At 58.4% G+C, this 57,671-nt stretch carries 49 protein-coding genes and 1 pseudogene (2 of these 50 only partly in view); 19 read left to right on the forward strand and 31 right to left on the reverse strand.

Annotated features, from left to right (window positions below; translation table 11 throughout):
- Positions 1–116 carry the 3' portion of a DMT family transporter gene (locus ACFQY0_RS17285; RefSeq protein WP_379714971.1) on the forward strand. The gene continues 772 nt to the left of window position 1, outside the view, so the window shows 116 of its 888 coding nt (coding positions 773–888); the start codon falls outside the window, past its left edge; it ends in the stop codon at positions 114–116.
- A gap of 2 nt (positions 117–118) precedes the next feature.
- On the opposite strand, the gene ACFQY0_RS17290 is transcribed toward ACFQY0_RS17285, so the two are convergent.
- Together ACFQY0_RS17290 and ACFQY0_RS17295 are read right to left on the reverse strand one after the other, a co-directional pair.
- Positions 119–1,564, reverse strand: a complete 1,446-nt coding sequence (locus tag ACFQY0_RS17290; RefSeq protein WP_379714973.1) for a GTPase/DUF3482 domain-containing protein — start codon at positions 1,562–1,564, stop codon at positions 119–121.
- Positions 1,561–2,913: a DUF2868 domain-containing protein gene (locus ACFQY0_RS17295; protein ID WP_379714975.1), complete on the reverse strand. Its 1,353-nt coding sequence runs from the start codon at positions 2,911–2,913 to the stop codon at positions 1,561–1,563. The genes ACFQY0_RS17290 and ACFQY0_RS17295 overlap by 4 nt, the downstream gene beginning before the upstream one ends.
- Before the next feature lie 72 nt (positions 2,914–2,985).
- Here ACFQY0_RS17295 and ACFQY0_RS17300 point away from each other — a divergent pair, with 72 nt between their 5' ends.
- Positions 2,986–4,533: a pyridoxal-phosphate dependent enzyme gene (locus tag ACFQY0_RS17300; RefSeq protein ID WP_379714977.1), complete on the forward strand. Its 1,548-nt coding sequence runs from the start codon at positions 2,986–2,988 to the stop codon at positions 4,531–4,533.
- On the opposite strand, the gene ACFQY0_RS17305 is transcribed toward ACFQY0_RS17300, so the two are convergent.
- Positions 4,530–5,498: a YheT family hydrolase gene (locus ACFQY0_RS17305; protein WP_379714979.1), complete on the reverse strand. Its 969-nt coding sequence runs from the start codon at positions 5,496–5,498 to the stop codon at positions 4,530–4,532. The genes ACFQY0_RS17300 and ACFQY0_RS17305 overlap by 4 nt on opposite strands.
- A 136-nt stretch (positions 5,499–5,634) precedes the next feature.
- On the opposite strand from ACFQY0_RS17305, the gene metH reads away from it, so the two are divergent.
- The gene (gene metH / locus ACFQY0_RS17310; protein WP_379714981.1) at positions 5,635–9,480 is read left to right on the forward strand and encodes a methionine synthase; all 3,846 of its coding nucleotides are present in this window, start codon (positions 5,635–5,637) and stop codon (positions 9,478–9,480) included.
- Here the strand turns inward: metH and ACFQY0_RS17315 are convergent.
- The 11 genes from ACFQY0_RS17315 to ACFQY0_RS17365 form a co-directional block, all read right to left on the reverse strand.
- Positions 9,468–10,547, reverse strand: a complete 1,080-nt coding sequence (locus tag ACFQY0_RS17315; RefSeq protein WP_379714983.1) for a response regulator transcription factor — start codon at positions 10,545–10,547, stop codon at positions 9,468–9,470. The genes metH and ACFQY0_RS17315 overlap by 13 nt on opposite strands.
- A 108-nt stretch (positions 10,548–10,655) precedes the next feature.
- A complete protein-coding gene (locus tag ACFQY0_RS17320) occupies positions 10,656–11,732 on the reverse strand; it encodes a response regulator transcription factor (RefSeq protein ID WP_379714985.1) in 1,077 nt (358 codons plus the stop codon).
- Between the two features lie 193 nt (positions 11,733–11,925).
- Entirely contained in the window at positions 11,926–13,605 is a 1,680-nt protein-coding gene (locus ACFQY0_RS17325) for a cell division protein FtsZ (protein ID WP_379714987.1), read from the reverse strand.
- Between the two features lie 12 nt (positions 13,606–13,617).
- Positions 13,618–14,817 (reverse strand): cell division protein FtsA, encoded by a 1,200-nt coding sequence (gene ftsA / locus ACFQY0_RS17330; protein ID WP_379714989.1) that lies wholly within the window; start codon positions 14,815–14,817, stop codon positions 13,618–13,620.
- 32 nt (positions 14,818–14,849) lie between these two features.
- Complete coding sequence (locus ACFQY0_RS17335; protein WP_379714991.1) at positions 14,850–15,863, reverse strand: cell division protein FtsQ/DivIB; 1,014 nt, start codon at positions 15,861–15,863, stop codon at positions 14,850–14,852.
- 267 nt (positions 15,864–16,130) lie between these two features.
- Entirely contained in the window at positions 16,131–17,054 is a 924-nt protein-coding gene (locus ACFQY0_RS17340; protein ID WP_379714993.1) for a D-alanine--D-alanine ligase, read from the reverse strand.
- A gap of 2 nt (positions 17,055–17,056) precedes the next feature.
- Positions 17,057–19,357 carry a UDP-N-acetylmuramate--L-alanine ligase gene (murC, locus tag ACFQY0_RS17345; RefSeq protein WP_379714995.1) on the reverse strand — a complete coding sequence of 767 codons (2,301 nt, stop codon included), beginning with the start codon at positions 19,355–19,357 and terminating at the stop codon, positions 17,057–17,059.
- A gap of 126 nt (positions 19,358–19,483) precedes the next feature.
- Positions 19,484–20,575 carry an undecaprenyldiphospho-muramoylpentapeptide beta-N-acetylglucosaminyltransferase gene (gene murG / locus ACFQY0_RS17350; RefSeq protein WP_379714997.1) on the reverse strand — a complete coding sequence of 364 codons (1,092 nt, stop codon included), beginning with the start codon at positions 20,573–20,575 and terminating at the stop codon, positions 19,484–19,486.
- 141 nt (positions 20,576–20,716) lie between these two features.
- Complete coding sequence (locus ACFQY0_RS17355) at positions 20,717–22,240, reverse strand: YiiX/YebB-like N1pC/P60 family cysteine hydrolase (protein ID WP_379714999.1); 1,524 nt, start codon at positions 22,238–22,240, stop codon at positions 20,717–20,719.
- A gap of 15 nt (positions 22,241–22,255) precedes the next feature.
- Positions 22,256–22,537 (reverse strand): ribonuclease III domain-containing protein, encoded by a 282-nt coding sequence (locus tag ACFQY0_RS17360; protein ID WP_379715001.1) that lies wholly within the window; start codon positions 22,535–22,537, stop codon positions 22,256–22,258.
- An 18-nt stretch (positions 22,538–22,555) separates the two neighbouring features.
- Positions 22,556–23,134 (reverse strand): RbsD/FucU family protein, encoded by a 579-nt coding sequence (locus ACFQY0_RS17365; RefSeq protein ID WP_379715003.1) that lies wholly within the window; start codon positions 23,132–23,134, stop codon positions 22,556–22,558.
- Between the two features lie 228 nt (positions 23,135–23,362).
- On the opposite strand from ACFQY0_RS17365, the gene ACFQY0_RS17370 reads away from it, so the two are divergent.
- The gene (locus ACFQY0_RS17370; protein WP_379715005.1) at positions 23,363–24,256 is read left to right on the forward strand and encodes a DUF6268 family outer membrane beta-barrel protein; all 894 of its coding nucleotides are present in this window, start codon (positions 23,363–23,365) and stop codon (positions 24,254–24,256) included.
- A 69-nt stretch (positions 24,257–24,325) separates the two neighbouring features.
- Here ACFQY0_RS17370 and ACFQY0_RS17375 read toward each other — a convergent pair whose 3' ends face one another.
- On the reverse strand, positions 24,326–24,493 hold the full coding sequence (locus tag ACFQY0_RS17375) for a hypothetical protein (protein ID WP_379715007.1): 168 nt from the start codon (positions 24,491–24,493) through the stop codon (positions 24,326–24,328).
- Between the two features lie 114 nt (positions 24,494–24,607).
- Here ACFQY0_RS17375 and ACFQY0_RS17380 point away from each other — a divergent pair, with 114 nt between their 5' ends.
- Entirely contained in the window at positions 24,608–25,501 is an 894-nt protein-coding gene (locus ACFQY0_RS17380) for an ADP-ribosylglycohydrolase family protein (RefSeq protein ID WP_379715009.1), read from the forward strand.
- Here the strand turns inward: ACFQY0_RS17380 and ACFQY0_RS17385 are convergent.
- Positions 25,490–26,560 (reverse strand): lipid A deacylase LpxR family protein, encoded by a 1,071-nt coding sequence (locus ACFQY0_RS17385; RefSeq protein ID WP_379715011.1) that lies wholly within the window; start codon positions 26,558–26,560, stop codon positions 25,490–25,492. The genes ACFQY0_RS17380 and ACFQY0_RS17385 overlap by 12 nt on opposite strands.
- A 135-nt stretch (positions 26,561–26,695) precedes the next feature.
- On the opposite strand from ACFQY0_RS17385, the gene ACFQY0_RS17390 reads away from it, so the two are divergent.
- Positions 26,696–27,664: a 6-phosphofructokinase gene (locus ACFQY0_RS17390; protein WP_379715013.1), complete on the forward strand. Its 969-nt coding sequence runs from the start codon at positions 26,696–26,698 to the stop codon at positions 27,662–27,664.
- A gap of 4 nt (positions 27,665–27,668) precedes the next feature.
- On the opposite strand, the gene ACFQY0_RS17395 is transcribed toward ACFQY0_RS17390, so the two are convergent.
- The 3 genes from ACFQY0_RS17395 to ACFQY0_RS17405 all read right to left on the reverse strand — a co-directional run bounded on the left by ACFQY0_RS17395 (position 27,669) and on the right by ACFQY0_RS17405 (position 30,377).
- Positions 27,669–28,358 (reverse strand): zf-TFIIB domain-containing protein, encoded by a 690-nt coding sequence (locus ACFQY0_RS17395; protein WP_379715015.1) that lies wholly within the window; start codon positions 28,356–28,358, stop codon positions 27,669–27,671.
- Positions 28,359–28,408: 50 nt separating this feature from the next.
- Positions 28,409–29,290 carry a polyprenyl synthetase family protein gene (locus tag ACFQY0_RS17400; protein WP_379715017.1) on the reverse strand — a complete coding sequence of 294 codons (882 nt, stop codon included), beginning with the start codon at positions 29,288–29,290 and terminating at the stop codon, positions 28,409–28,411.
- A gap of 85 nt (positions 29,291–29,375) precedes the next feature.
- Complete coding sequence (locus tag ACFQY0_RS17405) at positions 29,376–30,377, reverse strand: aspartate-semialdehyde dehydrogenase (protein WP_379715019.1); 1,002 nt, start codon at positions 30,375–30,377, stop codon at positions 29,376–29,378.
- 423 nt (positions 30,378–30,800) lie between these two features.
- On the opposite strand from ACFQY0_RS17405, the gene ACFQY0_RS17410 reads away from it, so the two are divergent.
- The 5 genes from ACFQY0_RS17410 (at position 30,801) to ACFQY0_RS17430 (ending at position 36,720) form a co-directional block, all read left to right on the forward strand.
- A complete protein-coding gene (locus tag ACFQY0_RS17410; RefSeq protein ID WP_379715020.1) occupies positions 30,801–30,956 on the forward strand; it encodes a hypothetical protein in 156 nt (51 codons plus the stop codon).
- Positions 30,957–31,278: 322 nt separating this feature from the next.
- Entirely contained in the window at positions 31,279–32,700 is a 1,422-nt protein-coding gene (leuC, locus tag ACFQY0_RS17415; protein WP_379715099.1) for a 3-isopropylmalate dehydratase large subunit, read from the forward strand.
- 26 nt (positions 32,701–32,726) lie between these two features.
- On the forward strand, positions 32,727–33,659 hold the full coding sequence (locus ACFQY0_RS17420) for a TraB/GumN family protein (protein ID WP_379715021.1): 933 nt from the start codon (positions 32,727–32,729) through the stop codon (positions 33,657–33,659).
- Between the two features lie 84 nt (positions 33,660–33,743).
- Complete coding sequence (gene leuD / locus ACFQY0_RS17425) at positions 33,744–34,346, forward strand: 3-isopropylmalate dehydratase small subunit (protein WP_379715022.1); 603 nt, start codon at positions 33,744–33,746, stop codon at positions 34,344–34,346.
- A 460-nt stretch (positions 34,347–34,806) separates the two neighbouring features.
- Complete coding sequence (locus ACFQY0_RS17430; RefSeq protein ID WP_379715023.1) at positions 34,807–36,720, forward strand: hypothetical protein; 1,914 nt, start codon at positions 34,807–34,809, stop codon at positions 36,718–36,720.
- 119 nt (positions 36,721–36,839) lie between these two features.
- Here the strand turns inward: ACFQY0_RS17430 and ACFQY0_RS17435 are convergent, their stop codons facing one another.
- From ACFQY0_RS17435 to ACFQY0_RS17445, 3 genes are all read right to left on the reverse strand, one after another.
- The gene (locus ACFQY0_RS17435; RefSeq protein ID WP_379715024.1) at positions 36,840–38,222 is read right to left on the reverse strand and encodes a TonB-dependent receptor; all 1,383 of its coding nucleotides are present in this window, start codon (positions 38,220–38,222) and stop codon (positions 36,840–36,842) included.
- On the reverse strand, positions 38,219–39,256 hold the full coding sequence (locus ACFQY0_RS17440; protein WP_379715025.1) for a hypothetical protein: 1,038 nt from the start codon (positions 39,254–39,256) through the stop codon (positions 38,219–38,221). The genes ACFQY0_RS17435 and ACFQY0_RS17440 overlap by 4 nt, the downstream gene beginning before the upstream one ends.
- A gap of 170 nt (positions 39,257–39,426) precedes the next feature.
- A complete protein-coding gene (locus ACFQY0_RS17445; protein ID WP_379715026.1) occupies positions 39,427–41,853 on the reverse strand; it encodes a transglycosylase domain-containing protein in 2,427 nt (808 codons plus the stop codon).
- On the opposite strand from ACFQY0_RS17445, the gene ACFQY0_RS17450 reads away from it, so the two are divergent.
- Entirely contained in the window at positions 41,852–42,988 is a 1,137-nt protein-coding gene (locus tag ACFQY0_RS17450; RefSeq protein ID WP_379715027.1) for a class I SAM-dependent methyltransferase, read from the forward strand. The two genes, ACFQY0_RS17445 and ACFQY0_RS17450, sit on opposite strands and share 2 nt — an antisense overlap.
- A gap of 200 nt (positions 42,989–43,188) precedes the next feature.
- Here the strand turns inward: ACFQY0_RS17450 and yidC are convergent, their stop codons facing one another.
- The 4 genes and pseudogenes from yidC to rpmH all read right to left on the reverse strand — a co-directional run.
- Positions 43,189–45,015 (reverse strand): membrane protein insertase YidC, encoded by a 1,827-nt coding sequence (gene yidC, locus ACFQY0_RS17455; protein ID WP_379715029.1) that lies wholly within the window; start codon positions 45,013–45,015, stop codon positions 43,189–43,191.
- Positions 45,016–45,035: 20 nt separating this feature from the next.
- Positions 45,036–45,299, reverse strand: coding sequence for a membrane protein insertion efficiency factor YidD (gene yidD, locus ACFQY0_RS17460; protein ID WP_379715031.1), 264 nt, complete (start codon positions 45,297–45,299; stop codon positions 45,036–45,038).
- A gap of 57 nt (positions 45,300–45,356) precedes the next feature.
- Complete coding sequence (rnpA, locus tag ACFQY0_RS17465) at positions 45,357–45,734, reverse strand: ribonuclease P protein component (RefSeq protein WP_379715033.1); 378 nt, start codon at positions 45,732–45,734, stop codon at positions 45,357–45,359.
- A gap of 71 nt (positions 45,735–45,805) precedes the next feature.
- Positions 45,806–45,937, reverse strand: a pseudogene (gene rpmH / locus ACFQY0_RS17470) (50S ribosomal protein L34); the annotation flags it as partial.
- A 167-nt stretch (positions 45,938–46,104) separates the two neighbouring features.
- Between rpmH and ACFQY0_RS17475 the strand changes: the two are divergent.
- Together ACFQY0_RS17475 and ACFQY0_RS17480 are read left to right on the forward strand one after the other, a co-directional pair.
- Positions 46,105–46,605 carry a GNAT family N-acetyltransferase gene (locus tag ACFQY0_RS17475; protein ID WP_379715035.1) on the forward strand — a complete coding sequence of 167 codons (501 nt, stop codon included), beginning with the start codon at positions 46,105–46,107 and terminating at the stop codon, positions 46,603–46,605.
- On the forward strand, positions 46,602–46,832 hold the full coding sequence (locus ACFQY0_RS17480) for a hypothetical protein (protein WP_379715037.1): 231 nt from the start codon (positions 46,602–46,604) through the stop codon (positions 46,830–46,832). The genes ACFQY0_RS17475 and ACFQY0_RS17480 overlap by 4 nt, the downstream gene beginning before the upstream one ends.
- Before the next feature lie 6 nt (positions 46,833–46,838).
- Here ACFQY0_RS17480 and trpB read toward each other — a convergent pair whose 3' ends face one another.
- The 4 genes from trpB to cdaA all read right to left on the reverse strand — a co-directional run bounded on the left by trpB (position 46,839) and on the right by cdaA (position 49,753).
- Positions 46,839–48,032, reverse strand: a complete 1,194-nt coding sequence (gene trpB, locus ACFQY0_RS17485; RefSeq protein ID WP_379715039.1) for a tryptophan synthase subunit beta — start codon at positions 48,030–48,032, stop codon at positions 46,839–46,841.
- A gap of 71 nt (positions 48,033–48,103) precedes the next feature.
- Positions 48,104–48,745, reverse strand: a complete 642-nt coding sequence (gene bioD / locus ACFQY0_RS17490) for a dethiobiotin synthase (protein ID WP_379715041.1) — start codon at positions 48,743–48,745, stop codon at positions 48,104–48,106.
- Positions 48,742–48,912, reverse strand: a complete 171-nt coding sequence (locus tag ACFQY0_RS17495; RefSeq protein ID WP_379715043.1) for a hypothetical protein — start codon at positions 48,910–48,912, stop codon at positions 48,742–48,744. The genes bioD and ACFQY0_RS17495 overlap by 4 nt, the downstream gene beginning before the upstream one ends.
- Positions 48,902–49,753 (reverse strand): diadenylate cyclase CdaA, encoded by an 852-nt coding sequence (cdaA, locus tag ACFQY0_RS17500; RefSeq protein WP_379715045.1) that lies wholly within the window; start codon positions 49,751–49,753, stop codon positions 48,902–48,904. The genes ACFQY0_RS17495 and cdaA overlap by 11 nt, the downstream gene beginning before the upstream one ends.
- Before the next feature lie 274 nt (positions 49,754–50,027).
- On the opposite strand from cdaA, the gene ACFQY0_RS17505 reads away from it, so the two are divergent.
- The 3 genes from ACFQY0_RS17505 to ACFQY0_RS17515 all read left to right on the forward strand — a co-directional run bounded on the left by ACFQY0_RS17505 (position 50,028) and on the right by ACFQY0_RS17515 (position 55,130).
- On the forward strand, positions 50,028–52,220 hold the full coding sequence (locus ACFQY0_RS17505) for a hypothetical protein (RefSeq protein WP_379715047.1): 2,193 nt from the start codon (positions 50,028–50,030) through the stop codon (positions 52,218–52,220).
- Between the two features lie 209 nt (positions 52,221–52,429).
- Positions 52,430–53,704 (forward strand): aminoacetone oxidase family FAD-binding enzyme, encoded by a 1,275-nt coding sequence (locus ACFQY0_RS17510; protein ID WP_379715049.1) that lies wholly within the window; start codon positions 52,430–52,432, stop codon positions 53,702–53,704.
- Between the two features lie 145 nt (positions 53,705–53,849).
- A complete protein-coding gene (locus tag ACFQY0_RS17515) occupies positions 53,850–55,130 on the forward strand; it encodes a mechanosensitive ion channel family protein (protein WP_379715051.1) in 1,281 nt (426 codons plus the stop codon).
- On the opposite strand, the gene ACFQY0_RS17520 is transcribed toward ACFQY0_RS17515, so the two are convergent.
- On the reverse strand, positions 55,127–55,927 hold the full coding sequence (locus ACFQY0_RS17520) for a c-type cytochrome (protein WP_379715053.1): 801 nt from the start codon (positions 55,925–55,927) through the stop codon (positions 55,127–55,129). The two genes, ACFQY0_RS17515 and ACFQY0_RS17520, sit on opposite strands and share 4 nt — an antisense overlap.
- A gap of 180 nt (positions 55,928–56,107) precedes the next feature.
- On the opposite strand from ACFQY0_RS17520, the gene ACFQY0_RS17525 reads away from it, so the two are divergent.
- Both ACFQY0_RS17525 and ACFQY0_RS17530 read left to right on the forward strand, forming a co-directional pair.
- The gene (locus ACFQY0_RS17525; protein WP_379715055.1) at positions 56,108–56,491 is read left to right on the forward strand and encodes a hypothetical protein; all 384 of its coding nucleotides are present in this window, start codon (positions 56,108–56,110) and stop codon (positions 56,489–56,491) included.
- 93 nt (positions 56,492–56,584) lie between these two features.
- On the forward strand, positions 56,585–57,671 hold the 5' end (the start) of the coding sequence (locus tag ACFQY0_RS17530) for an SAM-dependent methyltransferase (RefSeq protein ID WP_379715057.1). The gene runs 1,208 nt beyond the window's last position; the window shows 1,087 of its 2,295 coding nt (coding positions 1–1,087); the start codon lies at positions 56,585–56,587; the stop codon falls past the right edge of the window.

Consider the following 57,671-nt stretch of genomic DNA (forward strand, 5'->3'; position numbering starts at 1 on the left):
CGACCGTCTTCATCATCGTGCTCGCCTACTTCTTCCTGAAGGAAAAGTTCACCACGCGAAAAGCGATCGGCACCGGACTAGCGCTGTTAGGCTCACTACTCGTGGCGATGCATTGAATCTATTGTGCGATTTCTTCAAGGCTCTCGACCAGCGCGGCGAACACTTCCGGCTCTTTGCCCCGATCAGGTGCACCCTTCAGACAGGAGTTGAACCACTTTTGCAAAAGGGTGCGACGTTCGGAGGGAAATTGCCGCACCAGGCTTTCACCTTCGGCTTCATCGAAGTTCGCCGCATCGCGCCGGCCGTGAGCCCGCTGGAGAATCCCACGATATCTCAGCAACATGGAATCAAGGAGGATCCACGGGAAATTCGGGCTCGCAGGCGGGCCGACGACGATTGCCTTCCCATCCCCCCCTTTCAGCTTCAATCCGCCGCCAAGCTTCACCTTCAGTTCAGGCAGTTGCCCGCCCTTGAAGAAGGCGGCCACACCACCACCAAGCGCTCCGATCACCGTGCCGGCTCCCAGACTGTGAACCCCTACACCCAGATCGAAAATCGCCCCGGCCGCGCCGCCGGCAAGCGCCCCGGCAGTCGTCAGCTGCATCCGGTTCAGCCCCCATTTCTGCCACGTCTCGCCCGTCGCCAGATCCAGCCCACGATGCTTGCCGGGATCCACGTCGAGCTCGATCAAGTGATGCCGATAAACCTTCAGCAGCTTGTCCACGCATTGCCCCTCCAGCTTCGACAACCTTGAGAAATATTCTTCCGAGAGTGCCGCTTGCTTGCGTTCCCGCCTCGATGGAATGCCCTCGTCCCTTTGGTCGATCGCATCGCTGGTCCTCAGGCCCAGGGCGTGCTCGAGAAAATCGAGAATGGCCTCAGCGGCATCCTCGCGCCGTTGATCCCACTCGTAGCCCATCGCCTCCACCACGCTCTCGATGCGGTCCGCGTGACGTTCCTCGATCTGCAGCAGGGCCAGCAGCAATTTACGGCGTTCATCGTACCTCGCCGAATGCGCATCGAAGGTTCTCACCAAATTGAATGAGGTCCCCAGCCGTTCCCGCCAGGCTTCCTCGTTTTCATTCGGTTCACCCTGTGGATTCAGCAGGGCCAACCTCGGCCGCCCACTCCAGCGGAGGATCTCGATTTCTGCTAGAAACGAATCGCGCAGCGGCTTGCAGGGATCGACCACATAGAGGATTCCCGCGCCCTTCACGATCGGAGCCAATAGGCGAACCTCATCGGGAAACTGCTCGGCGTATTGCTCGATGAATACCTTCAAATCCTCCGGACCCGGTGCCCGGGCTCCCGCAATCCGCTCGATTTTTCGCATCGCCTCCACCGGCTGCTGAAAGCCCGGCGAATCAAAGAAACGCATCCATTCTTCCTCATCGTAGACGACCGGCAGCGCCTGAACGCCTGTCGTCTCTCCGGGAGTCGATGACACCCGCAGAACTTCGTCGTCATCGACTTCCAGCAGGGTCGCCAAAGTCGATGACTTGCCTGAATTCACGCGACCCACCACGACGAATGCCGGCACTCCTTCTTTCCACCAATCGTTCATGCTCTCACCTCCTCGTAAAATACCAGCTCCACCTCGCTACCCTTTCGCGCGTCCATGAAGGTCTCCCATTGGATCCGCTGTTCCGGTTCCACCGGCTTCATCCCGCCCTCAGGAGTCGGATTTCCGACGAGCAACACGACTCGCCGTTCGCCGGCTTTTGTCGTGATTTCATCCAGCGCCTTTCCCACCGAGCGCGGTGCCAGCGACCAGCCCTCGGCCAGCAGCACGATGCCTGCCGATGCCTTTTTCAGGGCTTCGCGTGCCGCCTCTTCATGATCCTCATCGAGCACGCCGAGTCGCTCCCACCCGGTTGGATTCATGCGCAGGACCCGCAGCAGATACGGACGAAGTTTTTCCTCGGACGGTTCCGCACCATCTAGCGCCACGACCAGGGCTCCATCGACCGGCCCGCTGAGCTTCTCGCCGCGCTTCACCACCGTCATCGATCTCCACAGCTTGCGGTGCTGCGGTGCTTGGAACGTCAGTGTTGCCAGCGCGCGCCGTTCATTCCATGCCGCCCAGCCGACCATCAGAAAGCGCGGCAAGATTCCCCATGTGAACAAGGCCAAAATCAGAAATGGCCACCATGCCAAGCCTCCGACTTTCCAGTCGGCCGAAATTTCCGACGCCGCGATATCCGGCTGCGCCCAGTGAATCTGCCATGCCCATGGCAACTCGAGAACTCCCACCACCTGAGCCAGCAATTTTTCCATCGCCTGCTCCGTCGTCGTCTCCCAGAAAAACCCCACGCGCTTGAACATCACCATCGTTCCCAGCCCGACCAGCGCCCCGCCGTGAAAGGCACCGGCGATCCACTGCGCCTGCCGGACCAAGCGCCACGCGAGCACCCGTGAAAGCTCCCCATTTGCCCGAATCCGCTCAATCGTCTGGCGTGCCTTCTTGCCCGCCAGCTTAACGGAAAGCCAGGCGATCACTCGCGATGTCACCCCGCTGGCCGCCACCCGCCCACGCAGCAGCCAAACCAGCGCCCCGCCCAAAAACATGATCCACGGCAGAAACAAACAGACCGTTAGAAACCAGATCACATGCACGCCGCCGATTTCCCGATCCAGCGTGCCCCAGGCCGTCGCCGCACCCATTCCACCGAAGACGAGAGCCAGCAATGATCCCGCCAATCCCAGAGAGGCCATCCACCGAGCTCCAAGTCCCGAAGCTCCGACCTCGCCCAGCCACTGCTTCATCCCTGCCGCACGCCCCTCCCCCGCCGACAAGCGTGGCGCGTCCTTTCCTGACCATGATCCCAGCGCCGTCTCGAAATCGATCAGCTCCGTCAGCGTCCATCTGTCCGATTTTCCCGGCACGCCCCAACTGTCGGCATCCTTTCCCACATGGCAAGTGTCCTTGTGAGATACAGCAGCCTCAAGGATTGATGGATCGGCAGCAAACGGCTAGCTAAACCCATGGAAGTTGACCCCACGGACCTGCCACGAAGCCTGCGGCAGGAAATTCTGTTCGCTCGGGAACGCGTCTACCGCTTCGGTCAGGCCACTCCGTTGGAGAGACTGAAGCTACCCGGACCCGGCCCGGAAATCTGGGTCAAACGCGAGGACCGATCGGCCATCAAATCCTACAAATGGCGCGGAGCCTGCAATCGCATGGCCCTCCTAACACCTCAGGAAGCCCAGCGCGGCGTCGTCACCGCGTCGGCCGGCAACCATGCCCAGGGTGTCGCCCTCGCCGCCCGCACCTTGGGCATCAAAGCGCGCATCTACATGCCGCTCCCTACCCCAAAGGTCAAACAAGCCGCCGTGTTGCACCATGGCGGCGAATTTGTGGAAATCATCTCTTCCGGTGATAGCTACGATGAAGCGATGCAGGCCGCACGCGAGGATGAAAAGCAGTCCGGCGCGATCTACGTCCATGCCTACGATGACCTTGCCGTTATGGCCGGCCAGGGAACCCTTGCCGACGAAATCGTCCTTTCCGGTCACGGCCCGTTCGATGCCGCCTACCTTCAGATTGGTGGCGGTGGACTCGCCGCAGGTGTCTCCACCTGGTTGAAAACCTACTGGCCCGAAATCCACATCACCGGCGTGGAAGGCATCGGCCAGGCATCGATGAAAGCCGCCATCGAGGCGGGCCACGAAGTCGCGCTGGATCAGGTCGACCTGTTCTGCGACGGCACCGCTGTTAGACAAGCAGGCAGCCTGCCATTTCAGATCTGCAGGGACAGCCTCGACTCCATCGAAACCGTCAGCAACCCCGAAGTCGGGCAAGCCATCCGCGTCCTCTGGGAAGGCCTGCGCTGTATCTCCGAACCGTCCGGAGCGATGGGCCTGGCCGCCGTCCTCAAGAACCGCGAAAAACTCGATGGCAAACGCGTGCTTGTTGTCCTTTGCGGTGCCAATATCGACTTCCTCAAGCTCGGTCTCATCGCCCAATCGCTCGGCTCCGCAGGTCAAAGCAGCAGGACCCTCCAAGTCCAAATCCCCGAGCGACCCGGCACCATGCTCAACCTGCTTGATAGCTGCTTCTCGGGAGTCAACATCGTCGATTTCCAGTATGGAAAGACTGCAGAAAATGAGGCCTGGCCGATCTTCACCCTCCAGGGGGCCGACAGCGCCGTCCTCGACGGCGTTCTAACAAAGCTCAACGCCCAAGGTTTCGACTGGCGCGATCTCACCGGAGCTGTCGACGTCTCCTTCCGCTCCATCCCCCTCCGCTCCGACCTGCTTGAGCACCCCGCATTCCTCCGACTGGATTTCTACGAACGTCCCGGCGCCCTGCACGACTTCCTCGCCCAGCGGATTCAGGGCAAAGCCAACCTTTGCTACTTCAACTACCAGCAATCCGGCGAACGCATCGGCCGCGCCCTGATCGGACTGGATTTCCCGTCGACTGCCGAACGCGACGCCCTCCTGCAACAAATTCCCAATCAGGGCGAGGGATACCGTCTCTGCGAAGTCCTCGATGACGCCACATGCCAGCGCCTCACGGGATCGAACTAGATGGCATCTTCCAGAAACCGGATTGCCCGCTGGCCCATCCAGAAGGCCCCCCTATCCTTCGTCGGAAATCCGACATGACCTCCAGCCTTTGGCGACTCGAGATAGAAGTACCTACTTTCATCCGCCTCCTCCTCAGGGAAACAACCCGGCCCCAAAAAGGGATCGTTCCGAGCGTTGACCATCAAGGCGGGAATACGGATTCCACTCAGATACTGCCTTGAACTACTACGTTCCCAGTAGTCTGCCGCATCGCGGAATCCGTGGAGTGGTGCGGTGTAGCGGTTGTCGAACTCCCGGAAGGTCCGGATCTTCTCCAATCCCTTCGGATCCAGATCATCAGGAAACAGTACATGCTTCCTGCGAACCTTTTCGGCCAAGGTCTTGATGAAACGCCTCATGTAGACTTCTCGATTGAAGGCCGTATCAAGCGTGCGCGAGGAACAGGCAAGATCACATGGCACCGAGAAGGTCACCGCCCGGCCCAACACTGGCGAGACTTCGGCACCTCTTTCACCCAGATACTTCAGCGTCATGTTCCCGCCCAGACTGAAGCCGATCAAGTCGATCTTCTCAGCCGGGTGCACATCCAGCGCGTGCTCGATCACTGCTGAAAGGTCCTCCGTCGCTCCGCTGTGATAGAATCTCGGCAACCGGTTCAGCTCTTCGCTGCACCCGCGGTAATTCCACGCCAGCACATCCCAGCCGCGCGGACTCAGCATCCGCGCCATGCTTTGGATGTAGCTCGCACCCGCATCGCCCTCCAAACCATGAGAAAGGATCACCAGCTTCCTGCGACCGTCCCGATGCCATTCCAAATCCAGAAAATCGCCGTCCGCCAGCTCCAGCCGCTCCTTTTCCCGCGTCACCCGCTCGGCTTTCCGATAAAGTGCCGGAATGATCGTCTGCAGATGCCCACCCGGCATGGAAAGCGGCGGGCGGTAGCTGGAGTCAGAAACAAGCGGCATCGGTGCACGCGGCTCTACCCGCCCGACCAGTTGTGCTCAAGCCCGATCCCTCGATCTCCGCAAATTCTCCCATCAACAAATCAAGATACGATGATTTGACTCTTGAAGCCTGGGCTCTTCTGCCTAGGTTCGCGGCATGCCGCGCCCCGACGCCACTGCCGATCTCACCAAAGCCCTTGAACAGCGAATCCTGGTCCTCGATGGTGCCATGGGCACGACCATCCGCGGCTATGGACTTGAGGAAAGTGACGCCCGTGGGAAACGCTTCGAGAAAAACGACAAGGATCTGCTCAACAACGGCGACATCCTTTCGCTGACCCGCCCGGACGTCATTGCCGATATCCACAAGCGCTTCCTCACCGCCGGATCTGATATTTTTGAAACCAACACCTTCTCCGGCACTTCGATCGCCCAGAGCGAATTCTTTGTCGAAGACCCTCGTGAAAAGGGAACCGGACGCAAGGACCCCGAGTTCTATCAGAAGGTCCTTGATGACCCTTTCCTGAAAGAGCTCGCCGCCGAGATCAACATCGCCTCCGCCCAGCTCGCGCGCACCGTCGCCGATCAGGTTGCCAACGATACCGGCATCGTGCGCTACGTCGCGGGAGCAATCGGACCGATGACCGTCGGTCTCAACAACGCCGCCGTCGATGCCAACGACCCCGGCTTCCGGAGCGTCACTTTCGACCAAGTCTACGAAGACTACAAACGCCAGATCCGCGCGCTCGTCGAAGGCGGCGTCGATATCCTGATGGTCGAAACCATCTTCGACGCACTCAACAGCAAGGCGGCTCTCGTGGCAGCTCAGGACGTCTTTGAAGAAGATGGCTTCAAGCTCCCGATCATCATCTCCGCCGCCGTCGGAATGGGAGGTGAAACGATGATCTCGGCACAAAAAGTGGAAGCTCTTTGGAATGCCGTCGCGCACGTCAAGCCGCTCGCTGTCGGTCTCAACTGCTCGCTTGGTCCCGACCAGATGCGTCCCTTCATCGAGGAGCTCTCACAAGTCGCCGAGACTTTCGTTTCCTGCTATCCGAATGCCGGCATGCCCGACGCGCTGTCCGCCACCGGCTTCCCGATGCTGCCGAAGGACATGTATGGCCACCTCGGCGACTTCGCCAAATCCGGTTTCATCAACTTTGCGGGCGGCTGCTGCGGCAATACTCCCGAGCACATTGCCGAAATCGCCCGCGGTGTGCGTGACGTCGAACCCCGCAAGATCCCGAGCAACGAGAAGCTGCTACGTCTTTCCGGCACCGAGCCCTACAATCACACCACCGACAAAAACTTCCTGATGATCGGTGAGCGCACCAACGTCGCCGGCTCTCCGCGTTTCCGCAAACTCGTCCAGGAAGGAAAGCTCGAAGACGCCCTCGCCGTCGCCCGCCAACAGGTCGACAACGGCGCACCGGTGATCGACATCTGCTTCGACGACGGCCTGATCGACGGCGTCGACATGATGACCCGTTTCCTCAATCTCGTGCAGTCCGAGCCGGACATCACCAAGGTCCCGATCACGGTCGACTCTTCGAAATGGGAAATCCTCGAAGCCGGTTTGAAATGCATGCAGGGCAAGGGCATCGTCAACTCGATCTCGCTCAAGGAAGGAGAAGAAGCCTTTAAGTCGAACGCGCGCACCATCAAGAAGTTCGGAGCCGCCGCCGTGGTCATGGCCTTCGATGAAAACGGCCAGGCCGCGACCTATGAAGAAAAGATCCGCATCTGCGAACGCGCCTACCGCATCCTCGTCGACGAGGTAGACTTCAATCCGCAGGATATCATTTTCGACCCTAACATCCTGACCGTTGCCACCGGCATCGAAGAACATAACAACTACGCCGTCGACTTCTTCAACGCCACCAAATGGATCAAGGAGAACCTCCCCGGCGCGAAGGTCTCCGGCGGAGTCTCGAACGTTTCCTTCTCCTTCCGCGGCAACAACCCTGTGCGCGAGGCCATGCACTCCGCCTTCCTCTTCCATGCAGGAAAGGCCGGCATGGACATGGGAATCGTTAATGCCGGGATGCTCGAAGTTTACGATCAGATCGAACCGAAACTCCTCAAGGCCGTCGAGGATGTCCTGCTCAACCGCGATCCCGAGGCCACCGAGCGACTGCTCGACATGGCCGAGGAATACAAGGGCGTCAAAAAGGAAGCCGCCGTGCAGGACCTCGCCTGGCGAGATGCTCCAGTCGAAAAGCGTCTTGAGCACGCACTGCTCAAAGGCATCGACTCCTTCATCGTCGAGGACACCGAAGAGGCGCGCCAGAAATACGACAAGCCGCTCAAGGTCATCGAAGGCCCGCTGATGGATGGCATGGGCGTGGTCGGCGACCTCTTCGGCGCAGGCAAGATGTTCCTTCCTCAAGTGGTCAAGTCCGCCCGCGTGATGAAGAAATCCGTCGCCTACCTCGAGCCATTCATGGCCAAGGAAAAGGAGATCAAGATCCTCGGCATCATCGAATCGCTACGCGAAGCCAATCCCGGAGAAGACGATGCACACCTCCGGATCATGGCGGAGAAGACGCTGACCGCCGGCCGTGTCCTGATGGCCACGGTGAAAGGCGACGTGCACGACATCGGCAAGAACATCGTCGGCGTGGTGCTCGCCTGCAATGGCTTCGAAGTCATCGACATGGGCGTCATGGTTCCCTGTGACAAGATCCTTGATACCGCGATTGAGAAGCAGGTCGACGTCATCGGTCTCTCCGGCCTGATCACCCCATCGCTTGATGAAATGATCCACGTCGCCAAGGAAATGGAGCGTCGCAAGATGACCCTCCCCGTGCTGATCGGTGGCGCCACCACCTCAGCAGCGCACACCGCCGTGAAGATCGCCCAGCACTACAGCGGTCCGATCGTTCACGTGCTCGATGCCTCACGCTCGGTTCCCGTGACGACCACGCTGCTTTCCGAGGACGGCAAAGACAGATTCGTCGCCGAGAACAACGAGAAGCACGAGAAGCTCCGTGCCAACTTCAACAAGAAGGCCAAACCGACCATTTCCCTTGAGGAAGCCCGCTCTAACAAGTCGGTCTTTGATTGGGAGAGCTACACTCCGGCCAAGCCCTCCTTCACCGGCACCCGCGTGATGGACAATCAGTCGCTGCGCGAGCTGGCCGACTACATCGATTGGACGCCCTTCTTCCACGCCTGGGAGCTTCGGGGCGTCTGGGATCGCGAGGCCAGGATCCTCAAGACCCGCAATGAAGGTGGAGCCGCCCAAGCCCAGGAACTTTTTGCTGATGCACAGGAACTCCTCGAAGACATCATCACGAACAAGCGCTTCACAGCCCGTGGCATTTACGGGTTCTTCCCGGCCAATGCCGACAGCGATGACATCACCGTCTGGACCGACGAGTCCCGCCACGAGAAGCGCGCCACGTTCCACACCCTCCGCCAGCAGATCGAAAAGAGCAGTGACAAACCCCACTTCGCGCTTTCGGATTATCTTGCACCGACTGGAGCAGACTACATCGGCGGCTTTGTCGTCGGCATCCACGGAGCTCACGAGTGGGCCGAGCAGGTGGAAAAGGCGGAAACCGACCCCTACAAGGGCATCATGATCAAGGCGATCGCCGATCGACTCGCCGAGGCATTTGCCGAACTCCTCCACCATCGCGCCCGCGTTGATTGGGGCTACGAACGGCCAAACGAGTTCAATCACAACGAGCTCATCAAGGAGATCTACCGCGGCATTCGTCCGGCACCGGGTTATCCATCCCAGCCCGACCACACGGAGAAACCGGTTCTCTTTGATCTACTAGAAGCACCGGAGAAAACCGGAGTCACTCTGACCGAAAGCTGTGCCATGCACCCCGGTGCGGCCGTTTCCGGCCTGATGTTCTCACATCCTGAAAGCCACTACTTCGCGATCAGCGAACTGCAGAAGGACCAGATCGAAGACTACGCCCAGCGCAAGGGCTGGACCATCGAGGAAGCCGAAAAGTGGCTCGGCCCGTGGTTGGGCTACACCAGCTGACCACTCTTGATATCGAGATAGTTCCGAACCGCTGCGATCCGGTTCTCGACGCCCAACCGTTGGAAGATGGCCTCCAGGTGCTTCTCGACGGTTCGTGGACTGATGTCCAGAATGGTCGCGGTTTCAGCACTCGTCTTCCCCTGTGAAATCCAGTTCATGATCTCCCTCTGGCGCTTGGTCAGCAGTGCGTTGAGCGCCTCGGTGGCAGCAGCCTCGCGATCGACGAGTGACAACACCAACCATATCTCGCCATCCCAGGCGGGCATGCAACTGAAGTCCATTGTGCCACCCCCGAGGTCGATTTCAAACTTTCTGAAACTGGAGGAAAGCGGTCCCACCCAGCAGTTCAAGAGCTCCTTGTTGAGCTTCTCCACCTTGTCAGCAGGCAGAGCAAAGAAAGCGTCATCCTCCCCCCACCAATCTTCCGCCGCCCTCAAGGCATCGTGATTGAAAGGCAGCACCTCCCCTCCCTGCTTCACCACGAACAAGGCCTGCCTTGAGCGAGGTGAATTTTTCACGTAAAAGTTCCTGATCTGCCGCCGGTCACCCTCCACCGCGATGAGCGAAGCAACCGAGCGGGCGGCCAATAGCAGCGAGTCGAAGATTCCGCGTTCCTCCGGAGAGAAAACTCCGTCGGAGCGACCAACAATCAACATGGTGGTGCGTTCATAACCATGGGCAAGCAGGCCGAAGAGATAGTCTTGCACCCCTTCCTGACCCTGAACGATCTGAAAAAACTTCGAACCCAGGAAGTCCTCAGAGTGCAAATAGTCTCGGACCGAAAAACCAAGCTCTCCAGGATTTGACAGGTCGACCTTGGACACCAAGGGAAAGCAGGAGAACGACTCATTGATCGCATCCAGATTTGCCTTCGCTTCTTTAGCGAATGAAGTCTCTCCGTAGATCTGTTCGACCCCATGCCCATCAAAGGTCACGAATATCAGTCCTCCCTTGCCGCTGATTACTTTCGGCAACCCTTCGGTGAGCAGTTCCGTGAGACGATCGAAGCTTTTCGCCCGATGGATCTCCAGGGCTAGTGTGAAATAGGCTTGAGAAAACACGGTCATTAGGAGGGGGAAATGGTTTCGAGCGGATTCCTGATGGAGGAAGGCGGCGGAAACCCTGAGCGCTGTCGGCAAGGTATCAAGGGTCAGCCGCGGCATCTGACCTCTGCACTAGATCGTGTGTCCGGCCTTGAGATCGAGAAACCGCCTGACAGCCGCAATGCGGTTCTCGACTCCGAGACGCTGAAACACCGCTTCGAGATGTTTTTCGACCGTGCGTGGACTGATATCCAGAATGATGGCAGCCTCGGCACTGGTCTTCCCTTCGGCAATCCAATCCATGATTTCTTTCTGGCGCTTCGTCAGCACCGCATTGACGGCATCGTCCGAGCTTTCCCCGCTACTTCCAGGAACCGGAGCCGCGATGAAGATTTCGCCATCACTCTTCGGCAGCGCGAAGACCTTCATCAATCCCCCACCGAGATCCACCTCAAGGCTCCTGAAGCTCGCCACCACCGGATCGTCCCACGCCTCTTCCATCTTCGCCCTGATCATGGCGTAGACCTCATCGCTCAACATGTGATAAGCCTCGTCCACCCCCCACCAGTTCTCAGCCTGGCGAAGCGATTGGAAATTCATCGGGAGCAACTCCCGCGACGGAGCCAGGGAGAATAGCGAAATGGGAGCCCCCGCACTGGCACTCAAAAGAAATTTCCTGAACTGGGCTTCGACGCTCTGGCTGCTGATCCGTTCGACCACGGCTCTCGCCGTAAAGAGAACGGCATCAAAAACCTGGCGTTCGTCCTTACCGAAAACCCCATCGTTCCGGCATACCAAAAGTAGCGTGATCCGATTCCAAGCGACCGACAAGCGACCAGCCAGACAATCATTCGCCTGCATTTCCTCGGGCAGACCCTGATTGAAATCCGATTGCAAATACTCGCCAGGTTCAAGGTAGTCGCTCGCCGCAAATCCCAGATTGCCCGGATTCCCAAAGTCGACACTTCCTAACAGCGGGTGTTTCGGCAGCTGACAAGCCACCCGATCAAATTCATTTCGGGCGACTTCGGCATTTTTCCCATTACCCAGAATATCAAGCAGCACCGGACCCTCACCCATCAGCGCGATCGTCGGGTGATCGTCTTCAAACTGCTGAGGAAGCTGAGTCGTTAACAAATGCGCGACTTCACTGAAAGAACGACTTTCGTGGAGAGCTTGAACGAGTGAAAAATAGGATTTTCCTAGCATGATGAGTAGGGTGGACGGCGTCGTGACACTTGCGTATATCCCCGTAGGAGGCAACAAGCTTTGTCGGAAACAACCGACTAGAAGCCAGATTCGATGAAATTCCAGTAATCAGGCGTGCTGGGTTACAAACGCCCCAGAGGTCGCCCGATGAGGGCGAGCTCCGGGGCCATCGGCCTTCCCGGCAGGACTCTGGTTATTTTTTCTTTTTCCTCAGGAATGCTGGAACATCGAGGTCTTCGCCTTCGAAGACGCTCGGGCTGGCTCCTTCAAACCGGCCTCTCGGCCCGCCTTCAAAGCTGAGTTCAGCCTGAGGGTCGCCGGGCTTCCGGACAGGTTTCTCGTCGGACTTTTCGTCCGATTTCTCATCGGGCTTGTTGCCGGCCTTCTCATCGGCGTCATCGAGTGAGGACTCGAAAACATCCTCGCTGCTGGTCTTGGTCTCACCAGGTTTGCGCTTGGCTGCCTCCACTTTATTCAGCTCGGGAATGTGCGATTTCGTTTCCTTGGCTTCCTCGTCCGATTCGGCGAATGGAGGTTCATCGGGCTCGGTCACGTCCTTGTCCGAATCGATACCTTCCGTTTCCTCGTCTTCCTCGAGTTCTGGTTCAGCAAAGAACTCCGTCTCTTTTTCATCGCTCGGCTCCTTCTTTTCCTCGGGCTTTTCCAGCGGCGTCTCGGATGCCTCTTTGTCAGCCGATTGGAGCCAGGAGTCATCGTCAACCTCGGGAGCCTTGATCGAAATTCTCTCGGGTTCCGGCTCAGGTGCCTGCTCTTCGACCGCCTCCACGACATCGGGTTCTGGCTCGGTTTCAGGCTCGGCGTCGAAGCCCACGCTCGGTTCAAGTGTCGAAGTGGGAGCGATGGCCGCACCGGCTTCACCTCTCGGCTGGACCTGACGAAGCCGTTCTTCTGGCAAGGAGCTCACCAGCGTGATGCTCAATTGATCATTCATGCTCGGATCGATCGCCGCGCCGAACAGCACATGCGCCTTCTTCGGCACGAACTTGCTCAGGCTTTCCATCAGCAGCTCGATCTCAAACAGCGTCAAATCCTCACCGCCACAGAGGTGGACCAACACCGTTTCGGCATCCTCCAAGAGCGCCCCTTCATCCAGTAAGGGACTCGAAAGCGCATTGCGCAAAGCCTTCTGAGCCCTATCCTTGCCACGAGCGATGCCCGAACCAAACAGGCAGCGCGAACGAGTCGTCCGCAGCGCGCTCATCAGATCATCCAGACCGATATTGATCAGTCCCGGGCGCACCACCAGGCGGATCACTGCCTTGATGCTCTCCGAAATCATCCGGTCTGCGGCGGCAAATGCCTCGTGAATGCCCTGCTTCGCCAGCACCAACTCGCCCATACGGCTGTTGTCGAACGTCACCAGAGCATTCGAGAGAACCGCCAATTCGTTGAGGGCTGTCTCCGCCTGTTCACGACGGCGACGACCTTCGAACACGAAAGGCATCGTCGCAAACATCACCACAAACGCTCCCTCCTCACGGGCAACCCGCGCGACGATCGGTGCCGCACCGGATCCGGTACCGCCACCGAGTCCCACGCAGATGAAAACAATCTTCCGGCCCTTGAGTGCCGCACGGAGTTCATCTTCCGCCTCCAGCACCGCTTGGTTGCCCAGATCCGGATCACCACCCGTGCCGAGGCCCTTTGTTAGATTGCGGCCGAGCTGGATACGCTCCCCCGCCACCGAACCGGATAGCGTGCGGATGTCGGTATTGAGTGCCAGCAGTTCAGCCCCATCGAGGCCATCAAGGGCAACTCGATCGAGCATGTTTGCACCGGCACCGCCAAGTCCCACGATTTTCACCGAGGAAGTGGGAATGGTGTTCTGTGAGTCTTGTGGGAATTCAATCATGATAATCTTCGGTCAACGGCTAAACGGCCACAGTCGACCCAGCAGGCCGCGCTTCGGTGCGCGCTCGCTTTCGACGATCTGGGCATAACGGATCAGCCCGAGGGCTGTGGTAAATTGGGGGTCCTTGAAACTTGCCTGCACGCCACTCAGTTCCGGTGGCTCGGGGCGGTAGATGTCGCGGCCGAAAACCTCGTGCGCCAGCTCGCCAAAACCACGCATCAGGCTCGTGCCCCCGGCGAGAAAAACGCCGGTCCCCACCTGCTCCATGGCCCCCGCCGGCAGACGGCTGAGCAATAGACCCATGGTCTCCTCAAGTCGCTGACGAATGATGTCGTTCAGCAACTGACGTTTCACTTCCGCATCGGAAAATCCTTTCTCATCCACCACCTTCGCCGTGCCCACCGAGCGCGCCGGGTCGCCGGAAGCATCGCCTTCGCGCACCTTGAGGATCTCCGCTTTGGAAAAGGGCAGACCCGTGACGAGGTGAATGTCGTTGGTAATGTGATCACCGCCGACAGGAATGCAGCCGGTCGCTTCGATCACGCCATCCAGGTAGAGCGCGTAGTCGGTCGTGCCGCCACCGATATCGATCACCAGAGCACCCCGCTCACGCGCTTCACGATCCAAGGCGACTTGCGCCGTGGCGATGGGCGAGAACACCAGGTCATCCACATCCAGTGGCATCTCGCGCACGCACTTGATCTGGTTTTCAATCCGCGAGCGGATCCCGTGAACCACATGAAAATCAGAGTCGACGGTCTTTCCCGAAAGCCCGATCGGACTGCTGGCGTGTTCATAACCATCGACGCCGAAGCGGCGGATGATGTGGTGCAAGTAAACGTGGTCCTGGGGAATGGCCACCGAACGGGCAATTTCCTTTGCTTCGTTCACGTGCTCTTGCTCGATCGACTCCTCGCCATCGGGCAAGCGAAAGCTGCCGCGGTTGTTGACGCCCTGAATGTGGGCACCCGTGACCGCGAGAAAGACGGAACCGACTTCCACATCACTCGCATCCTCCGCCTTGACGAGTGCGTCCTTCACGCAGGCGCGCACTTGCGGGAAATCATAGATCTCACCCTTGCGCACCCCCACTGACTTACTCTGTCCGACTCCGAGAATCTTAACGGAGCCGTCCGACTTCACTTCACCGACCACCATGCAGATTTTGCTGGTTCCGATTTCGAGTCCGACGTGGATTTTGGTGCGAGCCATGGTGATAGGATGCCTTGAGGAAATTTGAGGGGTCAGCGTTCAAGCAGCCGGTTGAGATCGCGGTCGATCGCAGGACTTACTTTCACGGGTTCGGATGGAGACGGGGTGGATTCTTCGGTGATTCGGGCTTCTGGTGCAGGTTCGACGAAGATCGCCTTGGGTGCCGGAGGTTCCGCATAGGTGACGGGGAGGTTCCGGGTGCCGATCAAGGTGATGGTCGCAATGCGCGCGCCCTTTTCATTCGCGTGCTGCACCGCTGCAAGCAAATCACCCATCTGGCGCTTCAAATTATCATGACCGAAGGTCACTTCAGCCCCTTCGCGGGTCGTCATCCGACTCGCCCACGACTTGTGCTGCCAAATGGTATCGATCCATTCGTTCGCATCCGGAGAAAAGGAACCCGCCGCCGAGTAGAGTCTCATCCCCCTGACAAAATCCGGGTGATCCACTTTCATTCCAGCCTTGAGCGGCGTGCCACCCTCGCGCAACTCGATGACCGGCAGAGCCAAGGCCTCCTCATACTTTCCTCGCGGACAGGGAAATGCCGTGAGGGATTGATCCACCACCAAGCCGGTTTTGAGATCCCGCGAGCGGATCCCCTGCGACTCGCTCGCCACCCAAAGCATCGGTTCGCGAATGCTCACATCGACCAGCAAGGTCCCCGGATACTCGCGCCTCACCGTCGCAGCCGAGACCTCCGGCAGTGCCCGGAGACTCTCCTCGATCTGTCCGGCGTCGCAGTCAAACAGACTGCCGGTCGGGTCAATCCCGGTGACATTCAACAAACGGATTTCATCGATCGCCGGATTGTCCGAAAGCTCGATTCGCTGAAGCTTGAACTCGGGATTCTCCAGCAAGCCCTTCTCCACGCCCATCCAGAGCCCCCAACAACCCACCCCGAGCAGGGCCATCCAGAAGACCATCTTGAAGAGCATCGCAAAGGCGTGCCGCACATCGAACCAGAAGATTCTCGGCGACATCACATTCGCTTTCAGGATCTTCACCTGATGGCGGTTCTTCACCTTGGATGTCTTTCGTCTAAACATGACAGGAGATGGCACGCCCACGTGCCGCAAGGGTGAGGGTTTCAACAAGCGCACCCCACGTGCGGATCACGTTGGGAGAAAGAGATGGAAGATGGTGGATGGAAGATGAGGGATCACCGGAGTTCGGAAGCCCCAAGGACAAGAAATTCTTCAGCCCCGAAGGGATGCCCCCTACCAACCTAGGGCAAGGCCCCAGGTCCCCAGCTCCAAAGAAGTAGGAACCCTGAAGGGGCGATCCATGATCAGCAGACGATGTCACTCTTTCCGTCATCTCTTCCCTAATCCCAAACTCAATTCCGCGATCTTGATGCAAAGCGTGGTGAAATCCATGCCGCTCGCGGCCGCGCTTTTCGGCAACAGGCTGGTCTCGGTCATGCCGGGAATCGTGTTCGCTTCCAAAACAAAGGGATTCCCTTCGTCATCCAGCAACACATCAACCCGCGAATAAACCTCCACGCCCAGCGAACGGTGCGCCGCCAAGGCCGCATCCTGCACCGCCTGGGTCGTCGCCTCATCCAGCGCCGCCGGACAAAAATACTGACTCCCTTTCGCGCCACTCAGCCAAGGGTACTTGCTCGCCATGTCGTAGACGCCATCCGGCGGCACGATCTCGACCACCGGCATCGCGACATCATCGACCACGGCCACGGTCAGCTCACGACCTTTAACGAACTGTTCGACCAAAATCTCGTTTCCATACTTTGCCGCATCTTCCATCGCCGTCTCCGCCGCCGACGGATCTTTCACGATGTGCACGCCCACGCTCGATCCCTGACACGGCGCTTTCACCACGTAGGGCAAGGCCATCTGTGGCATCTTCACGCCGCCTGAGACATCGATGATTTCGGACGCCGGTGTCGGCACCTTGGCAGCCAGAAACTTCGCCTTCGCCAGGTTCTTATCGAAGGCCACCGCGCTGCTTTGCGATCCCGCACCCGTGTAGGGGATGCCACGTTCTTCAAGAATCGACTGCAACTGACCGTCCTCCCCGAAGGTGCCGTGGATGACGTTGAATGCCAGCCCCGTGCCTTCCGGCAACACAAAGTCAGCCCCCATCACATCCACGCCTTCCGCATCCAGGCCCGCGGCGACAAGCGCCTGGAGCACCGCCTTGCCGGACGCCAGCGACACCTCCCGCTCCGAGCCGGGCCCACCCATCAAAACCGCGATCTTAAGATTTTCTGGCAACATGATTAGAAAGAATACTCGTCTTCACCGATGATTTTCACCTCGGTCTCCAGTTCGATGTTTCGTTCGCCACGCGCTTTCGACTTGATCCGTTCGATCAGCCTCAACACGTCGCCCGCCACCGCGCCGCCGCGATTGACGATGAAATTTCCGTGCACATCGGAGACACCCGCCTTGCCCTCTTCGCAGCCTTTCAGACCGAGTTGATCGACCAGCATGCCGGCCGGCGTCTCGCCCGGATTCTTGAACACACAACCCGCGCTCGCCGCAATCGGCTGGCTCCCCCGGCGCTTCGCCCGCGACTCGTCCCAACGTGACTTGATATTCTCCGGCGTATCCTTCTCGCCTTTGAAAACCGCCTGCAGCGCGAAGTTCCTTCGCAGTTCCTGCACGTTGCGATACTCGGCAGTAATCTCTTCGCGACTCCGCGTGCGGATCTCGCCGTCCTCGTCGAGAAAAGTGACACTCACGACCTGATCGAAAGTCTCGGTGCCCATCGCACCCGCGTTCATGCGCAGCGCTCCGCCGACATTTCCGGGAATGCCCTCCATCCACTCGAAGCCGCCGATTTCTGCCGCCTGCGCCACACTCGCGAGCTTCTTCAGACGAACTCCCGCGCCCGCGACCACGTGGCCATCGTCGTTGACATGGCATTCACCAAATTCGCCACCGCTCGGATGAATCACCGCACCGCGGATGCCGCCATCGCGCACCAGCAGATTCGATCCACGCCCGACCACCCGCACCGCGATGCCGCGCTCGCGACAGTAGTCCACCGCTTCGGCAAACGCCTTGAAAGTATGCGGCTCAATCCAGAATTGCGCCGGCCCGCCGACCAACATGGTCGTGTGACGCCGCATCGGTTCGTAGAGCTTCGCGGAGACTTCATCGCTCGATTGCGATCCGACAATTCCCTCCAGCACCTTTTGGTCGCGAGCAATTCGCGTTCCCGGCTCATGAATGTTTCCAGCTCCCAGCGTGATCAATAGATCCCCTTCATCGAGGGCATTGCCGACCTTGTGATGGGCTGTGGCAATATCCGGAACCGAGGTCACCAGGCTGCCACCGTGCTTTTTCACCGCATCGACAATGGTCTGCCCACTGATTCCCGGAATCGGCTGCTCGCTCGCCGGATAAACATCCGTCACGAAAACCTCGTCCGCCTCCGCGAGTACCCGGCCGAAATCGTCAGCCAGAGCCTGAGTCCGTGTGAAACGATGCGGCTGGAACAGCACCACTACCCGGCCGGATTTCAACTGGCGCGCGGTCTGAATCGTTGCCGCGATTTCCGTCGGGTGGTGACCGTAGTCATCGACGATCCGCAGCTTTTTCGAGAGGAACTTCGTTTCAAAACGTCGACGGGCTCCGGCAAAGGTGTTCAATGCCCTGGAAACCAGAATGAAGTCCGCACCAAGTTTGTCGCAGGTCGCGATCGCTGCCAGCGCATTCAGCACATTGTGGCGGCCGGGGATGCCGAGTTCCACTTCTCCGAGTCGCTCCTCACCGCGAAATACGGCAAATGCCGTAGCACCGCGAAGCTCGCGGATCTCCTTGGCGGTGTAGTCCGAATTCGACCAGCCGTAGCTGACCGCTCCCTCGTGCTCCGCACAAACCGAGCGCGCGCCTTCGTCTTCACCACAGTAGACCACCGGTCCCCTGGTTTGCGAAAGCAGCGTGCGGAAAACCGCCTTGATCTCATCGAGATCGCGATAGTGATCGAGGTGTTCGGCTTCGATGTTGAGCACGATCGAACAAGCTGTGTTGTAAAGTGCCAGCGTGCCATCGCTTTCATCTCCTTCCGCCACCATCCACTCGCCCTCGTCGGACCAGCGGGCATTCTGACCCAGCACCGGGATCTCGGCGCCGACGTAGTGGCTCGGATGCAGTCCGGCCTCCCTTAGGCCGTGCGCGACCATTGCCGAAGTAGTAGTTTTCCCGTGAGTGCCGGAAACCACGATGCCCTTCTTGGTATTGAGAATGGCCGCCAGGCACTCCGCACGTCGCACCAGGCGAATTCCCTGCTCGCGAGCCGCGCTGAGGGCCGCGTTGTCCGGGCGAATTGCCGAAGAGTAAACGACCGCATCCGCGCCATCGACCGCCTCTGCCGTATGCGGCGAAGAGAAGCGCAGGCCGAGCTTTTGAAGACGTTCGGTTTCCGAACTCGTCACCTTGTCCGATCCGCTGACCCGATGCCCCATGCCCATCAGCAACAGCGCCAAACCACTCATGCCCGAGCCCGCCACTCCCACGAGATGGATTCGCAGCGGCTTCGAGAGATTTGTCAGACGTTGGGAAAGTTCGTTCATTTCAAGATTCAGCAATCAAACCACGGAATACACGAAACACACGGAAGGCTTGAAACTTGGAAACATTCATCTCCAAAGCTTCGGCGTAGCCGACTCCTTTTCCGTGTATTCGGTGTATTCCGTGGTTCATTTTAGAGTTTTCAAAATCGCATCGCAAACCCGCTCCGCCGCGTCCTTCACCGCGAGTTTTTCAAGAGCCGCCACCATCGATGACCGTTTCGCAGGCTCCAGCATTTCCGCCACCAAAGTCGCGAGCTTTGCTGAACTCAATCCGGATTCCTGCTCGAGGAATGCGGCACCCGCCTCGGCAAAGACCTTGGCATTGAAAGTCTGATGGTCATCCGCCGCGAAGGGAAAGGGCACCAGAATCGAGGGCAGCCCGAGATAGGCCAGCTCGGTCATGCTCGAAGCACCCGCCCGCGCGACCACCGCATCGCTTACCGCATAGGCTGATGGCATGTCGTCGCAAAACCCGAGCACCTTGTAGCCCTCGCGCCGACCCGCTTGATCGATCACGCGCTGTTCATCACCGGGGCCGGCAATGTGAAGCACCTGAAGTCCATCCGCGAAGGCCGCCTCCGCGACGATTGAATTCAGCTTTCTCGCTCCCTGGCTTCCGCCCATCACGAGCAGCGTCGGCTTCGCGGGATCCAGACCGAGCTTCGCCGCAGCCTCCGTCCGGCTCGGCAGATTCTTCAACTCTTCGCGCACCGGCGTGCCGGTCAGCACGCACTCCGATCCCGGAAAATATTCACGCGCCGCTTCCAGCCCGATGAACACCTCGCGGCACCAGCGCGCCGTCAGGCGATTTGCCTTTCCAGGCAGCGCATTCGAATCATGCACAAAACCCGGCACGCCCAACTGCTTCGCCGCATAGACCGGAGGCAGCGAGGTAAAGCCGCCCATCCCCAGCACCGCATCGGCCTGAAAATCCTTCACGATCCCCCGGCATTTCCCAATTGTCCGCCAGAGATCCCAGAGGAACGGCAGCATCTTCGGTGAAAGGGTCGGGGGCTTCGCCGCCGCCGGAATCGTCTCAAATCGATACTGCGAATACTTCCGCGATGCCTCCTGATCGATCTTCTTTTCGGAAACGAGCAGGACCACCTTGCCGCCGCGCCGCGTCCATGCCTCCGCCACGGCAAGCCCGGGGAAGAGGTGTCCTCCCGTGCCGCCGCAAGCGATCACCAACCCTGATTGCCCGCCATTTGATTCCATGAGTCTTGTCCGGTCGCCTCGACGACACTTTTTGCGTCAAGATCTGCTCGAAACATGCAACATTTCTTAATTATCAAGCAATACCCAAAACCCCAAAACCACGGGTTTTTCCGGCCTTAATCTCGAGAACCGGGGCGAGGCTCATTTCTTCATTTGCAGGCGGAGCCTTTCCTCGCCCTGCGATCCGGTGTGGATCACGGCCCGCCGATCCGATCCCGCCGTCTCCGCGAAAAGCACGAACTCGAAGTGCTTTCCACCGCTATCGAAATGGTAATTCACCAGATCATCAGCGCTCAGCGTCGGATGACCGCCGCGCTTGGTCAGCGCCATGTCGATCCCCTCGCGGCCATTGATCCCACGCCAGATCACCTCGGTGCAAACCTGCTTCGAAGCATCGGCGAAGTCGAAGAGGAAGTCATAGGCATCGCCGTGATACGAGAAAACCTCGGCCAGGAAAGCCACTCGATCCCGCTCGCTCAGCTTTGGCCTCAGAACCGCCATTCGGTTCACATGGGTATCCATCAGATAGCCGAGGTTATTGAAGATCACCCCCTCCGCCACCGCCTCAATGACATCGACATCCCTGCCATTTGATAGAGTCGCCTGATTGTATCTCGCCCCATTCAATCCCACCGCTTTTCGCTGGGCCGGACTGCCGATGTAAGTGATGCCGTGCTTGAAGCTGCCCGGAATGAAGACATCACTCATATAACCGGCCGTGTAGGTCAAAATGATATCACCCGGTTGCAGCAAGCGCTTCACCTGGGCATGCTGCTCGTCGGAAAAAGTGATCACCTTGACCGCCGGGTTCTTGATCCGGCTGACGTTCTTGAAAAGCAGTTTGCGAGCCTCGTAGGCCACATCACTCGCTTCGCCTTCCGTGGCACGCGCGAGGGCGGCAGCTTCGCTATGATCGAGGTCCTCTGAGAGTCGCTTGCCTTGCACTTTGGCAAGCGACGCCATCGCTCTTTGGCGATCCTCGGGCACACGCCCCACCAATGCAGAATACTCCTGATCAATAACTTGCAAATTCCCGACAAGCGATCCCCCATCACTCGTCGTCTCTTGCTCGAATAGATCCCAGGCGGCCTGAAGTCGCCGCGGAACATCCGGTTTGGTCACGCTCAGGTGCATTTTCCGGTAGCTTCCCTTGGGAATCTCGAAGCGATAGAATGCCTCATTCAATTTGGCGATCGCCACCGGATCACTGGCAAATTGCGCAACCAGTTCCGCACGGTGGTGAACGAGCAGGAACTGCGCGTCCGTTACCAACACATGCGCCGCCGCGCTTGTCGACTTATCAGGAAAAAGCGGCTCCGAATGCTTTCCCCCCAATGAACCCACCATGTCCGAAAGCACATCCTGCGCCGACACAAAGCGGAACAGCATGAACTCCATCCGCTCGCTCTCGCGCGCATTCATGTAACCCCGCGCCGTCCATCCCGACTTTTTCTCTTGGGAAAATTCCTCAAACTCGCGGCGAACCAGGGCCAATTGAGACGATACGCTCTTGAGCTTTGCGGGTCCGAACTTCAGCGCAGCGCGCACCTGCGCCACGCTCGTGAACTTGTGAGGACTGACCGCATCTGAGCTTGTCGACAGACATCCCGCTTGAAGCGAAATCATCGCCACACCGACAAGTCCAAGTAACGCGACGCCTCTCATTCCATTGCTCGGAAATCAACGCTTCGCCATCTGCTTGCGGAAAAGCGGCACCAACTCGTCGTCCATCCAGGCGAAGGCCGCGTCGATGCCATCCTTCTTATAGATCGCGCCGATCTTTGCTTCCACCCGTGTCGGATTGCCGAAGGCGCTCAGGAAGTCGTTCGACGTCAGGCGCGTGAACCACTCGCCATCCATCGAGCCACGCTCACGAAGCACCCAGTTTCTGGCAAAAAGTGCCAGCACCGCATCACCAATCCAAGCGCTCTCACGCTCCGCCCGTATTTCGTCCTTCGTCATCGCGGCGGGAACTTGCCCTCAGGGAGTCGGCGACGCCAGTTTTTCCATGCGCTTCCGCTGCATATCTGCCCGCAGCCGCTGCTCGGACTCGCCGTCCCAGTAGCCCGGCTGGAGTTCGAGAAAGACGCTGCTGTAGGGCAATGCGGTCGTCGTCCGAATCACCAGCACGTCAAAACTCTTTTGCGCATCCTGCACCAGCGTCAGCAGGGAATCCTGATCCAACTCGGTGACTTCGTGCCCGTGCAGCGCTCCGTCCAGCACCGTGCGGTACTCGTCCACACCGGGGGCGAAGTCATTCTCGACTGATCGGAGCTCACGCGGCGTGTAAATCCTCGGCCGGACATGCTCAGTCCGCTCCAGCACCCGGAGAACCTCATCGAGCACCACTGGAATCGGCTCATAGGCATTGATCTGCCGCGTGCCAGGTCGGCTGTGGGCAGGAAATGATGCTTCGGCGATGACGATCCAGTTCCGGTAGCCGAGCTGAGCCGTCTGCATTTCCACCGCCGTCTTCCAGCCATCCTTGCTCGACACCTCACAGGCCGAGAGCAGAAGCACGACCGGCATCAGGATCAGACAATGGAGAAGATTCGGCAACGCAGCGATTTAATAGTCGCCATCCCCCCGCTGTCAACGGGCTCTGAGCACCGATTCACGTTAAACCACTCAGAAGACGCCAGTTTCATGGCCTTTCAGCTGTCATCGCCTAGATCGGGATTCCCACTGCAGCTTTTCGTAGCAGATGCCGTCGCATCTAACCCTCCATCGAGCTTGCTTTGCTTCCTTTCCCTGCGAGGATTACACCGCTCTACGTTCACCGACACCATGAAATCCACCATCTCTGCCGGCATCGCCGCGCTCGCACTCGTCAGCTCGGCTCCTGCCATCGATGTCGCCCAATTCATCGACGCCCTAACCGCCCGAGTCACTTACTCCTCGGGAATGGATCTCGAAAACGCCCCTGCGGAGTTCGACTACACGGAACTCAGCCTCATGGCCTTCCTTTCCCAGCCAAAGCCACTCGGAGGCGACTGGCACGCCATCGCTTACCTCGACCTGAAAGTCTCAGAGTTCGATTTCGAAGGAAATCCGCTTATCGGGACTTTTGGTGACGACCTTGAAAGCAACCTTTATCACGTTGGCGTCCCCTTCGTCTTCTATCACACCAATGACAGCTCACGCTGGACCTATGGTGCGTGGATCAATCCGGCAATTTCGTCCGACTTTCAGAGTGTCGATGATGATGACTTTTACCTCGGTGCTGCGATCGCCGGTGGCTATCAGGTGAACGACTGCTTCGTCATCGGCGGCGGGGTTTACGTTTCGGACATGTTCCATGATGCCAGCGTTTACCCCGGGCTTGGTTTCGTTTGGACGCCAACGGAAGACTGGCTCGTCACCTACTATGGACCTCGCTTCGTCGCCCGCCGTGACATCAATCACCGCAATCAGCTCGGCCTCGAAGTCGCTTATAACGGCGGCACCTGGAACGTCGACGCCAACACCCTCTCCTCCCAAATCGATTACTCCTCATGGCGCACCGGCCTTTACTACCGTTACAACGTGACCGGTGAAGTCTGGCTTGAAGCTGCGGCCGGCTTCACATTCGCCAACGAATTCAATCTGGAGTCGCGCGGTGGCAACGAGATCTTCCCGACACTCGGAGATGCAGAATCCGGCGTCTACGGCTTCCTCGGCGTGAGCGTGGCCCGCTGGTAAACCAGCTCATCACTGAAAAAAGCCGGAGGCATTCCCTCCGGCTTTTTTTATGGCCCGTTTGATGGCCTCTTATTCGAAAGTCGTGTTCTCAATGGCTTCCTTGATCGGACGCTTGACCACATAACCTTCCTCCACCGTTTGGCCGCCCACTGTCACCGTTCGTTTCGTGAGGCAGGCGTTCAGTGAAAAGGCGCAAATGGCGATGGCGAATAGGCGGAAAACGGAGCGGATCGACATGTTGTTGAAAAGTGGGTCGCGCCACAGGTTGAAGACTTACCGCATCCTTGGGGAGGTAAAAATCACATCCTGCATTATCGCTTGTGCCTGCCCCGGGATTCGCAAGGTTCCCTCATGACCGCTCGAGACCTGATCTTCCCTTCGTTCTTTGCCGATTCCATTTCGCTCGGCCCGCACTGGATTTACGACGCCGAAGAACTCCAGATGCTCTACCCGGAAGGCATCAGCGAATACGATCGCCCGCGCAGCCCTTACCACAGCGGCAAATCCGCCGGTGACCTCACTCACTACGGCGACCAAGCACTCGAGCTGCTCCGATCCATCGCGAAAAATGGCTGGTCCATCGACGCATGGCGCTCCGATTGGAAACAATGGGCGGAAACCACCGATGCTTACATCGATGGAGCAAGCAAACGCAGTCTGGAGAACCTTCAGGCCGGTCTCGATCAACCCTCCGACTCCAGCGAACTCTCCGGCGCTTCTCGCATCGCCCCACTTTTCGCCATGCTCGATCACGAGGATCTGATCCACGCCGCCCGTGCCCAGACCGCCATCACCCATGGCGACCCTCAGGTCATCGACGCCGCCGAATTTTTCAGCCGCGCCGCGGTCGGCATTCGAGATGGCGCCACTTTTGACCAAGCCTTCGACCAGGCGACCTCCCATCCCTACGACAGCCTGGCGGCCATCGATTGGCTCGCCGACGCCCGCCAGGCCGCCGAAGGTGACCTGACAGAGAACGCCAAACGCATCGGACTCGCCTGCAACATCAGCCAAGCACTCCCGCTCACCCTGGCTCTCGCTCTCACATTCGAGAACGATCCCGTCATGGCTCTCACCACCAACGCTCTGTTAGGTGGCGACTCCGCTGCTAGAGGACTACCGCTCGGCCTTCTTCTTGGAGCCAGGCACGGCCTCGACGCCTTTCCTGAATCGTGGCTCAGGAATCTCAATGCCGGAGAAGAGATCGACTCCCTCCTCGACTCGCTCGGCCAGTCAGAAGCGTAGCCTCACTGCCACCGATCCAAAATTCGCGATGCCTCGCTGGGTTTTGTATTCCTCCGTCCGCCAGGTGTGGACGTAGCTGAACTCCAGCGCACGATAGCGAATCCCGCCGCCGAAAAACACTTCCGCCACCAGGGGGACGCGATCGATTCCCGTATCATAATCGCGAAACATCGGACCATCGATGGTCGCATCATAAGCTACGATACGCACCGTAGAACCAAACAGGGCATAAATCGACCAATCACCCCCGACGTCCCCTGATGACCTGAAGTAGCGGTGGGAGTAAGCCGTTGTCGAGACCCGCGGATCCGAGAAGTCCGGCGGAAGATTGAACCCCGCTCGGAAAAAGCCTCCCACCTGCGCCTCGGTGCGGAAACTTCCCAGCCTTGCCCCCCATTCGTTCAAGCCGTCGAAGCGGATGCCTTTGAAACCAAAGTCACCGAAGTCGATGCGACGTTTCTGAATGAAGCTCAAATCCGCCGTAAACTCGCCGGGGATCTGGTCGTCCCAGCCATTGAATTTCGCAATGCCCTGCGCGCTGTGCACGAAGTCCTGAGTCTCCTCCGCGAAGGAATTTTCCCCCGTCGTCCCCAAAGTCATCTCGACCGAATTGAGAATCCGCTCGTCCTTCACGTGGAGCGAGAACCCCAGCCCAAGCCAGCCGGCATAGCGGCGCTCCCCGAGGGGTTGCGTGTAGGAATAGGGATCCTCTGGCGTGAACATTTGCTGGGTCAGGGAAAATCCGTAATTGTAGCGAATCTCGTCCGGATCCTCAAAGCCTGTCAGATACTGAAAGGCCTTGAAGCTCTCCGGGTCACCCGAAATCTTCCGCAGCAGTTGCTGGATGCGGCCTAACTCGGCGATGTTGCGATTTCCCGATATCCACGACAGCCGCGCCCCATTCGTGTAGTCCTGATCCTTTCCCCCAAAGAGATCGTTATCCAGATAGAACGTCAGGAAGCCCGGCTCGTCGTCCGACGGGAGTGCCTGCGTACCCTCCTTCGCCAAAGCATCGCCCGGCAATGCCATCAGGAAGGAAAAGAGCAGGCGGAGTTTCATCGAGCGGACTGAGACTGACATACTTTCCTCGCCCGTGGCAACCGACGGACCGACTTCCGAACTCGAAAATCCGGACATCCCGGCACGGGAGTTGCTTATCCTCCCCACGGAGTCGCCTTGCCTCCCGCTGAGCCCATGTCCGAAGGAATCGCCATCATCACCTCAGGAGGAGACGCTGCTGGGATGAATCCAGCTGTCAAGTGTGCCGCCGAATATGCCGCCAAACACGGCCTTAAGCCGTGGCTCGTCTACGGCGGCCTGAACGGACTCATCCAAGACAAGATCGTTGAAGCCGACCGCCTGCTCGTTTCCGGCATCCTCCACCGGGGCGGCACCGTCCTCCGCTCGTCTCGATCCAAGGAATTCTTTGAGTATTCCTTCCGCGAACAGGCCTATCAAAATCTCAAGAAGCGCGGCATTACCAAGCTTCTGGTGATCGGTGGCGATGGCTCTTTCCGCGCCCTTCATCAGTTCTACACCGACTTCGGCATGCCCTTCGCCGGCATCCCCGCGACCATCGACAACGACATCGCCGGCACCGACTACTGCCTCGGCGTGGACACCGCATTGAACATGATCCGCGAATCGATCGACTCGATCCGTGATACCGCGACCTCGTTTTCCCGCGCCTTCGTCATCGAAGTCATGGGCCGTCATTGCGGCTATCTTGCCATGGTCAGCGCGCTGGCGAGCGGCGCCGAAATCTGCCTGACCCCGGAAATCCCTTACAACCTCGATAGCATCGGTGCCCGCATGAAGCACCAGATCGAAAACGAAGGCCGCGACTTCATTCTCGCGATCGTGGCCGAGGGCACCAAGATGGGTGATTATGTGACCCGCTGGATCAACGACTCCATCGGGATGGAAGCCCGGCTCACGGTGCTTGGTCACGTTCAGCGCGGCGGATCACCAACTGTCTACGATCGCATCATGGCCTATAAATTTTCGGTTGCTGCCGTCGAATCACTCATCTCCGGCCAGGAGAACGCCATCATGGTCTACCGCAAGGGCGCCTTCGGCCATCTGCCGATCAGCGAGGTCTGCGACAACAAATACGAGATGGACCCCTCCATCGTGAGGCTCTGCAAACCACTCTCCGAGTAGGTTTTCAGTCCATGAGGACCGCCGCGATCCCGGCGAGCAGCATTCCCACCGATTTGATCACATCCCAATTCGGGCTACTCGAAGAATCACCCCACGAAGGTTCCATCGAGCTTGAGGAATCCCCGTAGGCCATCGAGTGACTCATGCTCACCGTCGGTCGTGAGGTCTCGAGCTTTTCCAGCTCGTTCCTTTGGTGAAGGTGCTTCCCGCCGGCGCGCCACCATTCCATCAAGCGCCTCAACTCCCCGCCCTGCAGCCACACGCCGTGGGCTCCGCAGCGATCCACGATTACGCCACTCTTTCCACCAAAGTTGATGTGACTCATCCGCTCTTCACACATCGGGCACTTCAGATACCTGACCTCATGATGATAGCCGTAATTTTGCGCGATTTCCTGAAGCCGCTGACCATCCACCCAGACCGCCTGATCAATTTTCGCCTCCAGCAGGGCCTCCAGTTCACCCGGATTGAAAAACAACCCGCGACACGATCCACATCGCTCGATCTGAATGGGAGGAGTTGTTTCGAACTCGATTACCTCAAGTTGATTGTCGCAGCCCGGGCAAGGAAGCTCTCCCTGAGCACCGAGATTCCGGAAGTGCACCTGCGCCAGATCAAAATCCTGGCGACTCTGACAAAACGGACAAATCGTCAGGTCCCCCTCAAGCCGTCCGCCGCAATTGGTGCAATTCATACCGCCACTTCACGGTGCATGGGCATGTCGACTCAAGCAAGAACCGCTCCTCAGTAGTCCCGCTCCAGCAAGTATTCGGCAATCTGCCGGAGGCGCAGCGCCTTTTTCCCGAAGGGTTCGAGTGCGGCCATCGCCTGCTTGGTCAGCTTCGCCGCCTCTTTGCGGGATTTCTCCAATCCGATGATCGAGGGATAAGTCGCCTTGTCCACCGCCTCATCCTTGCCCGCCGTCTTGCCAAGCTTCTCGGTCGACTGCGTTACATCGAGGATGTCGTCGATCACCTGAAAAGCCAGACCGAGCGCCTGCCCGAATGCGGTTAGAGACTCCAGCTTTGCCTCCGTGGCATTGGCCGTCATCGCTCCCAAACGAATCGAACTGGTCAGCAGTGCTGCCGTCTTGGCTTTGTGGATCTTGACGAGCTGGGCCTTGCTCAGCTCCTTCCCCTCACCCTCCAAATCCATCACCTGCCCACCAATCATTCCGGTGGAACCACCCGCCAGGGCAAGATCCGCAATGTAGCTGGAAGCCGGATAGCGTTTCGCCGGAGGCGTCTCGGCAAGGATCAGGAATGCTTCTGTTAGAAGCGCATCACCGGTCAGCACCGCCATGCCTTCCCCATAAACCTTGTGACAGGTGGGACGCCCGCGGCGCAGGTCGTCGTCGTCCATGCACGGCAGATCGTCGTGCACCAGCGAATAGGTGTGCAGGAGTTCCAGCGCGCAAGCCGGAGGCATTGCCGACTCCGGGTCCCCACCGCAGGCTTCCGCCGCTGCCAGACAAAGGATGGGCCGCAAACGCTTTCCTCCGGCGAACACGCTGTAGCGCATCGCCTCGTGAATCGTTCCCGGTTGCTCTTTCGCCGCTGGCAAAAAGCGGTCCAGCGCCGCATCGACTTCCGCCGCGCGGTCTTTCAAATAGCTCTTAAGATCCATGATGTGGAGATTTCGGATGGTAGATGGCGGCATCACTGGCGGGACGAGATCGATCATCGACCCCACCCCATGAGCCGCCCTCTCCTCAAAGCAACTCGGCAATCTGTACCGCGTTGAGGGCAGCGCCCTTGCGAACCTGATCGCCCACCACCCACAGATCGAGGGCGTTGCTGAAGACGAGGTTCTTACGGATTCGGCCGACCAGACAGTCGTCCTTGCCCGTTGTGTCGAGTGGCACCGGGAAGACTCCGTTAGAAGGATCATCCATCAGTTTCACACCAGCCCGATTTTCGTAGACGGCCTTGGCGGCTTCCACATCCACCGGCTTTTCAAATTGTGCCGTGATCGAGATCGAGTGCGAACGGAACACCGGAACCCGCACGCAGGTGCAGGAAACCTTCAACTCATCGAGTCCAAGAATCTTGCGACCTTCATTGAGCATCTTGAGCTCTTCCTTGGTGTAGCCATTGTCCGTGAAAGCATCGACTTGGGGAATCACATTGAACGCAATTTGTCGCGGATAAACCTTCAGTTCGACCGGCTGACCAGCGGCCAGTGCCTTCATTTGCTCCTCCAGTTCGACAATTCCCTGCGCGCCGGATCCAGACACCGCCTGATAGGTCGAGGCGATGATCGAGCGCAGTCCGAAGGCTTCATGGAGCGGCGCCAGACCCATCAACGCGATGATCGTCGAGCAGTTCGGATTCGCGATAATGTTCTTCGGCGCATTCTTCACCGCCTCGGGGTTGATCTCGGGCACGACCAGTGGAATTTCCGGATCCATGCGGAAGGCCGAAGAGTTATCAATGACCATGCATCCCGCCGATGCAGCCGACGGCCCAAAGGTCAGCGAGATCCCGCCACCTGCGGAAAAAAGCGCAATGTCGATTCCCTCAAAGGAGTCATGAGTGAGCTCCTTGACTGTTAGTTCCTCGCCACGGAAGCTCAGCTTCTTACCCGCCGAACGCGCAGACGCAAGCAAGGTCAGGGATTCCAGCGGAAAATCCCGCTCTTCAAGGCAGAGGCGCATTTCCTCGCCCACCGCGCCGGTAGCACCGACGATCGCGACTTTTGGGGTCTCACTCATGGCTGTCAAAAGGGAGCGCAGTGTAGGGCTGAATCTCCATCTGGCAATCGAATCGTCAAGAATCCCGGCCCGTCTTTTTGCTTTGCTCCCCAAGCTTCGACCCGTTAGTCTCCGCCCGGCGCGGGAGCTTGATGCCCCCAAGCCACTCAGCAACCAACACCACAACCATAATCTAGATCATGAAAATCGTTAAGATCGCTCTTCTCGCCGCAGCTGCTGCCGGCACACTTCTTGCCACCTCCTGCTGCTCGAGCACACCAGCACCTGCTGCTCCAACCTACGTGGCCCCATCCAAGTAATTTAATGATTTTCCGCACCGATTTCAGTCGGTCGGAAAATAATGACTCAAAGCGGGGTGGACTGATTGCCGGTCTACCCCGCATTTTTGTGGACGTAATTTCTCAACTTCATAAAAAACCGATCATGATTCGCGTTCTCGCTGCCACCTGCGCCACCACTTTCCTCTTCCTTGGAACCTCGTGCATCTCATGCACCAGCGAACCTGAGGCCCCCGACCTTCGTCCACTTCCACAATTCCAGGAGCTCCCCGCTGCTGCTGAAGTGGAATACACGAAGTAAGGAGGATTTCCGAATTCATCGGAATCTCTCAAAAAACACCGACCTCCACGCGTGGCCGGTGTTTTTTCGTGCCCACATTTCAGCCGTGGGAGACACACCTTAACCGGAATACCCGCAATTTTCGCAAGGCAGCGAGGGCTCGCGCCCTCCAGCGCAGGCCTCACCCGTCACTCGATGCCCAGGCCTTATCCGACTTCCATTCAACCCCGTCAAATTCTCCCCCGGATGACGTCGTCTTGCCCCCAATTGCGATCGTGCTTTGACATTCCCTCGGCGCTGAACCAACGTGCCGCTCCGCCGCACGGAACGCGGCTTTATTACCATGGGCAAGAGCCTCTACCAAAAAGTCTGGGACACCCACTCTGTGGGCAAGCTGGCCGACGGCCGCACGCAACTCTTCATCGGCACTCATCTGATTCACGAAGTCACCTCGCCTCAAGCCTTCGGCATGATGCGCGACCTCGGTCTCAAGGTGAAGTACCCGCGTCGCACTTTCGCCACCATCGATCACATCGTTCCGACGATCAACCAGGACGCCCCTCAGGATCCGCTCGCTGCGGAAATGATGCAGGCTCTGCGCGAAAATGCCGATGACTTCGGGGTGACCTACTTCGACCTCGCGTCCGGGAAACAAGGCATCGTCCACGTCGTCGGTCCCGAGCAGGGCATCACCCAGCCCGGCACCACGATCGCCTGCGGCGATTCCCACACCGCCACTCACGGAGCTTTCGGCGCCATCGCCTTCGGCATCGGCACCACCCAGGTGCGCGACGTGCTCGCCACCCAGACGATGGCCATGGAGCCTCTCAAGGTGCGCCGTATCGAAGTCAACGGTGACCTCGGACCCGGCGTCTACGCCAAGGACGTCACCCTTCACATCATTCGTCTGCTCGGTGCCAAGGGCGGTATCGGCTACGCCTACGAATACGCTGGCGACGTCTTCGACCGCATGACCATGGAAGAACGCATGACCGTCTGCAACATGGCCATCGAAGGCGGTGCTCGCTGCGGCTACGTCAACCCCGACCATAAGACCGTCGAATACCTTCGCGGCCGCCCTTACGTCGACATGTCCGACTTCGATGCCACCGCCGCACGCTGGCTTTCCTACGCCTCCGATGCCGATGCGCACTACGACGACATCGTCAAAATCGACGCCGCCGACATCGAGCCGACCGTCACCTGGGGCATCTCGCCCGACCACGGCATCTCGGTTTCCGAAAACATCCCCGACCCCGCCACCGCCTCCACACCTGAGGAGAAGGCCAGCGTCGAGGAAGCCCTCGCTTACATGAAGCTGCCCGCCGGCACTCCAATCAAGGGCGTCAAAATCGACGTCGCCTTCATCGGATCCTGCACCAACGGCCGCATTTCGGATTTCCGCGAAGTCGCTCGCTACCTCAAAGGCAAGAAGGTCGCTGCCAACGTTCAAGCCATCGCCGTTCCCGGCTCCCAGATTGTCGATCACCAGTGCCGCCAGGAAGGCATTCACACGATCTTCGAAGAAGCCGGATTCGAATGGCGTGGCGCAGGTTGCTCGATGTGCCTCGCCATGAACCCCGACAAGCTCGTCGGCGATCAGGTCTGCGCCTCATCCTCGAACCGCAACTTCAAGGGCCGTCAGGGCTCGCCCACCGGACGCACCATCCTGATGTCGCCCGTCATGGTCGCCGCTGCGGCCATCAACGGAGGGGTCGCCGACGCTCGCGAGGTCTTCGACCTCTCGTCGACTGCCGCCGCCTGAACCCTCCCCCTTATCCAAACCCAATCGTGAAGAAGTTCACCCGCTTCCTTTGCCTCGGACTGCTTGCCCTCGCACCGCTCGGACTTTCCGCCGCGGACGAGAAGAAGCATCCCGACAAACCCCTGCTGTGGAAAATCGAAGGCAAGGGCATGAAGGAGCCGTCGTGGCTCTTCGGCACGATTCATATCGGCCAGGGCCCCATCGCCACGCTTCATCCGGCCGCGGAAAAGGCCTTCGATGGTGCCGACGCCGTCTACACGGAAGTCCCCATGGACATGGCCACCCAGATCGGACTGGCCAAGCACTTCATCCGCTCGGACGGCAAGACCCTGGCCGACTCGATTGGTGCCGAGCTCTCCAAACAACTCGACACCGAACTGAAAGCCATCAACCCGGCTCTCGACTCAACCCCATTCCAGGCGCTCAAGACCTGGACCATCGCCGTCACCCTGCCGATGCTTGAGTTTCAAGTCAGCGGAACGCAGGCGCTCGACATGATCATCTGGGAGCGGGCCAGCAAGGCCGGGAAGACCACCGGAGCCATCGAAAAACCCGAGGATCAATTCGGCATCTTCGACGATCTTACCGAAGGAGAACAAGTCGTCTTCCTCGCCGAAAGCGTTCGCACCCAGAAGGAAGCACGGGAATCCGGAGAGAACCCGACCCTCGCCCTTGTTGACGCCTACATTCTTGGCGACGAAGCCAAAATCCAGGCCGAAATGGAAAGGCAGATCAACGAAATGGCCAAAGGCGAGCACAAGGAACTCGGAGAGAAACTCCTCAAACGCCTTCTCGAGGACCGCAACAAGAACATGGCCAAGTTCATCGCCGAAAAGCTATCCTCCGAGGCAGACAGCTCCCACTTTTTCGCCGTCGGCGCCGGTCACTACATCGGCAAAGACAACGTCTGCGAACTCCTTACCAAAAAAGGCTACAAGGTCACACGCATTGAAAAGTGAAGACCAGTTACCCCATCAAATAATTAGCGTCCATTCGCGTCTAATCGCGGTTTCCAAATCAACTTCCCACATCCCAACGTTCCCATGGCTCTCGAGAAAATCACCTCCGTCAGCGGTCGCGCCGTTTACATCCCAGGCGCCGACATCGATACCGATCGCATCATTCCCGCCCGCTTCATGAAGTGCGTCACTTTCGATGGACTCGGCGAATATGCCTTCTACGACGTCCGCTACAATCCTGACACCGGCGAGAAGACCGATCATCCGCTCAACGATTCGCGCTTTGACGAAGCCACCATTCTCATTGCTGGCGTTAACTTCGGCTGCGGTTCCTCACGTGAACACGCGCCACAGTCACTGAACAAGTACGGCTTCAAAGCCGTCATCGCCCAGTCCTTTGCCGAAATCTTCTTTGGCAATTCCACCACACTCGGCATGCCTTGCGTGACTCTCACGGCGGATCAAATCGACCAACTGAAGGACGTCGTGAATGCCGACCCGACGGTCGAGATCAGCATCGATCTCGAGAAGCTCCAGGTCCGATCCTCCACCGGTCTCGAGTTCCCATGCGAAATCGCCGAGTCCGCCCGCGACGCCCTCACCGCTGGCCGCTGGGACCCCATCCAGGAGCTCCTCGACAACAATTCGAAGATCGAGGCGACCGCCGCAGCGCTGCCTTATGTTTGAGCGCTGATCGATCACGCATTGAATCAACCATCCATCCGCCCGACCCCATCGGGCCCGACGAATTCTGGCCGTGGACTTTCAGTCCACGGCCATTTTTTTGTGTCATCCACGCATGCCGAATCCAAGAGCGCCCGAGCTGTTAGATAGACCATGGATCTGCCATGGGAGCCAGGATCACCAATCGAACCCAAAACTACGGATTTCAATCCGGGGATTCTTTCAAAAAGAGATCATTTTCATGACCGTCATCGAGAATTTCCACCATTCTCTGACATATCCCTGAAATCCCCAAAAAACCCTCAAACAGAAGCCCTCGGAGCGACTTTGCATGATACCGAAATACGTTGCCTAAACAGGTGAGTCAGATACACCTCGAAATGCTGGTGAATGATCACCCCATGGACTCATATCAGACTGACGTCGTTATGGGAGGGTCATCACCAATAACCCTAGCATAACCATGAAACGACTAAAAATCCTGCACCATAACTACCGAGTTCCTCAAGCCCTACCAATGGCGGCGGCATTCGGCATGCTCCTCCCCGCGGCTCAAGCGTTTGAGGTCCCATTGGCCTCTGAGTGGACACTTTATGACCCGGAAGGAAATTCAAGCCTCTCGGAACAATCACCCAGCGGCTTTACCGCGACCATCTCCGACCTCCATTTTGACGAAACAGAGCAAACCTCCGACGCGAACAACCGCCCGGTGGTCCTCCAGGAATTCGAACCGCTGGATCTAACCGAGGTGGGGGCATCGATCCGGGCCCGCTTCGACGTGACTCTTCTAACTGAAGTTCTGGAGATCAACGATTCGGACTTCCGCTTCGCCTTCTACGACACTTCCAGTAACTTCGAGATCATCGTGGGAATGGCGGATTTCGGCCACCCGGAGGGAACGGGCTTACGGATGCGGATCGACCACCACATCAGCTCCTTTGATGGCGAAAATCCTGATCCCGATTTCAAAACAGGAGACTACGGCAATTTTGCCGAGGGCGGGGGAACACTCAGTTCAGGCGGAGGCCCCGGCAGCCCTGGGCTTCGCTACGCTGATGATATTAGCACCTTCGAAGCCGTCATCACCCGGATTTCTCCGACCAATCTGGAAGTCACCCTCAACTGGACGGTAAACTCGGAGTTTGCCTCAACGGGAGTTGCCTCGACCTCCTTCATTCTGGACGAATCGGTGGCATCCGACGACGTCCCGCCCGGCGGTGGCTTCACCCAGTTGAACGGATTCGGATTCAGACTCCAGGATGGTGATCCCTTTGACCAGGACGGCGATGACACAACGGCTGACTCGGGATCCTACAAGGTCTCCAATCTGGTGATCGACCGCACCCTCATCGTCCCGCTGGACGATTCCTGGGCCGAGTATGATCCGGACAACGCCCAGGTGATTGCTGACCAGACGGGGTCTGGATTCACAGCGACAGTTTTCGATGTGTCCGAACCTGCGGAAGGCGAGCCCTCAACCATCCCCGCGATTTACCAACAGTTCGACCCACTGGACATTTCCCAAGTCGGTCAGTCAATCGAAGTGGCATTTGACGTGACGCTCAATACGCAGGTCTTTGAGGCCAATGACTCGGATTTCCGCTTCGCACTCTACGACACGAATTCCAACATGGAGATGATTCTCGGAATGATTGATTTCGGACCTCCAAGCGGAACCTTCATGAGGCTTCGAATCGACAATCATATCAACGGCCTGGATGAGAATGACGAGGTCCAGCCTTTTGATCAGGCTGATTTCTCTCACTTCACCTCAGGGAGCGACTCCCTGGAAACCGTCTCCGGAAGTGCTGGTGACGGTCTCCAGTATATCGATACGCCCAGTCGCTTCGTTACCAAAATCACGCGGACTTCCGAGAACCGTCTCGATTTCCTTACGACCTGGACGGTCAAAGGCTCAAGTCACACTTCCGCAACCGCGACAGGATTCGTCGAAGAACCCAATCCAGCCAAGCCTGGTGATGTGCCGGCTTCCGGAAAGTTCCTTCAAATGGATGGTTTCGGATTCAAACTGTTCGATCTCGACCCCTTTGATGAGGATGCCGATGATGGAACAGAGGACTCCGGCAGCTACACCGTCTCGAATCTCACGATGAGGTACTGCCCGGGAATCGTGGTGACCGACGGATCCATCAAGGTGATCAGCGTGGTGCGGGATTCGGAATCCGGTGACATCACCATCACTTGGGAATCCGAAGACGGACTCAACTATGACATCTACAAAAGCACAGACCTTGAGGATTTTGGTGATTCACCGGTCGAGACGGTGACCGCTTCCGGTTCGACATCGAGCTTCACCATTCCCGCTGCGGAAGTCACTTCCGATACGAAAGCCTTTTTCAAGATCGCGGATCAATGATCCCTTGACCTGGCGTGAACAATGATCGCTTGCCGTGCACTTCCGGGTGTGCGGCAAGCGTCTAACATCCCGCGGATCGGGATGTCCGCGGAACAACGTTTCCCGCCTACCCAGCCTTTCTAAGACGTCGCGTGCAAATGCATGGCGGCCCGGTGGGCGACATCGGGAACATATTTCTTCCATTCCGGATCACCCTTCTGGATCAGCTTCTGAATATCCCGGCTGGTGAAACGAAGCAGATCGAGATCACGGTAAGGAATGTTCCGAATGCGTCGGCTTTCGGTGAAATGTCGATAGAGATGGATCGCATCCTGAGGCGGACGGAAACTGTCGGAAGTGACAACCTCTCCGTTCTTCCGGTTCATCCAGGGGTAGACGTAGAGCGAGACGTGTTTCTTGAACAGGCGACCGAATGATTCCAGGCGGCCGCCGGCGAGATTTGCCGACCACTTCGGTTTGAAGAGTTCGTTGAGCAGGCCAATACTGAGAATGAAGCCGATCGGAAGCTCGGTGTAGCGACTCAAGTAGGCGGCAATCCGGTGGAACTCGGCACAACTCGAAACAAGCACCGTCTTCCCCAGAGCCTGCAGCGCATCAGCGCGATCGATGAAGTCCACGTGATCGACACTCCCGCCACGCAAGAGGTTCGCCATGGAGATTTCACATAACTCAAGCGTGCGGTCGACCTGGTCCGCCTCAAGCGTCGGACAGAATGCCGACCGTGCCTGCTCGATCATTTCAAGGTGGAGCTTGGTCACCGGATCGAAGCTTCCGCGCAGCAGCAGAAGCGGGCGTTTGTAGAGGGCGTCAGCCGGTTGCATGACTTCCCCGGAGGGAAGGAACATGGTGGCGTCCGTAAGCCCGGACTCCACCAACTGAAGCGCACAGAGACGGTTGTCGAAGAATTCGAAACCGTGTCCCGAGAATTTCAGCATATCGACTTCCACCCGACCCGGGCTCAGGTTCTCGATCAGGGATTTGGCGAATGTGGAAAGTTGATCGCGATACTTGAAAGTCGCATGGATAAGATTCACACCGACGACCCCGAGGGCCTCCATTTGCTCGAGATTTTCGTCGTCGAGCAGGCGAACGTGGATGTAGATTTCAGATGGCGGCTCACCAGGTTTGAGCTGGAAACGGATGCCGAGCCAGCCGTGACATTCTCCGGAGTCCATGTAGCCGCGAGCACGCACGGTGTTGCAGAAGGAGAAGAAGGTCGTGTGATCCTGACGCTCAGGCGCGAGCCGTTCAACCAACAGGCCGAACTCATGGGCCATCATCTGCCCGAGCCGTTCTTGGGAGACATATCGACTGCTCTTGCCATAGATGGCGTCACTCATCGTCATGTCATAGGCGGAAATACTCTTTGCCACCGTGCCGGCCGTTCCAGACGCTCGAAAGAACCAGTTCGCCGTTTCCTGGCCTGCACCAATCTCCGCGAAGGAGCCGTAGACCATGGGGTCAAGATTCAGCTCAAGGGCCTTGTCGTAAGTTGTTATCATGATTCGTCATCAGATAAGAGCCAGCCATCGCTTACGATTTCATCGACGATGACCTGACTCTCCGTAGGAGCTCCCTCAGGATAGCGGACTTTGACAGTAAACATCCGCTCCTTGATTCCTTCCAGCGACTTGAGCTGAGCATCAAGCACGCCAGCTCGGGGAACGTAGGCATAAAGGGAGAATTCTTTGTCGGCAGACTCCAGTCGATAGCTCGACCAGCGACTTTCATCGATGAACGAGAAATTATAGTAGGAGACATCGCTCACGACGGCGCGCAGCACAACCGGCTCCGTCGGTCGGGATGCCTTGAGATCCTCCCAACTGATTTCCGACCATCCGACCCAGCTTTCCCAGTCCACCTTCCATCCGTCGTCATCGACGAGATAGATATCCCGCCTCGCGTAGTGGCCGTCCTGAATGGTCACTCGAATGGAATTCCCGGTTCTCTTCGGGTGGCTGCTCCAGATGATCGAAGAAAATCCATCAGGGAAATAATCGTCGCCATAGAACTCCTTGATCCTCGGCAGGCTAAGCTCAGGGTGACGCACCCACTTGGTCAGTTCCTCCATGCTGTCGGCATTCAGGAACGCTTCGAAAACAGGTTGCAGAGTCCTTTCCACAAAGGGGGCACTGACCATCGAGCGCTCAGCGGCAAGGGCCTCTTTTTCTTCCTCCGTGGGGGCCTCATCGACTGGCATGGGTATCGAGACAAGAGAGCCGTCGCCCTTGTCATCCTTCCCGCTCGGCCAGAGGAGCACGGCGATGATGAACGCCCCACAGAGCACCACCGAACCGATCAATCCGCGCACAAACTTGGGGCTCAGTTCTTCCTTTTGAGCAAATGTTTCGTCGAAAATTTCCTCTTTCTTGAGGCGTCGACGTCGGCGGCGTGCGACGAGACCCTGCTCTTCCGCCTCCGAGGCGAGGACCCTTTCATCCTCGCTGAGCTTTTCCGGAGCTTTCTTGCGATCCTCGAAATATTCCGGAATTACCAGAGGTGGAACTTCGTCCTCCTCGGTCGGGAGGCGCAGCATTCGGTTGCAGGAGGGGCAGATGATTCCCTTGCCATCGTGATCCCTCGCCACGCGGAAAACATGGCGACAATCAGGACATACAAATCCGTTCCACCTACGTGCCTTTTGTGAGGATTGGGCCACGGGCAGACGATGCCGCAAAAACTCGCTCCGACGCAAGAACTCGCCCGTTAATCCGGCAAAATCTCCAAGCGTCGGGGACGAGGAAGTTGGAAGGACTGATCCGCCTCTTCCAGATCGAAGCTATCGAGCACATTGATCTGACCGGAGCGAACCCGCGTCTTCGGGGCGTTCTCGGCATTGATCTGGATGCTGTGAAACGGGTCTTCCCCGATCAGCGTAGGCTCTTTTGGCCGGACCGGCGAGGTGTCGATGACCGCGAGTTCGCTGAGGTCGATCACGCCTGCCGCCGCATCGACAGGTGCGGAGCCGGAGTGCACGGTGCAGTAGGGCAGGTTCTCCGTGCCTCGACGAAAGTATTCTTTGATCGCGGCCGGGCGCGAACGCGGCACACCGGTCTCCGGATCCTCGAACATTTCGTAACAGTATGGCGTGGACTGTTGACCAGATACCCGACACACCTGCGCCTCCACGATGCTCACGGGCTGGGGAATGGTGCGTCCTTCAAAGGATCTCGCCGCATTCATCGTCGCCGTCCACACCGGCATCGCCAGATCCCTGGCGAAGGCACCTTCGTAGATGGTCTTTCCATCCTGCAGGAACCCGACCCAGACCCCGCAAGTAATTCGGCCATTGTAGCCGATGAACCAGCTGTCGGAAAAATCCTGGGTCGTCCCGGGTTTGCCGGCCCCACTGAAGGGGCGCTCGTTGAGTTGATCCAGCACTCCGGCAGCACTGCCGCGTTCCATGCCACCCTGGAGGATACTGTGAACCTGAAACGCTGTGGCGTTCGAGACCGCCTCCAGGCGCTCTGTGGGGACCATCGGCCGCTGGAAACGCTCCAAATCGTTCGCATCGCGCACACTGGAGACGATCCACTGCTTCGCCGGCCCCGTCCGCCCGCCTCGTGCGAATGCCGAATAGGCCCGCACCAACTCTTTGAGGGATGCCGACTCCCAGCCGACGGCCACCCGCGGTAAAAGTTCGACATCATCCATTGGCAGGCCAAAGCGAGCTGCCGTCGCAGCCACCTTTTCAAGCCCGACATCGTTGGCCACTCGCACGGAAGCCGCGACCTTCGAGCTTTCCAGTGCTCTTCGATAGGTGATTGAGCCTTCATAGCGAGGCTTCGGGGTTTCCATTCCCCACTCGCCAAGAATCCCTTCCCTGCCTCCGACCATCACCGCCCGGTTGTCCATCGCCGAGTCGTCCACCGTACTTGCCGGCGTCTCCCCTGACTCCAAGGCTGCCGCGTAGAGAAAAGGATGGAAGGCCGTGCCGAGCGGTCGCCGTCCCAGCTCAATCACATCGAAAGGAGCATCCGCATAATCGCGGCCGCCAACGTGCGCGATCACCTCGCCGGATTGATGGTCGACCATCAATACCGCCCCTTGAAGATACTCGGGCAGGGCGTCCTTGGTTTTCTTGAACTCGCTGCGCTTCGGGTTGGCGTATCCCGCATGAGCTTCCGCCTGAAGCAAGGAGCGCTCGAGCGCTTCCTCCGCAGCTTTCTGAACCCGTGAGTCAATCGTCGTCCGGATCGTGAAGCCACCCGCCGCCAGCGCCTCGGGACCCAACAAATCGCGAATCTCATCCGCGATTCTTTCGTAGAGGTGGGAGGTGCCGCGCTGAAGCGGCTTGGGGTTCAACTCGATCGCCGTCGTCCGCATGGTCGCCGCTTCCGACTGCGTGATCATCTTCAATCCTGCCATCCGGGTGATCACCATGTTGCGTGCATTGCGGCAGGCCTCGATGTTGTTGAGCGGAGAAAGCCAGGTCGGGTTCTTGATGAGCCCCACAATCGTCGCGCACTCCAGCTTCGTCAGGTCGATCGGCTCCTTGCCAAAGTATCCCAGCGATGCGGAGCGAATCCCGTAGTAGCCACTGCCGAAGTAAATCCGGTTCAGGTAGAACTCGAGGATGTCCGCCTTGCGGTAACGCTCCTCGATCCGCATTGCGAGGAACGCCTCCACCAGTTTCCGCTCAATACTGCTTTCGCCGTACTTCTTGCGCTCCCCTTCCAGATCGTAGGCACCGCGGGCAAGCTGCTGGGTAATCGTCGACGCTCCGGATACCGCTTCCCCTTCCGAGAACCAGTCCTTGGCCGCCCGTGCGATGCCAAAGTAATCGACACCCGAGTGCTCGAAGAAGCGTTTGTCTTCACCCGCACGCAGCGCATCGATGAAATTCTTGGGGACCTTGTCAATCGGGATGATGCTCCGGTTCTGGACGAAGACCCGGCCGATCTCACCGCCATCACGGCCGAGAATGATACTTGGCTTCTCAACCTTGTCGATGAGCCTCAAATCATATTTTGCCGCCCGATCACGATAGGGTCGCGTGAAGCGATCGGCAGCGACCCAGCCGATCACGGCTGCAATCAATCCGAGCAGCATAAGTGTCAGCCAGAAGCCTTTGCGCTTGTAGAAGCGCGGCTTCTTCCGCTTGGTCCGCGTGTTTTTCGAAGAACTCGACATGGATAATCAGCAAAGGGCAGGCCTTGAGGGCGATGCGACTTCCCAGGGGAAATACCGGGAAGAAGCTTCAGAGGCAATAGCGGGCTTGGCCAACAGGATTGTTGGTAAAATCCGCGAAATCGGTCCGATTCCCTTTCCGACCTTCATGGAGATGTCCCTCTACGACTCTGAAGCCGGCTATTATGCCCGTCGGGCCGACCAAGTCGGCCGTGCTGGAGACTTCTTTACCAGCGTCTCGGCCGGCCCCTTGTTCGGACGGCTTTTAGCCCAATACATCGCCCAATGGTGGGCTCAGGCAGGCCATCCGGAAGCCTGGAGGATCATCGAATTGGGCGGCCACGATGGCTCTCTGGCTGGCGATATTCTGGCAGAAATCCGTGACTCCCACCCTGCCGCCTTCGCTGGTCTGAAGTATGTCATCCTCGAACCCCTCGAAGGACTCGCCGCGGCCCAGAACGAGCGACTCACCGAATTTGCCGGGCACTTTCTCAGCACTCCCGACCCGGCGTCGCTCGCACCCCAACCCGGCTACCTCATCGCCAACGAAGTTCTCGACGCCCTGCCGTTCCATCTCGTCGAGTCCTTTGATGACGGCTGGCACGAAATCGGCGTGAAATTGTCCGGGGACGATCGTTTCGAGTGGCACGACCTCGGCCCGGTTCCCGTCATGACCGCAGCGCTTCCCCTGAGATCTCCGGGCTATCGCAGCGAGATCCGGCCCGACTTCGCCGGCTTCCTGAAGCCGCTCGTCCGAGCAATCCAACCCGGCCGCATGCTCTGGATCGACTACGGTTTCGAGCGTGATGACTACTACGCTGAATCTCGTACTTCCGGAACGCTGCGGACCTTCAGAAACCACCAGGCAGGAGAAGACCCGCTTGAGGCCCCCGGCTCCCAAGACATCACCGCCCACGTCGATTTTACGGCGATGATGGAAGCCATCGAATCCTTGGGTGGCGAGACCCTGCGTTTCGAGAACCAGGCGCGTTTTCTCACGGACGTCTCGCGCCCCTGGCTGCTCAGCCTGGAAGGAAAGACCGATGCGGCGACGATGAAGCTGCTGAGGAATTTCCAGACGCTCACCCATCCCGGCCAGATGGGCAGCCGCTTCCACCTGCTGGAAGCGAAGTTCTAGGAGGTGGCACGCCCTCATGCCGTAATCCCAGCAGTCCGCCTCACCCAAGCGCGTCCAGAAAGTCGGGATTTGCAAATCCCCGCTGCACCAAGGAGCGGTCGGCTTGCAGCCCCAGGCAGCCACGGCGAACCGCCTTTCAGAAAAAGCATTCCCTAACAGCCCAAGCCATCCACCCCTGCGCGACGGGGGCGTCGCCCCTCCTAGCCACCCGTCCGAGGACCGCGCTTCTTCTTCGGGCTCTCGTCTTCAACCACGCGGCCTCTGGCCTTCTTCATCTTTTGCTGCTGTTCCGCAGCGGCGGCCATTTTTTCCATGAAGGATTTCCCGCCACCGCTGGCTTTTGCTTTCAGCTCAGGCTCTGGCATGCGGGCGGTCAGCCATGTCTGGAAGATCGAGAAAACGTTTGAGGTCGTCCAGTAAAGCGCGAGCGCCGAGGCGAAGTTGTAACAGAAGAAGAAGAACATCAGCGGCATCAACTTCATGATCATCATCTGCGTTTTGTCGCCGGAGGTATTCGGCATCATCTGCATCTGGATGAAACTCGAAAGAGCCATGACGATCGGCAGGATGTTCAGCGGGTAGCCCAGGACGTGGGCCACGGTGTCCGGCATCGAAAGGTCATCGACCCAGAGGAATCCATTGCCCCGGAGTTCCACCGCATACTGGAGCATCCGGTAGAAGCCGAAGAAGATCGGAATCTGCGCGAGCATCGGCAAGCAGCCGCCGACCGGATTGATGCCGAACTTGCGGTAAAGCCCCATCACTTCCTGCTGCACCTTGGCCGGATCGTCGGGGTACTTCTCCTTCAGCTTGTCCATCTCCGGCTTGAGCTTCGCCATCCGCTTCATCGTGCGGTTCGAGCGGGCGTAGAGCGGCCACATCAGTGAACGAACCAGCAGCGTGACGAGAATGATCGCCCAGCCCCATGACCACTTGTCGGAAATCTTGCTGACAAGATCGTGGATGTGAACCAGCAGGAAGTTCATGAAGCGGCTGAAAATACTAAACCAGCCGTAGTTCATGATGTCGCCCCAGCCGTCGCCCATCTGGCGCAGCATGCGGTTGTCCTTCGGCCCCATGAAGACCTTGTAGCTGTATGTCTCGCGTTCACCGGGATCGAGGGTCTTGGTCGGCAGGTTGTAGCCGGCGCGCACGCCGAGCACCTGCTTGTCATCATCGGCAGCCAGCCTGGTTTCGAAGCCCTTGCTCCAGACACCGCCCGGAGCGACTTCCGAAGGACGGATCACGGTCGCGAAGAGCTGACTGGAAACCCCCACGTAGTCCATTTCCTCAGCGGACTCGACAATCAGGCTCTTTGCCTTGGAGAACATGCCACCCTTGAACTCGGTCGCGTTTTCGTTGTGGAAACTTCCATCTTCCCTCCAGAAGAAGGCCGTCGGTGTGAGCTCCTTCGAGTGCAACGGCTTCGCACGGCCGAGGAAGAGGCTATACTGTTCCAGAGGCTGACGCATTGTCGCATCGCGCGAGTTTTCGATATCGAGCTGGAAATCGAGCGTGTAGTTCGAACCCGCGTCCTCAGCCGGAACCGTTGACCAGGTCTTCTTGACGATCAGTCCGGAAGGATGCTTTCCAAGGAAGACCGCCTTCTGACCGGGAACCGACTCATTTTCACGGTAGACGTAGTTGATGGTCTCAAGGCGGTCCGGGCCGTCGGAGATCGCACCGACAGGGCTCGACTCTCCTTCATTGAGGACCACGTGCTTCTCGGGATCCACCACCGAGTTCTGATGCTTCAGTTCGGCGGTTTTCACCCCGCCGCCGAGGCTTGTTAGAGTGAAAACCGTGGCGTCGGTCTCGAGGGTCACCGTCTTGCTTTCAACCGGAGGCTCGATCGGCGTCTCGGTGAGCACACCGACTTCACCCCCGGGAGTCGAAGGATCACCGTTGATCACGGACTCCCCTTTGGGGGGCTCCGCCTTCGGTTCAGGCTTCGGGGTGAAATAAATATTAAGCCCGAGCAGCACAGTGCAGGCGGTGACAACAATCCAAGTCTTACGATCGTACATGAGAAAATCAGGTGTCCAGGTCAGTGGTGAGCTTCGTGGTGATCCGCACCCTTGGCCGGAGGCACGGGGTCATAACCATGCCCCCCCCATGGATGACAGCGGAAAATCCGACAGATCCCGTACCACGACCCTTTCCACGGGCCGTGGCGCTCGACGGCCTGGAGAAAAAAGTTCGAGCAGGTCGGCTGATACCGGCATCCGGCCATCGGTCCAGCCAGCACCTTCAACACGGGGTTGAGGAAGCGCTGATAGAAGCGGATCACCAGGCGGATGAGGAAAGTCATGGGCGGACGGGCTGGTAATAAGGGCGGAAAGCGAAATCGGCGATAAGAACGATCCGCTCAGTTTGGAACGCCGGGCTCGTCCGACTTCCTCGAAATCAGGCCCAATCGTTGCGCCTGCTTGAGCCAGTCCTTCTCCAGCTCTTCAAAACTCGCTTCGCTGGCACCCGGGCGGGGAATCGTCACGAGATAGCGCTTCGGACCAGCAAGGCTCTCGCCATGCTTCTGGACAAGCGCCCGGAAGCATCGACGCAAGCGGTTGCGGTCGTGCGCCTTACCGACACGGCGGGTCGTAATGAAGCCGACCATCAAGTGGGGCAACTCCGGAGATTCCAGCGTGCTGAGTACGACAAAACGGCCGGCTTTCGCTCGACCGTCCTTGCGGACCCGAGAAAACTCGGCCCGCGTCGTCATGCTGTGCTTCCTTGGAAGGCGCATAGCCCGGAAGCGACAACAGATTACCTACCGTGCTGGGTGGTGTGACGCTCGTATTTGAGCTCAGCACCCTTCGGTACAAGGCGCTTGCAGCCCTTGCGACGGCGATTCTTGAGGATCCTGCGACCGGCTTTCGTGGCCATGCGGGCGCGGAAACCATGTTGGCGGACCCGGCTGCGTCTTGAGGGTTGGAAGGTACGTTTCATTGCGGTAGTCGGTCAAAGATTCAATGCACCCTGCGGCGCGGGCGCGCACTCTACGGAAGGCCGCCCCCTTGTCAATCCGCCAATTTGCCGGATTTCATTAAAAATTTCATCGCCCCCTGAAGGAAAAGTCCGTGTCCCCTCGCGAAAGGCATGTCAAAGTCCCGCCCGTGAACGATCCGTCCCCGACCAGTACTGGCCCCGCCATTCAGGAATTGCCCAAGGTCGAACCTGCAACCATCGAAGATTTGCCGGCCTTGGTCGAACTCACCATGAACCTGTTTTCAGGTTCTGACGACTTCACCCCGGATCAAATGGCTCAGGAACGAGGCCTCGGCCTGATCCTCGAGCAACCATCTCGAGGCCGAATTTTTGTGCTCCGGAATGGCAGCGAAATCTTCGGAATGGTGAACCTCTTGTTCACCATCTCGACTGCCATGGGCGGATTCGTCATCCAAATGGAAGATGTGATCGTCCACCCCGACCACCGTGGTCAGGGTTACGGCACGATGCTTCTGGAGCACGTCGTCGAATTCGCCAGTCAGAAGGATTTCAAACGCATCACCCTTCTAACGGACAAGATTTCAGCGGAATCACAGAACTTCTTCCGTAAGCATCACTTCGAGTACTCGAACATGATTCCGATGCGCCGCATCATCAGCACGGAATGAACACGCTGCTCGGGGTCACCGAATCCGACGGTTTCGCAATCGCGATGCTCGCCATCCTGGTGACGAGTTTCAGCTTCGTTCTGGTGATCCTCGTGGGCGTCATCCGCCATGCAAGGAAGCACTCCAAGGAAAGCGAAGAACTCCCCGGAGAGAACGCGGACGCTCAGGACGACACGAAGCCGGAACCTTGGAACAAACCGGCAGACTGGTGGAAAGGCGACGCCTGAGGGAGCTCAGCCGAGCAGGTACTTGGCCGCCTGCTCGACATCCTTGTCACCGCGCCCTGACAGGTTGGCGATGAGAATGGAATCCTTCGGCAAGCTCGAAGCAACCTTCGAAACATAGGCCATCGCGTGGGCGCTTTCCAAGGCCGGCAAAATGCCTTCCGTATAGGCAAGCTCACGGAAGGCCTTCATCGCCTCATCATCGGTGGCATAAGTGTACTCCACCCTCCCGATATCCTGCAAATAGGCATGCTCCGGTCCGATGGCTGCGTAATCCAGGCCTGCGGAAACCGAGTGAGTCAATTCGATCTGACCGTCATCATTGGCCAGCAACCAGGTCTTGGTTCCTTGCAGAACACCCAGCTTCCCTCCCTGGAATCGAGCCGCGTGCCGTTCAGGAATGATCCCGTCACCGCCGGCTTCCACGCCAACCATCCGCACATCTTCGTCGTCGAGGAAGGGGTGGAACAAGCCGATGGCATTGGAGCCGCCGCCTACGCAGGCGACGAGCAAGTCCGGCAGGCGACCTTCCTTTTTCAGAATCTGCTCACGCGCTTCCACACCGATGACCCGGTGGAAATCACGCACCATCATCGGAAACGGATGAGCCCCCAACGCCGAGCCAAGGATGTAATGAGTCGTTTCCACCGATGCCACCCAGTCGCGCATCGCCTCGTTCACGGCCTCCTTCAAGGTCGCCTGGCCCGCCGTCACGGCCCGCACCTCGGCTCCCATCAGGCGCATCCGCGCCACGTTGAGCGCCTGGCGCTCCATATCGACCGCGCCCATGTAGACGACGCATTCCATTCCAAAGCGTGCACAAACCGTCGCTGTCGCCACGCCGTGCTGGCCGGCTCCGGTCTCGGCGATGATCCGCTTCTTGCCGAGGCGTTTCGCCAGAAGAATCTGACCGATCGCGTTGTTGATCTTGTGTGCCCCGGTGTGCAGCAGATCCTCGCGCTTCAGATAAATTTTCGCGCCGCCCAGCTTCTCGGTCCAGCGCTCGGCGAAATACAGCGGCGTGGGTCGACCACAATAATCCGAGAGAAGGTGGTCGAGTTCCTTCTGGAAAGCCGGATCCTTGCGCGCTTCATCATACGCCTGGGTCAGCTCCTCCAGCGGAGACATCAAGGTTTCCGGCACGAACATTCCACCGAACTTTCCAAAGTGTCCGGTCGCATCTGGCATTGTGGGCAGTGGCATTCCGGGCGGAACAAACCACAGCTAGCCCAAGCTTTCAGCCGAAAAGTCTCCGAAGCGAAAAATCCGTCGGATCACGGTCCCTGAAGCAGCTTCAAAAATGGCTCCACATCCAGAAAGTCCTGCCCATGGATGATCTCCGCCAGGATCGGCGCTTCGGTCAGCTCCTCGATGACGCTCTTATTCGTGATCGCCGCCGTATCCTGCTCTTCCTGAAGATTATTGAGCACCAGTCCTGCCACTTCCAGATCGCTCGCCCGAATGTCTTCGACCGTGAGGATCGCATGATTCAAAGCACCAAGCTTGTTCCCGACCACCACGATCACCGGCAAAGTCAGATCCCGCGCCAAGTCGGCCATGTCGTAGCCTTCCGCCAATGGCACCCGCCAACCGCCAGCCCCCTCGACGACGGCCGTGCCATGCTTCTTCTGAAACGCCCGCGCCGCCACGATCATGCTGCCCACATCGATGTCCACGTTTCCGAGCATCGCCGCAATTTTCGGGGCCACCGCAGCCTTCAGCCAAAGGGGGTTCACCTCATCGAGATCAAGACCGCCGGAAGCTTCGGCCAGCGCCACCGCGTCATCGCGGTCGCCACAGCACACCGGCTTGTAGCCCGCAGCCTGATGCCCCTCGGCTCGCAGCGACTGCACCAGCAATCGGCTGAACCACGTTTTCCCGACTCCCGTATCCGTTCCTGTAACAAACCAGCTCATTGTTCTTCCTCCTTCTGGACCTCTTCCAAGACTGCTTCCAGCTCCACGGTTTTCTGGCGGAGTTTGCGCAGTTCTTCCTCCAGCTCATTCTGGGTCGGCTTATCCGCACGCGGCGGATTCTGTTCTACCCAGAGGCCTTCGCTCTCCAAGTTCGATCTAATCAGCATCCAGATCGCCGTCGCCAGTACCAGCGCGACGACTTTCGGTGCCCAGTTTCTCCGAAACGCTTTTCTCATCGATATCCATGTTACTCAGGAAGATTTCGGCCATCCGTTCCCGGAAAGCGTCTTCGCCGAGGTTTCGTTCCATCAGTCCGTCCTTACTAATTGAAATGGCTCCCGTCTCCTCACTGACCACCACACAGACCGCATCGGTCTCCTCGGTCAGCCCCATCGCCGCGCGGTGCCTCAGCCCGGTCGAGCGGTCGGCCAGCTCACGCTGACTCACCGGGAAAACACAGGCTGCCGCCGTCACTCGTTCGTCGGCCAGAATCATGCCGCCATCATGCAGAGGCGACTTCGGGAAAAACACACTCATCGCCAGTTCGGGCGAGAACACGGCATTCAGCGTCACCCCGGTTTCCTGCTGCGGCTTGAGCGAAATATTCCGCTCAAAGGCAAAGAGCGCACCAATCCGCTTCTTCGAAAGCATTACCACAGCCTCGTTCACGCTTTCGAGAAGATCGATCTGGCGGCTGTCATTGCGCAGCAGCCAATCGAGCCAACGACTGCTCCCCACCCGCGCCAGCGCCATCCGGATCTCCGGCTGGAAGATCACCGGCAACATGACCAGCAACACGAGCATCGCCCGGGTCACGATCCAGGTGATCACCTGAAATTTGAAAAGCTGCAGCAGTCCGGTCAAACCCACCAGAATCACCACCAAACCTACCAGAATCCGCGCACCGCGCGTCGCCTTGAAGGCACGGTAGATCTGATAGATCCCGATCGTCAAAATCAGGATCTCTATCGCGTTTCGCCAGTTCTTCTGGATGAATTCCCAGTCCATTGCCGCCCGACCTTAAGTCCCACATGCCCATTCTGTCACTAGCTACTTGTGCATTGTTCAGAATACTTTCGCATTGCTCTTGATCTCGGCCCGATTTCTGCTGATGGCGCTTCCGTTAATGTCTCGACTGATTCCTCCAGGCAGTTGCTAGCTATTCGCTTGTACCCTCATCACCCGTGATCAGGGGACGGCCTCCAGGCTCAGCTAGCGTGCCTGTTGGATTCCGACTTGAAAATATTGAACAACCTCGAACTCCACTCTTCTTCCACCATTCATGAAGCTATTATCCCTCGCCGCAGGATTCACTTTCACCCTCCTGCCCGTCTCGCTCTTGGCCAGTGTGACCTTCGATTTCGCCGATGGAAACAATCTCGATGATCAGGGCATTGGGGCAAGCATCCAGCTTACCGACGGCGCAACCTCGCCTTCCACCGACATCACCCTGAGCACCATCGATATTCAGGGTCAGGATGGGTCCCTGGCCTCGACCGGCACAGCGAATACCACCCACAGCACCAGCGAATCCTCCCTCGGAGTCGCTTCGCTTACCAACACCGGCGGTTACGAAAATGAAGCTCGTGACTTCAACAGAAATGAAGCCTGGTCCTTCACTTTCGATGTCGATGTGAAGCTGGTGGAAATCGACTTCGATGATTGGAACTCAGGTGCGGCCATGACGCTCACCTCATCCGCTTTCGCTGCCAAAAGCTTCTCCTACCTGTTGTCAAACAGCGGCACTTTCAGCCTCAGCAACACGGTCGTGCCTGCCGGGACGACGGTAACCCTTAAGATGATCAGCCAGAGCAACGACCTCGGCGTCTTTCTGAAATACCTCAAAGTGGAAGCAGTCCAACCCCCGCCTCCCGGCATCATCTTTTCGGATGGTGACGGTGGCGACTGGACGACGACCGAGGCAAACTTCACGGAGAACGGCCTGCCAAAAATCTTCGTACCTGGTGAAGATGTCATCTTCCCAGCAGGAGGCAACCTGGCGGTAAGAGTCGAGGAAGCGGGCATCTCGGCGGGATCGATCATTTATGAAAGCAATCAAAACGGAACCCTCAAGTTCCTGTTAGGCGACCTGACGACATCCAGCACGACCAGCGTAGGACGCGGAACCATCGCCGTTCAGAACAAGACGACCATCTCCGGAACCGCGACCGCCCTCAGCAATGGCAAGGTCGAGGTCCTTGATGGTGGAAACCTCACCGTCGGAGCCATTTCCCTTGGTGGCGGCAGCGATCTGATCGTCGAGGCCGGCGGCACACTCAACCCCGCCCCTCCACTCAGCCTCAACACCGGAGGAGCCGACATCTACGCCCATGCCGACATCACCCTCGGGGCTGTTTCCAACTCCATCGACGAAAACTCGCTCGATAAATTTGGAGATGGCACCCTGACCCTCACCGACGGCATGGGAACCATCACCACGGGACCTGTGCGCTTCGACATCGAAGCCGGCAACGTGATCGTTCAAGGCTCCACTCCGGTCAATATCGGTGGAATCATGACCTTCAACGGCAGCTTCATCATGGAGGGTCCGGAAGTCGAACTTCATGCTTCAGACATCACCGGCACAGGCTCCATCGTGGTCCGCAGCTCCTCCATGCTCAGCCCGCGCTTCAATGACGGAGACTCAATCATTGAAGTCCCCATCATCATTGAGGAGGGACAAACCCTCAGCATCGACCCTTCGTCTAACAGCAACACCGAAGTCTATATCAAGGCTGGCTTGAGCGGCCCAGGAAACTTCAACAAGTTGGGCAACGGCCTCTGCTTCTTCCAGAGCCCCAACGAAGGATACGATGGCAGCACGACCGTTTCCGGCGGCACCCTCCGGATGGCCGATCCTAGTCTCAACGACTTCAGCCCGATCTATCTGAGCGGCACCGGCAAGCTCGATCTCCGCCATGGCGTCGAGGATGTCGTGCACTCGCTCTTCATCGATGGTGTCCAGCTCGAAGCCGGCACCTATGGCAGCTCATCGGTGACCGGCGGAAATCTGACCCAGACCAATGACGTCAACTTCTCCACTTCCGGAACTGGCTGGCTCCGCGTCGTGAGCGGCCCGGCTTCTGCAGAGGACTACGAAGGCTGGTCCGGCCCCGGCGGATACAACCTCTCCGGCGGTCCTGACGATGATGACGACCAAGACGGCGTTGCCAATGGGGACGAATACGCCTTCGGTCTCGATCCGACGAGCGCGGCATCAACCAACCCGATCGCCTCAACGCTGGACCCAACAAGTGGCAAATTCAGCTACACCCGTCGCAATCGCACCCTCTACTCCACCGGCTTGACCTACATCTACGAGTATTCCCTGAATCTCAAAGATGATTGGGAGAGGTTTCCCAACACCTTCTCGCAAACAAGCGACAACGGTGATCCCGTCGAAACCATTACGGTCACCCTTCCTTCGGAACTCCTCAGCAATGACGCCCTCTTCATCCGCGTCAATGTTCACTAGGATCGTCTGAGGTCTCCCATGGCGCACTCACTCAGGAGTGCGCTCATCCCTTCCCAGCTGCGGTCTTGTAAGAACGAGTCATTCGATCCTTACAAGACCGCATTGCTTTTCGCCGCAGAAGCACCCGGGCATTGCCATTTGAGTCGCGACTTCGCTGGAGTCGATCAGGAGTGACAGCCGCCATTCGATGGCCCCATGCTGTCCACGCCATGCCGGAACCCTTGCTCTCCTCGGACTCCCCGCCCTATGACCTCGTCGTCGCGGGAGGAGGCGCGGCAGGCTTTTTCGCGGCGATTACTTTCGCCGAAGCCCGACCCGGGTCCCGGGTCGTCATTCTTGAGAAAAGCCGTGAAGTCCTCGGAAAGGTAAAAATTTCCGGCGGGGGACGTTGCAACTGCACCCACGCCTGCTTCGATCCCCGCACTCTGATTGCTTCCTATCCCCGTGGCTCGAAGCAACTCATCGGGCCCTTCAACCGTTGGGGGCCAAGCGATACCATGGAATGGTTCGAGAGTCGCGGGGTCCCTCTTAAAACCGAAGCCGATGGCCGTGTTTTCCCCCGATCCGACAGCTCACAAAGCATCATCGATTGTCTTACAGGCAGCGCTCGCGAGGCGGGCATCGAAGTCAGGAAATCCACCGCACTCAAATCCGCTACCAAGCTCAAGGACGGAGGATTCCTGATTTCCCTCAGCGAAGGAAGCCCCCTTAGCACTCGTGCCCTGATGCTCACCCTGGGCGGCACCCGGAACCGCATCGGTGCCGACCTCGCCGAGCAGTTCGGTCACCGCATCCAGGTTGCCGCTCCATCGCTGTTCACCTTCAAAATCAACGACCCCCGCCTGGTCGATCTCCCCGGCCTTTCGGTCGAGAATGCCGGAGTGAAAATCAGTGGGATGAAACTCAGTTCCAGCGGCCCTGTATTGATCACCCACTGGGGTCTCAGCGGCCCCGGCATCCTGCGTCTTTCCGCATGGGGTGCACGTGACTTGTTAGAATGCGATTACCGGTTTGAAATCGTCCTCAACTGGTGCGGTGACCTGAGCGAGGATAAAATCATCGCCGGCTTCGATCAGCGCCGTATCGACTCACCGCGCAAGAAGATCGTCAACGACCCGCTGTTCGGGATTCCAAGTCGCCTGTGGAGGAAACTTGTCGAGGCCGCCGCCGGGGACAAGGATGCCGACTCCCTGCACTGGCCGCACCTCAGCAAGGACATCTCACGAAAACTCGCCGCGCAACTCGGCGCCTGTCGCTTCCAGGTCGATGGCAAAAGCATGAACAAGGACGAGTTCGTCACCTGCGGCGGCGTGCACCTCGGGGAGGTGAATTTCAAAACCATGGAAAGCCGCAAGACGGACGGACTCTACTTCGCCGGCGAGATTCTCGACATCGATGGCATCACCGGCGGCTTCAACTTTCAGGCTGCCTGGACCACCGGCCACATCGCGGGAAGAGCGATCGCGGAATCGCTTGAAGGATGACCCCCAGGCCAATGCCCAGCCCGTCACCCGACTTGGCAACCCACGCCAGCACCTTTGTCAGCCTATTTCTTGACCCAGCGCCGATCCTCTACAGGCTGAAGGCGTCATGCATTTGAAGAGCTCCCTTCTACTCCCCCTACTTTTATTGTTCACAGCTGTGACCAGCCACGCGGCGGAGCCACCCGCAGGTGAGCCACCCGCAGCAGAAAAATCTGCGACGGAGGAACCAGCAGCACAGACCACCAACGATCCTTCCATCTCACCCGAGCACCTGGCACTTCGTCTCGATCCATTGACCAAGGCGGAACTCGAGGTCGAGGCCGAAGCCTGGCAGGAAATCCTCAAAGCCAAGGCCAGCGAGGTGGCTGCAGCCGAAATCGCCGTCAGAAGCGATCCCAGCCCCGAGGAAAAAGACGCCCTCCTCAAGTCCATCAGCGCTCTTCAAAAGGAAAAGGACGCGCTCATCGATCGCTTCGAAATTGTCGCCGATGCCTACGAGGTGAAGGGTGGCGATCCCGACCCTTTCAAGAAATATGCCGCTGCGGTGGGAGGCATCAAGACGGACGTCACCGATGTCAGCTCCACCTGGTTCTACGTGACCGACTGGCTGCAATCCAAGGATGGCGGAATCAAGGTCGCGATCGACATCCTGGTTTTTCTCGGCGTCATGCTCGGCTTCTGGATCCTCGCCCGACTCATCTCCCGCCTCGTTAAAAACTTCCTCAGCCGGACCGCTCGGATGTCCAGGCTTCTTGTGAACTTCATCAACAAGATCGTCGGCCGAGTCATTCTCCTCATCGGCCTGATCGTTGCCCTTGGAGTAGCCGGCGTGAATGTCGGCGCAGCCCTGGCCATGATCGGAGGCGGTGCTTTCATTCTCGCCTTTGCTCTCCAGGACACCCTCGGGAACTTTGCCAATGGCCTGATGCTGCTTGTCTACCGGCCCTTCGACGTCGGTGACGCCGTCGAGATTGGTGGCGTGACCGGCAGTGTTCACGAGGTCTCACTGGTCAACACCACCATCCTCACCTTCGACAACAAAAAGGTCATCGTTCCTAACAAGAATGTCTGGGGTCAGGTGATTACCAACATCACCGGCATGCCCACCCGACGCGTCGACATGACTTTCGGGATCGGCTACGACGACGATACCGACTTGGCCCTGGCCATCCTCCACAAGGTCGTCAAGGAACACGAACTCATCCTCCAGGACCCCGCTCCTTCCATCCGGATCGACGCACTGGCGGACTCCTCGGTCAACTTCATCTGCCGCCCCTGGAGTAAAACCTCCGACTACTGGACCGTATACGCCGAGATTACCGATCGGGTGAAAAAGGAATTCGACGCCGCCGGCATCTCGATCCCCTATCCACAGACCGACGTCCATCTTCACACCGTCGACAAGGTGATCCCATCCTCCACCTAAGGTCCGCCCTGAGCCTCGGGAATCTCCTTTGATTTAATGTAGGCGATCAGTTCCCAAATCTCGTCCTCCTTCAGGATCTCTGCAAAACCGAGCATCGGCGTGCCGTCCAATCCGGTCGCGATCGTTCGGTAGAGATCGGCCGGGGCGTTGCCGCTCTTGTGATGGGCCGCGGTAAGATCGGCGGGCGGCACCGGCTGGGACCAGGCGTCGACCAGGCCCTTTGCGGCAGCCCCATTTCCTTTCCCCTCCGCGCCGTGACACACCGCACAGAGCTGCGCAAACCGGCCCGCACCAGATTTCGCCCGCCTGGCGAGCTCCTCTTCATTCGAAAACCACTCCGGAGTCTTCGGCAGAGTCAGTGGTTCCGCGCGATGCTCCTCTTTATTCCAGCGGACGGAAAAACTACGAACATAGTGGATCACGGCATTGATGTCGTCCTCACTCATGCTCTTGAAGGAAGGCATCGCCGTCCCTGAAATGCCGACCGTGATCGTCCGGCGCAAGTCGTCATTCGTCGGCAGTTTCCCATAGGGAGTCGATCGGAACTTGAAGATGCCACTGCGGAAGTCGCGGGGCTTCGGCGCCAGCCCTTCCGCCCATGGACCGTCGCCCCGACCTTTCTCACCATGACAGGGGAGGCACTGGCTCTCGTAAATCTTCATTCCTTGGAAAAAAGTACGAAGCTTTGCCCGCTGCGCTGCGGCGCTGGCCTGCGAATCCCCATGCAGCTGCCCGGCCGCTAGAAAGGCTATGGCGGGCGTGGCAAGCATCGTCGGGAGTCTCAGTGTCCGAAGCATCTTGGTTCCAGCTTCATAAAAGCCGAGCGGCCCACCCACAATCCCTTAGAACGCGCAGGTTGAGCGATCGAAGCCGCACCTCCATCTTCCCCGAAGATTTTGGATGGCCGAGGACACAGAAATGCTCTAATTTGCTTCAAACCTTCCGAGCATCCAACCCATCCTCAACCCACCAAGACCATGCGCTACCTTCTTTTTCTTCCTCTGATCTTCGCTTTTTCCGCATGCACCACACCGACGTCGCAATCGCACGTCCTCGAACAGGCGAAGGCCGAGGTCTCCAAGCGTGAGAGCTGGGGCGATCAAGCCTACATCCGCATCGATCGACGCCCTGATCCGGAATACATGTACTGGCGTGATTACACATGGAAGGTCAGCGCCGGAGCCGTCGACTACAGCGATTACCCGAGCTACAATGGCACCCGCGTCATCCCTGGCACCGAGCGCGAAATGAAATTCTCCCGTAGCGGATGCCTCGTCAGCTACAAGCACGCGACCAACGAATGCGCCGTCAATTATTCCGCGCCTCAACCGGTAGCTCCAGCACCGGAACCCGACAAATAAAGGCGTAACATCAAGCTTCATCGATTTCGTCGATGTTGTGCATTGCCCAATATATTGGAGCGGGCGACGGTGAGCCGTTTAGGCTGTCCGTCGATGCATGCCACTCAACCCAGTGATACTGCGATATTGATCGCACGGAGTCTGCTCCTTTCCTCACTGGAGCCTGAACTCAAACGCCTCGTAGCTGAGGAAGAAACGGCAGCGATCAAACGGCTACTCGCCCTTTGTGACCGTCACGACCGGTTCGCGAGGGCGATGGAAATCCCGGCGCTTCGTCAAATCCTTCGATTTGCTGAAGCCTGCCTACTTCCGGGCATCATCGCGCACTACCTCGTGCGCAAGCGGCAGATCGAGGACCATGTTGAAGAGGCCATTGCAAATGGCTGTCAGCAGGTGGTCATTCTAGGTGCCGGATTCGACACCTTGGCTTGGCGCCTTCATCGAAAGCACCCGCATACCCATTTCATTGAGCTCGATCATCCCGCCACGCAGCAGGTAAAACGGGACGCCCTCGGGGAAGCCATCAATTTCACTCTCCGACCCATCGATTTCCTGACGGTGCTTCCTTCGTCCGTCTTGGCTGATGTTGAAACCTGGGACGGGACGTCGACCGCATTCGTCGCCGAAGGGCTGACCATGTATCTCCCTTCGAAGCGAGTGGAAGAACTCGTAAGCGACCTTGCCAAATCCACGGGTCCGAATGGCAGCGTCGTCTTCACTTTCATGGAGCGACGACCAGATGGGTCCATCCAATTTCAAAACCAAAACCCACTGGTCACTTATTGGCTCGGGGAGCGAAGTGAACCGTTTCTATGGGGCATCTCTCGCATTGAGCTGCCCACCTTCTTACGGAGTCACGGTTTGAAAATGACCGGACTCCACGCCGATAGCGACTTTCGAAACAATCAGCTGAGCCCTCGTCAACTCCATCATCTACCGCTCGCCAAGGGCGAACTACTCTGCGTCGCCACTCCCCTGCCCCGGCGAGACATCGAACTCCACTGCAACGACAAGCACTCGAAACTCAATCCTGTTACGGTGGCTGAGGTTCTTCGTCCAAAATCTGAAATGGAAGTGATCCAGGCAGTTAGAAGAGCCGCCAAGGACAGTCGGACCATCTCCATTTGTGGAGCGCGCCACGCCATGGGTGGGCAGCAATTTGGTTCTGGCACGCTCCTCA

Origin of the sequence: Haloferula chungangensis (genome assembly GCF_042664875.1) — a bacterium.
GTDB classification, from domain to species: Bacteria; Verrucomicrobiota; Verrucomicrobiia; order Verrucomicrobiales; family Akkermansiaceae; genus Haloferula; species Haloferula chungangensis.

What these genes read in the sequence shown, in the direction of transcription:
- ACFQY0_RS17290 (WP_379714973.1), bottom strand. Translation starts at nt 1,564, where the DNA reads ATGAACGATTGGTGGAAAGAAGGAGTGCCGGCATTCGTCGTGGTGGGT.
- ACFQY0_RS17300 (WP_379714977.1), top strand. Translation starts at nt 2,986, where the DNA reads ATGGAAGTTGACCCCACGGACCTGCCACGAAGCCTGCGGCAGGAAATT.
- ACFQY0_RS17305 (WP_379714979.1), bottom strand. Translation starts at nt 5,498, where the DNA reads ATGCCGCTTGTTTCTGACTCCAGCTACCGCCCGCCGCTTTCCATGCCG.
- metH (WP_379714981.1), top strand. Translation starts at nt 5,635, where the DNA reads ATGCCGCGCCCCGACGCCACTGCCGATCTCACCAAAGCCCTTGAACAG.
- ACFQY0_RS17315 (WP_379714983.1), bottom strand. Translation starts at nt 10,547, where the DNA reads ATGACCGTGTTTTCTCAAGCCTATTTCACACTAGCCCTGGAGATCCAT.
- ACFQY0_RS17320 (WP_379714985.1), bottom strand. Translation starts at nt 11,732, where the DNA reads ATGCTAGGAAAATCCTATTTTTCACTCGTTCAAGCTCTCCACGAAAGT.
- ACFQY0_RS17325 (WP_379714987.1), bottom strand. Translation starts at nt 13,605, where the DNA reads ATGATTGAATTCCCACAAGACTCACAGAACACCATTCCCACTTCCTCG.
- ftsA (WP_379714989.1), bottom strand. Translation starts at nt 14,817, where the DNA reads ATGGCTCGCACCAAAATCCACGTCGGACTCGAAATCGGAACCAGCAAA.
- ACFQY0_RS17335 (WP_379714991.1), bottom strand. Translation starts at nt 15,863, where the DNA reads ATGTTTAGACGAAAGACATCCAAGGTGAAGAACCGCCATCAGGTGAAG.
- ACFQY0_RS17340 (WP_379714993.1), bottom strand. Translation starts at nt 17,054, where the DNA reads ATGTTGCCAGAAAATCTTAAGATCGCGGTTTTGATGGGTGGGCCCGGC.
- murC (WP_379714995.1), bottom strand. Translation starts at nt 19,357, where the DNA reads ATGAACGAACTTTCCCAACGTCTGACAAATCTCTCGAAGCCGCTGCGA.
- murG (WP_379714997.1), bottom strand. Translation starts at nt 20,575, where the DNA reads ATGGAATCAAATGGCGGGCAATCAGGGTTGGTGATCGCTTGCGGCGGC.
- ACFQY0_RS17355 (WP_379714999.1), bottom strand. Translation starts at nt 22,240, where the DNA reads ATGAGAGGCGTCGCGTTACTTGGACTTGTCGGTGTGGCGATGATTTCG.
- ACFQY0_RS17360 (WP_379715001.1), bottom strand. Translation starts at nt 22,537, where the DNA reads ATGACGAAGGACGAAATACGGGCGGAGCGTGAGAGCGCTTGGATTGGT.
- ACFQY0_RS17370 (WP_379715005.1), top strand. Translation starts at nt 23,363, where the DNA reads ATGAAATCCACCATCTCTGCCGGCATCGCCGCGCTCGCACTCGTCAGC.
- ACFQY0_RS17375 (WP_379715007.1), bottom strand. Translation starts at nt 24,493, where the DNA reads ATGTCGATCCGCTCCGTTTTCCGCCTATTCGCCATCGCCATTTGCGCC.
- ACFQY0_RS17380 (WP_379715009.1), top strand. Translation starts at nt 24,608, where the DNA reads ATGACCGCTCGAGACCTGATCTTCCCTTCGTTCTTTGCCGATTCCATT.
- ACFQY0_RS17385 (WP_379715011.1), bottom strand. Translation starts at nt 26,560, where the DNA reads ATGAAACTCCGCCTGCTCTTTTCCTTCCTGATGGCATTGCCGGGCGAT.
- ACFQY0_RS17390 (WP_379715013.1), top strand. Translation starts at nt 26,696, where the DNA reads ATGTCCGAAGGAATCGCCATCATCACCTCAGGAGGAGACGCTGCTGGG.
- ACFQY0_RS17395 (WP_379715015.1), bottom strand. Translation starts at nt 28,358, where the DNA reads ATGAATTGCACCAATTGCGGCGGACGGCTTGAGGGGGACCTGACGATT.
- ACFQY0_RS17400 (WP_379715017.1), bottom strand. Translation starts at nt 29,290, where the DNA reads ATGGATCTTAAGAGCTATTTGAAAGACCGCGCGGCGGAAGTCGATGCG.
- ACFQY0_RS17405 (WP_379715019.1), bottom strand. Translation starts at nt 30,377, where the DNA reads ATGAGTGAGACCCCAAAAGTCGCGATCGTCGGTGCTACCGGCGCGGTG.
- ACFQY0_RS17410 (WP_379715020.1), top strand. Translation starts at nt 30,801, where the DNA reads ATGATTCGCGTTCTCGCTGCCACCTGCGCCACCACTTTCCTCTTCCTT.
- leuC (WP_379715099.1), top strand. Translation starts at nt 31,279, where the DNA reads ATGGGCAAGAGCCTCTACCAAAAAGTCTGGGACACCCACTCTGTGGGC.
- leuD (WP_379715022.1), top strand. Translation starts at nt 33,744, where the DNA reads ATGGCTCTCGAGAAAATCACCTCCGTCAGCGGTCGCGCCGTTTACATC.
- ACFQY0_RS17430 (WP_379715023.1), top strand. Translation starts at nt 34,807, where the DNA reads ATGAAACGACTAAAAATCCTGCACCATAACTACCGAGTTCCTCAAGCC.
- ACFQY0_RS17435 (WP_379715024.1), bottom strand. Translation starts at nt 38,222, where the DNA reads ATGATAACAACTTACGACAAGGCCCTTGAGCTGAATCTTGACCCCATG.
- ACFQY0_RS17440 (WP_379715025.1), bottom strand. Translation starts at nt 39,256, where the DNA reads ATGCTGCGCCTCCCGACCGAGGAGGACGAAGTTCCACCTCTGGTAATT.
- ACFQY0_RS17450 (WP_379715027.1), top strand. Translation starts at nt 41,852, where the DNA reads ATGGATAATCAGCAAAGGGCAGGCCTTGAGGGCGATGCGACTTCCCAG.
- ACFQY0_RS17445 (WP_379715026.1), bottom strand. Translation starts at nt 41,853, where the DNA reads ATGTCGAGTTCTTCGAAAAACACGCGGACCAAGCGGAAGAAGCCGCGC.
- yidC (WP_379715029.1), bottom strand. Translation starts at nt 45,015, where the DNA reads ATGTACGATCGTAAGACTTGGATTGTTGTCACCGCCTGCACTGTGCTG.
- yidD (WP_379715031.1), bottom strand. Translation starts at nt 45,299, where the DNA reads ATGACTTTCCTCATCCGCCTGGTGATCCGCTTCTATCAGCGCTTCCTC.
- rnpA (WP_379715033.1), bottom strand. Translation starts at nt 45,734, where the DNA reads ATGCGCCTTCCAAGGAAGCACAGCATGACGACGCGGGCCGAGTTTTCT.
- ACFQY0_RS17480 (WP_379715037.1), top strand. Translation starts at nt 46,602, where the DNA reads ATGAACACGCTGCTCGGGGTCACCGAATCCGACGGTTTCGCAATCGCG.
- trpB (WP_379715039.1), bottom strand. Translation starts at nt 48,032, where the DNA reads ATGCCACTGCCCACAATGCCAGATGCGACCGGACACTTTGGAAAGTTC.
- bioD (WP_379715041.1), bottom strand. Translation starts at nt 48,745, where the DNA reads ATGAGCTGGTTTGTTACAGGAACGGATACGGGAGTCGGGAAAACGTGG.
- ACFQY0_RS17495 (WP_379715043.1), bottom strand. Translation starts at nt 48,912, where the DNA reads ATGCTGATTAGATCGAACTTGGAGAGCGAAGGCCTCTGGGTAGAACAG.
- cdaA (WP_379715045.1), bottom strand. Translation starts at nt 49,753, where the DNA reads ATGGACTGGGAATTCATCCAGAAGAACTGGCGAAACGCGATAGAGATC.
- ACFQY0_RS17505 (WP_379715047.1), top strand. Translation starts at nt 50,028, where the DNA reads ATGAAGCTATTATCCCTCGCCGCAGGATTCACTTTCACCCTCCTGCCC.
- ACFQY0_RS17510 (WP_379715049.1), top strand. Translation starts at nt 52,430, where the DNA reads ATGCCGGAACCCTTGCTCTCCTCGGACTCCCCGCCCTATGACCTCGTC.
- ACFQY0_RS17520 (WP_379715053.1), bottom strand. Translation starts at nt 55,927, where the DNA reads ATGCTTCGGACACTGAGACTCCCGACGATGCTTGCCACGCCCGCCATA.
- ACFQY0_RS17525 (WP_379715055.1), top strand. Translation starts at nt 56,108, where the DNA reads ATGCGCTACCTTCTTTTTCTTCCTCTGATCTTCGCTTTTTCCGCATGC.